Source organism: Streptomyces sp. NPDC003032 (assembly GCF_053591415.1).
The window spans coordinates 1-57,671 of record NZ_JBSFTT010000026.1 but is presented as its reverse complement, the minus strand read 5'-3'; the positions used below and the strand labels follow the sequence as shown (position 1 = coordinate 57,671).

Annotated in this window: 44 protein-coding genes, 1 pseudogene and 2 riboswitches (1 of these 47 running past the window's edge); of the genes and pseudogenes, 20 read left to right on the top strand and 25 right to left on the bottom strand. The window is 71.4% G+C overall.

Annotated elements, in window-relative coordinates; all coding sequences use genetic code 11:
• A protein-coding gene (locus ACWDZ7_RS30440) for a thioesterase family protein (RefSeq protein ID WP_451801406.1) crosses the window boundary here: on the bottom strand, positions 1-305 show its beginning. The gene continues 565 nt to the left of window position 1, outside the view; 305 of the gene's 870 nt are visible here — the first part of the coding sequence; it begins with the start codon at positions 303-305; the stop codon falls past the left edge of the window.
• Positions 306-370: 65 nt separating this feature from the next.
• Positions 371-1,045 (bottom strand): trimeric intracellular cation channel family protein, encoded by a 675-nt coding sequence (locus ACWDZ7_RS30435; protein ID WP_451801404.1) that lies wholly within the window; start codon positions 1,043-1,045, stop codon positions 371-373.
• A 172-nt stretch (positions 1,046-1,217) separates the two neighbouring features.
• On the opposite strand from ACWDZ7_RS30435, the gene ACWDZ7_RS30430 reads away from it, so the two are divergent.
• Positions 1,218-1,406: a hypothetical protein gene (locus tag ACWDZ7_RS30430; protein ID WP_451801402.1), complete on the top strand. Its 189-nt coding sequence runs from the start codon at positions 1,218-1,220 to the stop codon at positions 1,404-1,406.
• Positions 1,407-1,473: 67 nt separating this feature from the next.
• On the opposite strand, the gene ACWDZ7_RS30425 is transcribed toward ACWDZ7_RS30430, so the two are convergent.
• The 8 genes from ACWDZ7_RS30425 to ACWDZ7_RS30390 form a co-directional block, all read right to left on the bottom strand.
• Positions 1,474-2,619 (bottom strand): ABC transporter ATP-binding protein, encoded by a 1,146-nt coding sequence (locus ACWDZ7_RS30425; RefSeq protein WP_451801507.1) that lies wholly within the window; start codon positions 2,617-2,619, stop codon positions 1,474-1,476.
• A gap of 29 nt (positions 2,620-2,648) precedes the next feature.
• The gene (locus tag ACWDZ7_RS30420; protein ID WP_451801400.1) at positions 2,649-3,746 is read right to left on the bottom strand and encodes an ABC transporter ATP-binding protein; all 1,098 of its coding nucleotides are present in this window, start codon (positions 3,744-3,746) and stop codon (positions 2,649-2,651) included.
• Positions 3,743-4,744 carry an ABC transporter permease gene (locus ACWDZ7_RS30415; protein WP_451801505.1) on the bottom strand — a complete coding sequence of 334 codons (1,002 nt, stop codon included), beginning with the start codon at positions 4,742-4,744 and terminating at the stop codon, positions 3,743-3,745. Before ACWDZ7_RS30415 ends, ACWDZ7_RS30420 begins: the two co-directional genes overlap by 4 nt.
• A 169-nt stretch (positions 4,745-4,913) precedes the next feature.
• On the bottom strand, positions 4,914-6,707 hold the full coding sequence (locus ACWDZ7_RS30410) for an ABC transporter substrate-binding protein (protein WP_451801398.1): 1,794 nt from the start codon (positions 6,705-6,707) through the stop codon (positions 4,914-4,916).
• Between the two features lie 102 nt (positions 6,708-6,809).
• Positions 6,810-7,814, bottom strand: a complete 1,005-nt coding sequence (locus ACWDZ7_RS30405) for an ABC transporter permease (RefSeq protein ID WP_451801396.1) — start codon at positions 7,812-7,814, stop codon at positions 6,810-6,812.
• Positions 7,815-8,122: 308 nt separating this feature from the next.
• Positions 8,123-8,896, bottom strand: coding sequence for an enhanced serine sensitivity protein SseB C-terminal domain-containing protein (locus ACWDZ7_RS30400; protein ID WP_451801394.1), 774 nt, complete (start codon positions 8,894-8,896; stop codon positions 8,123-8,125).
• A gap of 151 nt (positions 8,897-9,047) precedes the next feature.
• The gene (locus ACWDZ7_RS30395; RefSeq protein WP_451801392.1) at positions 9,048-9,827 is read right to left on the bottom strand and encodes an enhanced serine sensitivity protein SseB; all 780 of its coding nucleotides are present in this window, start codon (positions 9,825-9,827) and stop codon (positions 9,048-9,050) included.
• Between the two features lie 69 nt (positions 9,828-9,896).
• Positions 9,897-10,616, bottom strand: coding sequence for an AAA family ATPase (locus ACWDZ7_RS30390; protein ID WP_451801503.1), 720 nt, complete (start codon positions 10,614-10,616; stop codon positions 9,897-9,899).
• A 143-nt stretch (positions 10,617-10,759) separates the two neighbouring features.
• Positions 10,760-10,865, top strand: a riboswitch (glycine riboswitch).
• Positions 10,866-10,992: riboswitch (glycine riboswitch) on the top strand.
• A 35-nt stretch (positions 10,993-11,027) separates the two neighbouring features.
• Between ACWDZ7_RS30390 and gcvT the strand changes: the two genes are divergently transcribed.
• The 4 genes from gcvT to ACWDZ7_RS30370 all read left to right on the top strand — a co-directional run bounded on the left by gcvT (position 11,028) and on the right by ACWDZ7_RS30370 (position 15,431).
• Complete coding sequence (gcvT, locus tag ACWDZ7_RS30385; RefSeq protein WP_451801390.1) at positions 11,028-12,161, top strand: glycine cleavage system aminomethyltransferase GcvT; 1,134 nt, start codon at positions 11,028-11,030, stop codon at positions 12,159-12,161.
• Positions 12,162-12,219: 58 nt separating this feature from the next.
• On the top strand, positions 12,220-12,600 hold the full coding sequence (gene gcvH / locus ACWDZ7_RS30380; RefSeq protein WP_451801388.1) for a glycine cleavage system protein GcvH: 381 nt from the start codon (positions 12,220-12,222) through the stop codon (positions 12,598-12,600).
• An 11-nt stretch (positions 12,601-12,611) separates the two neighbouring features.
• On the top strand, positions 12,612-13,871 hold the full coding sequence (gene glyA / locus ACWDZ7_RS30375) for a serine hydroxymethyltransferase (protein ID WP_451801386.1): 1,260 nt from the start codon (positions 12,612-12,614) through the stop codon (positions 13,869-13,871).
• A gap of 159 nt (positions 13,872-14,030) precedes the next feature.
• Positions 14,031-15,431, top strand: coding sequence for an L-serine ammonia-lyase (locus tag ACWDZ7_RS30370; protein ID WP_451801502.1), 1,401 nt, complete (start codon positions 14,031-14,033; stop codon positions 15,429-15,431).
• 9 nt (positions 15,432-15,440) lie between these two features.
• Here the strand turns inward: ACWDZ7_RS30370 and ACWDZ7_RS30365 are convergent, their stop codons facing one another.
• On the bottom strand, positions 15,441-17,018 hold the full coding sequence (locus ACWDZ7_RS30365) for an alpha/beta hydrolase (protein ID WP_451801384.1): 1,578 nt from the start codon (positions 17,016-17,018) through the stop codon (positions 15,441-15,443).
• Positions 17,019-17,092: 74 nt separating this feature from the next.
• On the bottom strand, positions 17,093-17,752 hold the full coding sequence (locus ACWDZ7_RS30360; protein ID WP_451801382.1) for a GNAT family N-acetyltransferase: 660 nt from the start codon (positions 17,750-17,752) through the stop codon (positions 17,093-17,095).
• Between the two features lie 81 nt (positions 17,753-17,833).
• Between ACWDZ7_RS30360 and ACWDZ7_RS30355 the strand changes: the two genes are divergently transcribed.
• Positions 17,834-18,046, top strand: a complete 213-nt coding sequence (locus tag ACWDZ7_RS30355) for an EF-hand domain-containing protein (protein WP_127909582.1) — start codon at positions 17,834-17,836, stop codon at positions 18,044-18,046.
• 73 nt (positions 18,047-18,119) lie between these two features.
• On the opposite strand, the gene ACWDZ7_RS30350 is transcribed toward ACWDZ7_RS30355, so the two are convergent.
• Together ACWDZ7_RS30350 and leuA are read right to left on the bottom strand one after the other, a co-directional pair.
• A complete protein-coding gene (locus ACWDZ7_RS30350) occupies positions 18,120-18,929 on the bottom strand; it encodes an ABC transporter ATP-binding protein (RefSeq protein WP_451801380.1) in 810 nt (269 codons plus the stop codon).
• The gene (gene leuA, locus ACWDZ7_RS30345) at positions 18,926-20,635 is read right to left on the bottom strand and encodes a 2-isopropylmalate synthase (protein WP_451801501.1); all 1,710 of its coding nucleotides are present in this window, start codon (positions 20,633-20,635) and stop codon (positions 18,926-18,928) included. The genes ACWDZ7_RS30350 and leuA overlap by 4 nt, the downstream gene beginning before the upstream one ends.
• A 291-nt stretch (positions 20,636-20,926) precedes the next feature.
• Here leuA and ACWDZ7_RS30340 point away from each other — a divergent pair, with 291 nt between their 5' ends.
• Complete coding sequence (locus ACWDZ7_RS30340) at positions 20,927-21,619, top strand: FadR/GntR family transcriptional regulator (protein WP_451801378.1); 693 nt, start codon at positions 20,927-20,929, stop codon at positions 21,617-21,619.
• A 143-nt stretch (positions 21,620-21,762) separates the two neighbouring features.
• On the opposite strand, the gene ACWDZ7_RS30335 is transcribed toward ACWDZ7_RS30340, so the two are convergent.
• Positions 21,763-22,704 (bottom strand): AraC family transcriptional regulator, encoded by a 942-nt coding sequence (locus ACWDZ7_RS30335; protein ID WP_451801376.1) that lies wholly within the window; start codon positions 22,702-22,704, stop codon positions 21,763-21,765.
• 102 nt (positions 22,705-22,806) lie between these two features.
• Between ACWDZ7_RS30335 and ACWDZ7_RS30330 the strand changes: the two genes are divergently transcribed.
• Complete coding sequence (locus tag ACWDZ7_RS30330) at positions 22,807-23,808, top strand: zinc-dependent alcohol dehydrogenase family protein (protein ID WP_451801374.1); 1,002 nt, start codon at positions 22,807-22,809, stop codon at positions 23,806-23,808.
• Between the two features lie 89 nt (positions 23,809-23,897).
• Entirely contained in the window at positions 23,898-24,557 is a 660-nt protein-coding gene (locus ACWDZ7_RS30325; protein ID WP_451801372.1) for an NADPH-dependent F420 reductase, read from the top strand.
• A gap of 22 nt (positions 24,558-24,579) precedes the next feature.
• Here ACWDZ7_RS30325 and ACWDZ7_RS30320 read toward each other — a convergent pair whose 3' ends face one another.
• From ACWDZ7_RS30320 to ACWDZ7_RS30290, 7 genes are all read right to left on the bottom strand, one after another.
• The gene (locus ACWDZ7_RS30320) at positions 24,580-25,131 is read right to left on the bottom strand and encodes a glycoside hydrolase family 25 protein (RefSeq protein ID WP_451801370.1); all 552 of its coding nucleotides are present in this window, start codon (positions 25,129-25,131) and stop codon (positions 24,580-24,582) included.
• 93 nt (positions 25,132-25,224) lie between these two features.
• Positions 25,225-26,412, bottom strand: coding sequence for a YncE family protein (locus tag ACWDZ7_RS30315; protein ID WP_451801368.1), 1,188 nt, complete (start codon positions 26,410-26,412; stop codon positions 25,225-25,227).
• Complete coding sequence (locus tag ACWDZ7_RS30310; RefSeq protein WP_451801500.1) at positions 26,412-27,260, bottom strand: polysaccharide deacetylase family protein; 849 nt, start codon at positions 27,258-27,260, stop codon at positions 26,412-26,414. The genes ACWDZ7_RS30315 and ACWDZ7_RS30310 overlap by 1 nt, the downstream gene beginning before the upstream one ends.
• Positions 27,261-27,747: 487 nt before the next feature.
• Positions 27,748-28,251 carry an ATP-binding protein gene (locus ACWDZ7_RS30305; RefSeq protein WP_451801366.1) on the bottom strand — a complete coding sequence of 168 codons (504 nt, stop codon included), beginning with the start codon at positions 28,249-28,251 and terminating at the stop codon, positions 27,748-27,750.
• A gap of 306 nt (positions 28,252-28,557) precedes the next feature.
• The gene (locus ACWDZ7_RS30300) at positions 28,558-29,325 is read right to left on the bottom strand and encodes an enoyl-CoA hydratase/isomerase family protein (protein ID WP_451801364.1); all 768 of its coding nucleotides are present in this window, start codon (positions 29,323-29,325) and stop codon (positions 28,558-28,560) included.
• Between the two features lie 87 nt (positions 29,326-29,412).
• Positions 29,413-30,651, bottom strand: coding sequence for a L,D-transpeptidase (locus ACWDZ7_RS30295; RefSeq protein ID WP_451801363.1), 1,239 nt, complete (start codon positions 30,649-30,651; stop codon positions 29,413-29,415).
• A gap of 232 nt (positions 30,652-30,883) precedes the next feature.
• Positions 30,884-32,095: an Ig-like domain-containing protein gene (locus ACWDZ7_RS30290; protein WP_451801362.1), complete on the bottom strand. Its 1,212-nt coding sequence runs from the start codon at positions 32,093-32,095 to the stop codon at positions 30,884-30,886.
• 153 nt (positions 32,096-32,248) lie between these two features.
• On the opposite strand from ACWDZ7_RS30290, the gene glgX reads away from it, so the two are divergent.
• The 3 genes from glgX to ACWDZ7_RS30275 all read left to right on the top strand — a co-directional run bounded on the left by glgX (position 32,249) and on the right by ACWDZ7_RS30275 (position 37,120).
• Complete coding sequence (glgX, locus tag ACWDZ7_RS30285) at positions 32,249-34,537, top strand: glycogen debranching protein GlgX (RefSeq protein ID WP_451801360.1); 2,289 nt, start codon at positions 32,249-32,251, stop codon at positions 34,535-34,537.
• A gap of 90 nt (positions 34,538-34,627) precedes the next feature.
• Positions 34,628-35,584: a LysR substrate-binding domain-containing protein gene (locus ACWDZ7_RS30280; RefSeq protein WP_451801359.1), complete on the top strand. Its 957-nt coding sequence runs from the start codon at positions 34,628-34,630 to the stop codon at positions 35,582-35,584.
• A gap of 159 nt (positions 35,585-35,743) precedes the next feature.
• Positions 35,744-37,120 carry a carbohydrate-binding protein gene (locus ACWDZ7_RS30275; protein WP_451801358.1) on the top strand — a complete coding sequence of 459 codons (1,377 nt, stop codon included), beginning with the start codon at positions 35,744-35,746 and terminating at the stop codon, positions 37,118-37,120.
• A gap of 7 nt (positions 37,121-37,127) precedes the next feature.
• On the opposite strand, the pseudogene ACWDZ7_RS30270 reads toward ACWDZ7_RS30275, so the two are convergent.
• Positions 37,128-37,440 (bottom strand): annotated as a pseudogene (locus tag ACWDZ7_RS30270) (response regulator transcription factor); the annotation flags it as partial.
• Between the two features lie 143 nt (positions 37,441-37,583).
• Here ACWDZ7_RS30270 and ACWDZ7_RS30265 point away from each other — a divergent pair.
• The 4 genes from ACWDZ7_RS30265 (at position 37,584) to ACWDZ7_RS30250 (ending at position 45,631) form a co-directional block, all read left to right on the top strand.
• The gene (locus ACWDZ7_RS30265) at positions 37,584-39,482 is read left to right on the top strand and encodes an ABC transporter ATP-binding protein (protein ID WP_451801356.1); all 1,899 of its coding nucleotides are present in this window, start codon (positions 37,584-37,586) and stop codon (positions 39,480-39,482) included.
• Entirely contained in the window at positions 39,479-41,383 is a 1,905-nt protein-coding gene (locus ACWDZ7_RS30260; RefSeq protein WP_451801354.1) for an ABC transporter ATP-binding protein, read from the top strand. The genes ACWDZ7_RS30265 and ACWDZ7_RS30260 overlap by 4 nt, the downstream gene beginning before the upstream one ends.
• A 325-nt stretch (positions 41,384-41,708) precedes the next feature.
• On the top strand, positions 41,709-43,751 hold the full coding sequence (locus ACWDZ7_RS30255; protein WP_451801353.1) for a M4 family metallopeptidase: 2,043 nt from the start codon (positions 41,709-41,711) through the stop codon (positions 43,749-43,751).
• A gap of 248 nt (positions 43,752-43,999) precedes the next feature.
• A complete protein-coding gene (locus tag ACWDZ7_RS30250; protein WP_451801351.1) occupies positions 44,000-45,631 on the top strand; it encodes a M4 family metallopeptidase in 1,632 nt (543 codons plus the stop codon).
• A gap of 75 nt (positions 45,632-45,706) precedes the next feature.
• Here ACWDZ7_RS30250 and glgP read toward each other — a convergent pair whose 3' ends face one another.
• Both glgP and ACWDZ7_RS30240 read right to left on the bottom strand, forming a co-directional pair.
• Positions 45,707-48,334, bottom strand: coding sequence for an alpha-glucan family phosphorylase (gene glgP, locus ACWDZ7_RS30245; RefSeq protein WP_451801350.1), 2,628 nt, complete (start codon positions 48,332-48,334; stop codon positions 45,707-45,709).
• A 160-nt stretch (positions 48,335-48,494) separates the two neighbouring features.
• Positions 48,495-49,880 (bottom strand): carboxylesterase/lipase family protein, encoded by a 1,386-nt coding sequence (locus tag ACWDZ7_RS30240; RefSeq protein WP_451801349.1) that lies wholly within the window; start codon positions 49,878-49,880, stop codon positions 48,495-48,497.
• A 156-nt stretch (positions 49,881-50,036) separates the two neighbouring features.
• Here ACWDZ7_RS30240 and ACWDZ7_RS30235 point away from each other — a divergent pair, with 156 nt between their 5' ends.
• From ACWDZ7_RS30235 to ACWDZ7_RS30220, 4 genes are all read left to right on the top strand, one after another.
• Positions 50,037-52,631, top strand: coding sequence for a protein kinase domain-containing protein (locus tag ACWDZ7_RS30235; RefSeq protein WP_451801348.1), 2,595 nt, complete (start codon positions 50,037-50,039; stop codon positions 52,629-52,631).
• A 58-nt stretch (positions 52,632-52,689) separates the two neighbouring features.
• Positions 52,690-55,026 carry a protein kinase domain-containing protein gene (locus ACWDZ7_RS30230; protein ID WP_451801347.1) on the top strand — a complete coding sequence of 779 codons (2,337 nt, stop codon included), beginning with the start codon at positions 52,690-52,692 and terminating at the stop codon, positions 55,024-55,026.
• Positions 55,027-55,424: 398 nt separating this feature from the next.
• Positions 55,425-57,446: an alpha-1,4-glucan--maltose-1-phosphate maltosyltransferase gene (locus ACWDZ7_RS30225; RefSeq protein ID WP_451801345.1), complete on the top strand. Its 2,022-nt coding sequence runs from the start codon at positions 55,425-55,427 to the stop codon at positions 57,444-57,446.
• A partial coding sequence (locus ACWDZ7_RS30220) for an alpha-amylase family glycosyl hydrolase (protein WP_451801343.1) occupies positions 57,443-57,671 on the top strand: 229 nt, incomplete at its 3' end. The genes ACWDZ7_RS30225 and ACWDZ7_RS30220, both read left to right, overlap by 4 nt.

Sequence of the window (57,671 nt, the reverse complement as noted above, 5' to 3'; positions counted from 1 at the left end):
CCGGTGGAGAGCGACCGGCCGCCGCGCACCACGTCCGTGCGGATCACGGCGGGGCCGGGGCTCGACACGGTGAGGTAGTGCGCCGAGATGGTGAAGGGGTCGGCGTGCGGCAGGGCGTCCGCGAGGGCGCGGCCGATGACGGCGAGGAGATAGCCGCCGTTGACGGCGCTGATGATCGTCCACCCCGCCGAGAGCTCGGTGTCATAGACGCCGGGCTCGCGCCGGGTGACCGCGGTGTCGCGGTCGAACTCGCTGTCGCCGGTGCGCGCGGGCGCCGATGCGGGAACTGTTGCTGCCGTTGCCATGGCAGCAACGTACAACATGTAATTACTGAGCGGTAGCTTTTTCTGTCGGTCCGGACAGAGCCCTGTTACGGCGTCTCCTCCGCCTCGGCCTCCACCACCGTGGACCGGCGGTGCCAGGCGCGCGGCGCCCGCCAGTGGTAGCGCAGCGCCAGCAGCCGCAGGACGAACGTCGTCACGACGGCGAGGCCACTGGTGAAGGCCGTCAGCTCATCGAAGCGGATGCACAGGGCGACCATCGTGGCGCCCACGATGGCGGGCACGGCGTACAGGTCGCGGTCCCAGCGGACCAGCGAGGGCACTTCGTTGGCGACGATGTCGCGCAGCACACCGCCGCCCACCGCGGTCGCGAGCCCCAGGGTGGCCGACGCGGTGAGGCCGAGGCCGTAGTCGTACGCCTTCGTCGTGCCCGCGACACAGAAGAGGCCGAGCCCCGCCGCGTCGAAGACGTTCACCGCGAGCTGGGTGCGCTCCACCTCCGGGTGGAGGAAGAAGACCAGCGCCGCCGCGAAGAGCGGCGTGATGAAGTACCCGAGGTCGGTGAAGGCGGCCGGCGGCACCGCCCCGATGACCAGGTCGCGGAAGAGCCCTCCGCCCAGCGCGGTGACCTCGGCGAGGACGGCGATGCCGAAGACGTCGAAGTTCTTGCGTACGGCGAGCAGCGCGCCGGAGATCGCGAAGACGAAGATCCCCACGATGTCGAGCGCGTGCTGGACGGAAGGGCTGAACAGATCCTGGAGCACGCGCCATTCTTACCCGTGGCCGGGCGGGGCTCGTCGCGGCCTTCGCCCAGGCTTGAGGGTTTGTGGGCCTCGAACCCTACGCGCTGGGGCTCCCCCGTCCGAAAGTCTCACAGGGAAGTTCAATGACAAGGTTGAAGCCAGGCGACGTACGAGAGGGAGGAGCACGGAAGCCATGAAGTTCCTGCTGGAGGTCGACATGGGCGAGAACGCGTTCGACGGGAAGGCCGCCGACGAGCTGGGCCGCATCCTGCGGTACTGGGGCGGCAACCTCCGCCACTACGCGCTGACGCCCGGCGACGGCGAGACGATCAGTGACTCCGCCTACCGGGAAGTGGGCCGCTGGAGCGTCGTCGCCGAGTGACGCGGGCCCGGACACGCCGACGGGAGGGTGCGATCCCCTCGCACCCTCCCGTCGGCGGCCTTCTTACTTACTTCTCCGCCTGCTTCGCGGGAGCCTGCGCCGGCGACTCCGCCGCCGACTCCTCGGCCTTGGGGACCACCGTCACCACCTCGATCGCCTCCTTGGCGGCCGAGAGCAGCTTCGTGTCCTCGGGCGCCTGGTCCTCGGCGTTCTCCGGATGGTGGCACGCCACCTGGTGCCCCGTGGCCAGCGCGGCCAGCGGCGGCTCCTTCGTCGTGCAGATCTCCGTCGCCTTCCAGCACCGCGTGTGGAAGCGGCAGCCGGTGGGCGGGTCGATCGGCGAGGGGACGTCGCCGCGGAGCAGGATGCGCTCGCTCTTGGCGCCGCGCCGCCTGGGGTCGGGCACCGGCACGGCGGAGAGCAGCGCCTTCGTGTACGGGTGCATCGGCGTGGAGTAGAGGTCCTTGCGGTCCGCCAGCTCCACGATCTTGCCCAGGTACATCACCGCGATGCGGTCCGAGACGTGCCGGATGACCGACAGGTCGTGCGCGATGATCACGTACGTCAGGCCGAGCTCGTCCTGGAGGTCGTCCAGGAGGTTGACCACCTGGGCCTGGATGGAGACGTCGAGGGCCGAGACCGGCTCGTCCGCCACCACCAGCTTCGGCCGCAGGGCGAGCGCCCGCGCGATGCCGATGCGCTGGCGCTGACCGCCGGAGAACTCGTGCGGGTAGCGGTTGTAGTGCTCGGGGTTGAGCCCGACGCGCTCCAGCATCTCCTGCACGGTCTTCTTCACGCCGCCCTCGGGCTTGACGCCCTGGAGCTTGAAGGGCGCGCCGACGATCGTGCCGATGGTGTGCCGCGGGTTCAGCGACGAGTACGGGTCCTGGAAGATCATCTGGACGTCGCGGCGGAACGGACGCATCTTCCCGGTGTTCAGGTGCGTGATGTCCGTGCCCTGGAACTCGACGCGTCCGCCGGTCGGTTCGAGCAGCCGGGTGATGAGCCGGCCCATCGTCGACTTGCCGCAGCCGGACTCGCCCACCACGCCGAGTGTCTCACCGGGGCGCACGTCGAAGGTCAGCCCGTCGACCGCCTGCACGGCCGCGACCTGGCGCTGGAGCAGCCCCTTCTTGATGGGGAAGTGCTTCACCAGGCCGTCGACCTTGAGCAGCGGCTCGGTCGGACTCTTCGTGTGCGCCGGGATCGTCATCTCCTGGCCCTGGCCCTTCACGTCATCTTTCACAGCTTCGGCGCAATCTCTTCGGTCCAGATCCGGGTGCGCTCTTCCTGCGACATGTGGCAGGCGGAGTAGTGCCCGGCGGCCACCTCGCGCAGGCCGGGGCGCTCGCGGCGGGTGATCTGATCCTTGGGGATGTCCGCGTAGGGGCAGCGCGGGTTGAAGGCGCAGCCGCTCGGCAGGTTGATCAGGCTGGGCGGGGAGCCCTTGACCGGGATGAGGCGCTCGGTCTCCTCGCGGTCGATGCGGGGCATCGAGCCGAGCAGGCCCCAGGTGTAGGGGTGCTGCGGCTCGTAGAAGACCTTCTCGGCGGGGCCGCGCTCGACGCACCGGCCGCCGTACATGACCAGGAGCTCGTCCGCCATCTCGGCGACGACACCCAGGTCGTGCGTGATCATGATGACGGCGGAGCCGAACTCCTTCTGCAGGTCCCGGATGAGGTCGAGGATCTGCGCCTGGACGGTGACGTCCAGGGCGGTGGTCGGCTCGTCCGCGATGAGCAGCTCGGGGTTGTTCACCAGCGCCATGGCGATCATCGCCCGCTGGCGCATGCCGCCGGAGAACTCGTGCGGGTAGGAGTCGACGCGCTTGTCCGGCTGCGGGATGCCGACCCGGTCGAGCATCTCGATGGCACGCTTGCGGGCGGCCTTCTTGTCGACGTCGTTGTGGACCCGGTACGCCTCGGTGATCTGCTTGCCGATGGAGTAGTACGGGTGCAGCGCGGAGAGCGGATCCTGGAAGATCATCGCCATTTCGCGGCCGCGCAGCTTGCGTACGTCGTCGGGGGCGGCGCTCAGCAGTTCCGTGCCGTTGAGCCAGATCTCCCCGGAGATCCGCGCCCTGCGGGAGCCGTACTGGCCGGCGGTGTGCAGGCCGAGGATGCCCAGCGAGGTGACCGACTTGCCGGAGCCGGACTCGCCCACGATGCCGAGGGTCTTGCCCTTCTCCAGCTGGAAGTCGAGTCCGTCGACGGACTTGACCAGGCCGTCGTCGGTCGGGAAGTGCACCTTGAGGTCGCGCACCTCCAGGAAGGCGGAGGGGGCGGGCGAGCCGACGACGGGCTCGCCCACCGCGGCCCCGCTCTTGGAAAGTTCGGTCATCCCAGCCTCACTCGCGGGTCGATGACGGCGTACATGAGGTCGACGACGAGGTTGGCCACGGCGATCGCGAGCGCCGCGCACAGGGTCACGCCGAGGATGACGGGCAGGTCCTTGCTGCTGATGGCCCTGACCGCCTCCAGACCGAGCCCCGGCAGGTTGAACGTGGATTCGGTGAGCACCGCGCCGCCCATCAGGACACCGAGGTCGAGTCCGAAGACGGTGAGGATCGGCGTCATCGCGGAGCGCAGCGCGTGCTTGCGGATGACGGTGACCTCGCCGAGGCCCTTGGCGCGGGCGGTGCGGATGTAGTCCTCGCCGAGTACTTCGAGCATGGTGGCGCGGGTGAGGCGGGCGTACATCGCGGCGTTGAGGAAGGCGAGCACGATCCACGGCAGGATCAGCGTCTGGAGCCAGACGCCGGGTGAGTCGTCGGTGCTGAGGCTGTCCGCGATCTTCACCCAGCCGAGCTGGTGGACGAAGATGCCCATCGCGATCATGCCGGTGAAGAAGACGGGGAGCGAGACACCGGCGAGGGCGGTGGTCATCGCGGCCCGGTCCCAGATGGTGCCCCGCCGCAGCGCGGAGATCACACCGGTGGCGACACCGCCGGCGAGCCAGAGCACACAGGCACCGGCGGCGAGCGCGCCGGTGACGGGCAGGGCTTCCTTGAGGGTCTCCCAGACGGGAGCCTCGGTGCGGAAGGAGTAGCCGAAGCAGGGCGCCGGGCAGTGCGTGACGTCACTGCCGTTGACGTAGTCGCGCCCCATCGGGATGCCCTTGATGAAGTCCCAGAACTGGACGAGGAGCGGGTCGTCGAGTCCCAGCTTGGTCCGGATGCCCTCGATCTGCTCGGCACCGGTCGCCTTGCCGGCGAAGAGGACGGCGATGTCCTGTCCCGCCCACTTGGGCAGCATGAAGAAGACGGTGAAGGTCGCGAGCAGTACGACCAGCACCATGATGACGACGGCGATCAGGCGCCGGATGAGATAAGCAAGCACTGTGCGCGGCCCGGCGGTGGCCGGGACCCCCTTGTGAGGAGTCCCGGCCATCGCCCCGGGCCATCACCTGCCCTTCGGACTGGCGGGATTCGGCGGCGGTGAGACGGTCGATCGACCAGAGGTGTGGATCAGTCGATCAGTCGATCAGCTACGGGTCATGCGAGCCTTGTTACTTGACGACGCCGAGCGAGACGTAGTCGTAACGGCCGTTGTAGGCGTCGGACATGTAGGCGTTGGTCAGCCGCGGCCCGCGCCAGGTGATGTTCTTCTCGTAGAGGAAGGGCATCCAGTCGGCGTTGTCGAGGATCCGCTTGTCGAGTTCCTTGTAGATCTCGCCGGCCTTGGCCGGGTCTGTCTCGGCGATCGCCTTGTCGAAGAGCGCGTCGACCTTCTTGTCCTTGATCTGCGACTCGTTGTAGTTGCCGGTCGGCATCAGGAAGCGGCTGTCGAACAGCGGCTGCGCGTAGCCCTGGCCGGACGGGAAGTCCGGGCCCCAGCCGCTCATCGTCATGCCGTAGCCGCGCTTCTTCACGACGGAGGGCGAGCCGGTGATGCTGGAGGTGTCGGCGCCGTCCAGTGCGTCCACCTCGACGTTGATGCCGACCTTCTTGAGGTGGGCCTGCAGTGCCTCAGCGGCGTCGACCTCGCCCGGGTTGTTGTTGCGGGCGGTGAGCTTGGTGCTGAAGCCGTTCGGCTTGCCACACTGCTTCAGCTCGTCCTTGGCCTTGGCCCGGGACTCCGCGTCTGCCTTCTCCTTGGCCTTGCCCTTCAGAGCACTGCGCTTCAGAACCCCGTACGGGTCGTAGTCGCTGTGTCCCGGGATCGCCACGGGGAACGTGCTGTTGGCGACGTCGCCGGCCGCGACCTTGCCTCCTCGGGTCTGCTGCAGTCCGGCGAAGTCCGTGGCATAGAAGACTGCCTTGCGGCAGTGCACGTTGTTGAAGGGCTCCGCCGTGTGGACGAGCGCGACGTAACGCACGAAGGACGTGTGCATGTTGTCCACGCTGTCCTTGTGGTCCGTGACAGCAGTGACACGGCCGGACTGGGTCATGCCCGTGCCGTTGAGGTCGACGTCGTAGTCGCCCGCCATCAGCTTCTTGTCGTTCTCCTCCAGGTTGGCGGAGATCGTCACGTCGATCTTGTCGGGCAGCGCCGCGCGGATCGGGTCCGAGGACTTCTTCCACTTGTCGTTGCGGACCAGGACGATCTTCTTGCCGGCCTTGTACTGCTGGAACTTGTAGGGGCCGGAGGAGAACGGACGCTGGGTGTACTTGGCCTTGGTGTCCTTGGCCGCCTTCACCGGGGAGCCGCTCGGCATCGCCAGGAACTGCTCGAAGTCGCCGTTGCGCTTGGGCAGCTTGAAGATGATGGTCTGGTCGTCGGGCGTCTCGATCGCGTCGAGGCCCTGCTTCGAGGTGTCCTTGTAAGGGCCCTTGTACTTGCTCTTGGGGTCGAGCGTCTGCTTGATGTAGCCGGGGCCGCCGGTGATGGTGTCCGTCGCCCAGGCGCGCTCGATGCCGTACTTCACGTCCTTGGAGGTCAGCTTGGAGCCGTCCTCCCAGGTCAGGCCATCACGCAGCTTGTACGTGTAGGTCTTGCCGTCGTCCGAGATCTTGGCGTTGGAGGTGGCGAGGTCCGGGACCAGCTTCGTGCCCGCCTTGCCCGGCTTGGTGTCGTAGGACACCAGCTGCCGGGTGTAGAAGCGCATGAAGTCCCACGACATGCCGTAGTAGGCGCGCTGGGGGTCGGCGGAGTCGAGGTCCTGCTTGCCGACCATCCTCAGCGTGCCCCCCTTCTTCTTGGACGCGTTGGCGACCTTGTCGAGCGCCGCGTTGTAACCGGCTCCCTTGCCGCCGTCACCGCCGTCACCGTCACCGCTGCCACAGGCCGTGGTGGTCACCAGCGCCGCGACGACGAGGGCCGCACCAGCGGTGAGCCGTCGTTTCGAGGAAACTGTGGGCATTTTCTCGTAACCTCCGAGATTCGCGGTCCTTGGCCTTGAGCTGCCGGAGAACCATGGATAGAGCCACCTGACATGCGGCAGGGGCAAGTCGGTCGAGGACTTCTAACGCGTCCCCTTCGGGTCGAGCGCGTCCCGCAGCCCGTCACCGAAGAGGTTGAAGGCCAGGACCGTGATGAAGATCGTCACACCCGGGAAGACCATGAACATCGGGTCGTGCTCGTACGTTTCGAGCGCGTCGCGCAGCATGCCACCCCATGAGGCGGTCGGCGGCCGCACACCGGCGCCGAGGAAGCTGAGGGCCGCTTCCGTGAGGATGTTGGTCGGGATCATCAGCGTCGCGTAGACGGTGATCGGGGCGACCAGGTTGGGCAGGAGCTCGCGGAAGAGGATGTAGCGCTTGCCGCCGCCGAGACTGCGGGCCGCTTCGACGTACTCGCGTTCACGGAGCGAGAGCGTCTGGCCTCGGACGATCCGTCCGACGTAGGGCCAGCCGAAGAAGCCGATGACCAGGACGAGGATCGCGACGCGCACGCTGGAGCCGGTCAGGCCGAGCAGGTCGTCGGGGAGCACGGAGACGAGGGAGATGATGAAGAGCAGCTGCGGGAAGGAGAGCAGCACGTCCATCACGCGGCTGATCAGCGCGTCGACCCAGCCGCCGAAGTAACCGGCGATGATCCCGAACAGCGTGCCGAGCACCACGGCGACGATGGCGGCGAGGAACGCCACCAGGAGCGAGATCCGCGCGCCGTAGACGATGCGGCTGAAGACGTCACGGCCCTTGTTGGGCTCGACCCCGAAGAGGAAGTCGCTGCTCATGCCGCCGAGCGCGCCCTTGGGGAGGTTCGTCAGCTCGTCGAGCTTCTCCTGATGGAAGTCGTTGGGCGGATGGCCCAGCAGGCTGACGATCAGGGGGGCGAAGACAGCGACCAGGACCAGGACGACCACCGTGATGCCGCCCGCGAGAGCGACCTTGTCCCGCTTCAGGCGGTTCCAGGCGATCTGCTTGAGGGAACGGCCCTCGACCTTCTTCACCCCTGCACCAACTGCGGGAGCGACGTCCTCGGTCGGGTCCGCGTCCGCAGGTGTGTCATGCAATGGTGCCGTCATCGTGGCAGGGACCCCTCTCAACCGGTGGTGACCGGCCCGCACTTGCCGCTGTAGCGACGTGATCAGTCCGTCGTACCCAGGGGGCGAAAGCCCCTGGAGCGGGAGTCTTCATCCACGTCGTGATCTGTTACCAGACTTGACGGGGAATGGATGCGCAACCGTGATGCTGATCGAGGTGTTCCGTTATGCGGACGCGAGTGAACGAGGGGCGAACACGGGGCAGTTGGGGTGCAAGACTGCACGGGGGTCCATAGGGCCCCACCTGCATCAGAACGGACATCGTGTCCGTTCGAGCTGCTCAGTACCGGTCAGTACTGCGCGGGGTAGCCATACCCGCCCGCGGGCGCCGGGGCCGCCTGGGCCTCGCGGTCGTAGAACGGGCGGGCGTTGGCCCGCAGCCACATGGCGACCGGGTCGTAGTCGTCGGACATCGCGACGGTCGAGACAGGCAGGCCCTCCGGGACGGCGGCGATGGACTGCCGCATCATCGCGCGCACCGCGTCGACCGACGGCGGCGACGTGTCGTACACGTCGAGGCCGATGGCCAGATACGGCGCACCGAGCGCGGGCTGCACCCAGGCGCGGCGCAGCGAGCGCACGGCGGGGGTGCGGTGCGCGTTCTGCGTCAACAGGGCGTAGAACTGGGGGAGTTCGATGCTCGGCTCGGTGAGCCTGAGCGGTCCCGCGGGCAGCAGGTCCAGGCCCGTGGCGATGCGGCGCAGATCGAGCCAGGGGATGCCGACGCCGCCGCCGGGGGCGTGCGGGTTCAGCCACAGGCCGTAGTGGTCGGGGTAGAGGGTGCGGGAGACGTCGACGCCGCGCACCACTTCATAGCTGCGGTTCCAGCCACTGGCTGACAGCTCCTGGGCGGAGGTCACACAGGGGGCGTAGCCGAGGCCCTCGACCTCCATGTTCCCGTACTGGGCGTCGGGGGAGCCGGCCTGGCCGTGCCAGAGCAGCATCCACACCTGGTCGGCGGCGAGCGCGCGCAGCAGTGCCTCGTACGCGTCGTAACGCCCCGGCGTCACCTGGCGCAGCATCTGCTCGATCTGCCCGGCCGCAGCCGTGCCCGACGCACTCACCCGTAACCGCCCCTTCACCAAGAACCCGAGAACATGTGCCCGGCCGGGCCATGGAACCAGCTTAAGCGGCGATCTGGGCGCGGACTTGACGTACGCGCCTCAGCGTCTCGCCCAGGGACTCGCCCAACGTCTCGCCCGGACCGGTGCGGGCTCAGGCCTGGCGCTGGTAGAACGGCCGCACCTTGGCGCGCAGCCAGTCGCCCACCGGGTCCTGCGCCACGTCGAGCAGGACGAGGTTCACCGGCCAGCCCACCGGGACCCGGCCGAGGGCGCGGCCCAGGGCCTCCATCGGCAGGTCGCGGGCGGCGCCCTCCCACGTGGACAGCTCGACGCCGACAAAGAGGGTCGGCTCGTCCGTCTCGATGGCGGCCAGGCAGCGGCGCGCGGTGAGCACGACGCCCGTCGCCTCGAACTCCGTGCCGGCGGCGGCCAGGAAGTCCACGGGGTCCTCCTTCCAGTCCGGCTCGAAGAGGCGGACACGGCCGCCGGCCGCGGGCCCGTCCAGCGGGGTGCGTCCGGCCCGGCACAGCTCGGCGACGGCGGGCGGCGGCAGCGGGGCCCCGACAGTGCCGTCCGGGTTCAGCGCGATGCCCAGCTGCGGCGGGAGCCCGCGGGCGAACTCGACGGCGGGCGCCACCGTGCAGCCCATGCGGTCCGCCGCGTCGCCGAGGGCCTGGCGGAACTGCTGCTCGGAGGTGAAGACGGGGACGTACGCCTGCCCGTCGATCTCCAGGGTCGGCAGGTCCAGGGTGGCGCTGTCGGGGCCGCCGCCGTTCGGCAGCGGGATCCATATCCGGCTGCGCCCGAGGACCTCGACGATCCGGGCGCCCGCCGACGCGGGGCCGCCGAGGGAGGCCGCGAGGACCTCTTCGAGTTCGTTGCCCGGCCATCCGCCGTACGGATGGGCGTGTGCCTGCGCCGGAAAGTCCATCTGTCCAACCCCTGCTCGCGACCGCTCTGCTGCCCTCTGCCTGCGGCTGAACCCTAGCGTCGGCCGCCCTCAGCGGTCGAAGGCGATCCCCCGCAGCACCTGCGCCGCCGCACGGTCCAGGAGCACCGCCGAGCCGCAGCCGCGCGGCAGGTCGCCGCGCTCGGCGGCGCCCACCAGCCGGCCGACCGTTCTGCGGTGGCGCGCGAAGGCGTACCGGGAGACGCCCCGGCCGCGCTCGCGCTGGCCCTGGAGGGCGGTGTCCGCGGGCACGTCGAGCAGCAGCAGGTGCAGTGTCCTGCCGCGCCGGGCGGCCTCACGGGCGAGCCAGCGGCGCACCCAGGGCTGGGTGCCGCAGTCGTGTACGACGACGCCGGCCCCGGAGCGCAGGACGCGGCGCAGGCCCGCGTAGTGCGCGAGGCGGACGAGGGGGCGGTAGACCGCGTACGGCAGCAGGCGGGGCATCCGGCGGGCCCAGCGGTCCCGGGTGTCCTGGGAGTCGATGCGGGGCCCCGTCACGGCCTGCCGCATCAGCGTCGACTTTCCGCCACCGGGCAGCCCGGAGACGACGACCAGGTCGCCCTCGTCGAAGGTGAGGCGGTGCGGGCTGTGGCCGGCCCGCTGCCGCAGATCGCGGACGACGGCCACGGGGTGCGGGCCGCAGCCCTCCCGGACCGGGGCGGCAGCCTGCTTCGGCAGCGCCACTCCCGTGGTCGTGGCGTAGCTGCCTGTGGCGTAAGTGGTCGTGGCGTACACACTCGTCCTGCTGCGCACCGTGATCGGCCTCCCCATAGCGGTCACGTACTGCTTTCCCCGGCAAGTGTAAAGAGAAGGTAATGCGGCACAAGGGAATTCCCTGACCGCGAGTCGGACCACCAGTCCCCCTGGCCCGCGCCGCGTGCAATGATGTGCCCGCCAACTCCATACCGGCCGTTTGAATCCGCGCGGGAGAGTCCCCGGCAGCCGTCGTACGACGTGCTGGGGCGCCGAAGGAGCAAGTCCCTCCCTTGAATCTCTCAGGCCCCGTACCGCGCGGGCGAGGCACATCTGAAAAGCGGGCCGGCAGCCGTCGGCCCCACCCAAGGTGCAAGCCGGCGGGCCCCCGATCCTCTCGAAGATCGGGACGCTCTCGGCGAACCTCTCAGGTTCCGATGACAGATGGGGAGGATCGACCTCGCCCGTCATGCCCTGGGAGTTCCCTTCATGAGCACTGCCCCCCGTCTGACCGCACTCGATGGCGTCCATCGGGCGCTCGGCGCGACCATGACCGATTTCGCGGGCTGGGACATGCCGCTGCGGTACGGCAGCGAGCGCGACGAGCACAACGCCGTGCGCGCCAAGGCCGGTCTCTTCGACCTCTCCCACATGGGCGAGATCACCGTCACCGGCCCTGAGGCCGTGGACTTCCTGAACTTCGCGCTGGTCGGCAACATCGGCTCCGTCGGTGTCGGCCGCGCCCGCTACACCATGATCGTCGCCGAGGACGGCGGCATTCTGGACGACCTGATCGTCTACCGCCTCGGTGAGGCCGAGGCCCCCCAGTACATGGTGGTCGCCAACGCCTCCAACGCGCAGGTCGTGCTGGACGCGCTCACCGCCCGCGCCGACGGCTTCGACGCGGAGGTCCGCGACGACCGCGACGCGTACGCGCTGCTGGCCGTCCAGGGCCCCGAGTCCCCCGGCATCCTGAAGTCCCTCACGGACGCCGACCTGGATGGCCTGAAGTACTACGCGGGCCTGCCCGGCACTGTCGCGGGCGTCCCCGCACTGATCGCCCGCACGGGCTACACCGGCGAGGACGGCTTCGAGCTGTTCGTCGCTCCCGGTGACGCCGAGAAGCTGTGGAACGCGCTCATGGAGGCGGGCACGCCCGTCGGCATGGTCCCGGCCGGCCTGTCCTGCCGCGACACGCTGCGCCTGGAGGCGGGCATGCCGCTGTACGGGCACGAGCTGACCGCCGAGCTGACGCCGTTCGACGCCGGGCTCGGCCGGGTGGTCAAGTTCGAGAAGACGTCGCAGGCGGAGACCTTCGTGGGGCGCGCGGCGCTCGCGGCCGCCGCCGAGCGCGCCGAGTCCGCCCCGCCGCGCAAGCTCGTCGGCCTGATCGCCTCGGGCCGCCGCGTCCCGCGCGCGGGCTTCTCCGTGGTCGCGGACGGCGAGGTCATCGGCGAGGTCACCTCCGGCGCCCCGTCCCCGACGCTGGGCAAGCCGATCGCCATGGCGTACGTCGACGCGGAGCACGCCGCCCCGGGCACGCCGGGCGTCGGCGTGGACATCCGGGGCACCCACGAGCCGTACGAGGTCGTGGCGCTGCCGTTCTACAAGCGTCAGAAGTGACCCCCCGCACATCTTTCCCGTTCCGCAGCACCCACCCGCGTACAGGAGAATTCAGGTCATGAGCAACAACCCCCAGCAGCTGCGTTACAGCAAGGAGCACGAGTGGCTGTCGGACGCCCAGGAGGGCGTCTCGACGGTCGGCATCACGGAGCACGCGGCCAACGCGCTCGGTGACGTCGTCTTCGTGCAGCTTCCGGAGGTCGGCGAGACGGTGACCGCGGGCGAGACCTGTGGCGAGCTGGAGTCGACCAAGTCGGTCAGCGACCTGTACTCCCCGGTGACCGGCGAGGTCGTCGAGGCCAACCAGGACGTCGTGGACGACCCGTCGCTGGTGAACTCCGCGCCGTTCGAGGGCGGTTGGCTCTTCAAGGTCCGGACCACGGAGGAGCCGAAGGACCTGCTCTCCGCGGACGAGTACACCGAGTTCTCCGGCAGCTAAGGATCTCCCCGATGTCGCTTCTGAACACCCCTCTCCACGAGCTGGACCCGGACGTCGCCGCCGCCGTCGACGCCGAGCTCCACCGCCAGCAGTCGACCCTCGAAATGATCGCCTCGGAGAACTTCGCTCCGGTCGCCGTCATGGAGGCCCAGGGCACCGTCCTGACCAACAAATACGCCGAGGGCTACCCCGGCCGCCGCTACTACGGCGGCTGTGAGCACGTCGACGTCGCCGAGCGACTCGCGATCGAGCGCGTCAAGGAGCTGTTCGGCGCCGAGTACGCCAACGTCCAGCCGCACTCCGGCGCCTCCGCCAACCAGGCCGCCCTCTTCGCGATCGCCCAGCCCGGCGACACGATCCTCGGCCTCGACCTGGCGCACGGCGGCCACCTCACCCACGGGATGCGCCTGAACTTCTCCGGCAAGCAGTTCAACGTGGTCCCGTACCACGTGGACGAGGCCGGCCTGGTCGACATGGCCGAGGTCGAGCGCCTGGCCAAGGAGAACAGCCCCAAGGTGATCATCGCGGGCTGGTCCGCCTACCCGCGTCAGCTGGACTTCGCCGAGTTCCGCCGGATCGCCGACGAGGTCGGCGCGTACCTGTGGGTCGACATGGCGCACTTCGCCGGTCTCGTCGCCGCCGGTCTGCACCCGAACCCGGTGCCGTACGCGGACGTGGTGACCTCCACCACGCACAAGACGCTGGGCGGCCCGCGCGGCGGTATCATCCTGGCGCGCAACAAGGACTTCGCGAAGAAGCTGAACTCCGCGGTCTTCCCCGGCTTCCAGGGCGGCCCGCTGGAGCACGTGATCGCGGCGAAGGCCGTCTCCTTCAAGGTCGCGGCCTCGGACGAGTTCAAGGAGCGCCAGCAGCGCACCCTGGACGGCGCCCGCATCCTGGCCGAGCGCCTGGTCCGGGACGACGCCAAGGCCGTCGGCGTCGACGTCCTGTCCGGCGGCACGGACGTGCACCTGGTCCTGGTGGACCTGCGCGACTCCGACCTTGACGGGCAGCAGGCCGAGGACCGCCTCCACGAGGTCGGCATCACGGTCAACCGCAACACGATCCCGAACGACCCGCGGCCCCCCATGGTCACCTCGGGCCTGCGGATCGGCACCCCGGCGCTCGCCACGCGCGGCTTCCAGGAGGACGACTTCCGTGAGGTCGCCGACATCATCGCCGAGGCCCTCAAGCCGGGCTTCGACGCGGACGCCCTGAAGGCCCGGGTCTCGGCCCTGGCCGACAAGCACCCCCTGTACCCCAACCTGTAGTGGTTTCGTACGCTTTCCTTCGTACGTAACGTCGGGGCACCACGCACACTGGAAGTGAACACAGTGAGCGCGGTGCCCCCGCTCATGCCCGGCGCACGCCCCGATTTCTGCACCACCCCGGCAGACAACGGCGTCTACCAATAACCCTTGGAGTCCTCCGTGGCCATCTCGGTCTTCGACCTGTTCTCGATCGGCATCGGCCCGTCCAGCTCCCACACGGTCGGCCCGATGCGCGCCGCTCGCATGTTCGCGAGCCGCCTCAAGAACGAGGGCCTCATGGCCCACACCACCGCGATACGGGCCGAGCTGTTCGGCTCGCTCGGCGCGACCGGCCACGGGCACGGCACCCCGAAGGCCGTCCTGCTCGGCCTGGAGGGCGAGTCGCCGCGCACGGTGAACGTGGAGAGCGCCGACGGCCGCGTCGACGAGATCAGGAGCAGCGGACGCCTCAACCTCCTCGGCGTGCACGAGATCGGCTTCGACTTCGACGAGGACCTGGTCCTGCACCGCCGCAAGGCCCTGCCGTACCACGCCAACGGCATGACGATCTTCGCGTACGACCGTGAGGGCGCCCTCGTCCTGGAGAAGACGTACTACTCCGTGGGCGGCGGCTTCGTCGTCGACGAGACCGTGCTGGACCAGGAGGGCGCGGCGGGCGAGAACCCGATCGTGCCGGACGACACCGTCCTCAAGTACCCCTTCCGCACCGGCGACGAGCTGCTGCGGCTCGCCCAGGAGTCCGGGCTGTCCATCTCCGCCATGATGCTGGAGAACGAGAAGGCCTGGCGCACCGAGGAGGAGATCCGCGAGGGCCTCCTCGACATCTGGCGGGTCATGCAGGCGTGCGTCTCCCGCGGCATGTCCCGCGAGGGAATCCTGCCGGGCGGCCTGAAGGTCCGCCGCCGCGCGGCGAACTCCGCCCGCCAGCTGCGCGCCGAGGGCGACCCGCAGGCCCGCTCGATGGAGTGGATCACGCTCTACGCCATGGCCGTGAACGAGGAGAACGCCGCGGGCGGCCGCGTCGTGACCGCCCCGACGAACGGCGCGGCGGGCATCATCCCGGCCGTCCTGCACTACTACATGAACTTCGTGCCCGGCGGCTCCTCCCAGGAGGAGAGGGACGAGGGCGTGGTCCGCTTCCTGCTCGCGGCGGGCGCGATCGGCATGCTCTTCAAGGAGAACGCCTCCATCTCCGGCGCCGAGGTCGGCTGCCAGGGCGAGGTCGGCTCGGCCTGCTCGATGGCGGCCGGCGCCCTCGCGGAGGTCCTCGGCGGCTCCCCCGAGCAGGTCGAGAACGCCGCCGAGATCGGCATGGAGCACAACCTCGGCCTGACCTGCGACCCGGTCGGCGGCCTCGTCCAGATCCCGTGCATCGAGCGCAACGGCATGGCGGCCGTGAAGGCCGTGACGGCCGCGAAGATGGCGATGCGGGGCGACGGCTCCCACAAGGTGTCCCTCGACAAGGTCATCAAGACCATGAAGGAGACCGGCGCGGACATGAGCGTCAAGTACAAGGAGACGGCTCGGGGTGGGCTCGCGGTGAACATCATCGAGTGCTGAGGAGCTGGGCTAGCAGGTCGTGTCGGGGCGGATCCGCTTCAGGTCGATGAGGTAGTCGTCCACCGCGTCCGTGACGCAGCCGTTGCCGCGGCCGTACGCGGTGTGGCCCACGCCCTCGTACGTCAGGAGCATGCCGCCGGGGAACTGGTCCGCGAGGCTCTCCGCCTCCTCGTACGGTGTCGCCGGGTCGCCCGTGGTGCCCACGACCAGGACGGGTGGGACGCCGTCCCCGGCGCGGACGCGGTGCGGGTGCTGGGTGCCGGCGGGCCAGTCCTTGCAGGTGAGTTCGTCGACGACGCTTGACGTGCCGTAGACGCCGGCGGCCTTGTCGGCGGTGGCGAGGGCGTCCCAGTAGGGGCGGGCGCCGCGTGGGTGGGGGGTGTCCAGGCAGCTGACGGCGAGGAGGGCCTCGTCCTCGTTGTCGGCGCTGGTCCTGGAACTGGTGGCGGTGCTGGTGGTGGTGCCCGTGCTGGGGCCCTCCGCCAGTTCGGCGATGCGGGTGGCGTCGCCGTCCGCGGCCTCGCGCAGTGCGTCGGACAGGGGTTCCCAGTCGTCCTCCGGGCTGTACATCGCGGCCGTGACGACGTCGAGCAGCGTCCGCGCGTCCACTTCGTACGCCGTGCCGTCGGTGACCGGCAGCGGCTCGCGCGCCGCCTTCTCGTACAGCTCGTCGATCAGTTCCGATATCTCCTCCGGGGTGACACCGGGGCAGCTGTCCCCCGCGATGTCCGCGCAGTGCTCGGCGTAGTCCTCGACGGCCCCGCGGAAGCCCGCACCTTGGCTGACGGCCCGCTCCGACCAGGTCAAGGAGGGGTCGATGGCGCCGTCCAGGGCAAGGGCGCGGACGCGGTGCGGGAACTGTTCGGCGTACGAGGTGCCGAGGCTCGTGCCGTAGGACCAGCCCATGAAGGTCAGCTTCCGGTCGCCGAGGGCCGCCCGCAGGACGTCCATGTCGCGGGCCGCGTCCTCGGTGCCGACCTGGCGCAGGATGCCGCCGCTGCCCTTCACGCACGCCAGGGCGCCGGCGTGCGCCACGGCGAGGGCGCGGTGGCGCTGGTCACGGGTCTCGGGGCTGATGGGGTCCGGGGCGCCGTCCGACCCGTCCTCGTCGTCGGCCTCCGCGCACTTCACCGCGGGTCGGCTGCCGCCTACGCCCCGCGGGTCGAAGGAGACGATGTCGAAGCGGGCACGCACCCCGGCGCTGAAGACCTCGCCGCTGTCCGACGTGAGGTCGCTCACTCCGGAGGCGCCAGGGCCGCCCGGGTTGTAGACGAGCGAGCCGATGCGTTCACCGGGCGCCGCCGTGGCCGCCTTCGCCACCGGCAGGACGAAGGTCTTGCCGTTCTCGGGGTGGGCGTAGTCGCGGGGCACGGTGAGGCGGGCACAGCGGAGGCCGTCGCCGCACCGGTGCCACGTCAGCCTCTGGCCGTAGAAGCGCTTGAGGTCGGCCCGGGCGGCGGGATCAACGTCCTTGTTCCCGCCGGGCTCCGCGCCGCTCCCCGCGGTACAGCCGACGAGCGCCAGCGCGGTGGTGAGGGCGACCAGGGCGAGGGGCGCGGGGCGGCGGAGGCGGGGTGCGAGGTTCAAGGGGGCTCCTCCTAGGGGCCTGCGGGGCGCGGCGGGACGGCGGGGCACAGCTGCGGCGCGGCCATTCGCGTGGGTCAGGGCGCGAAGAACAGCGCCTCCGAGCCCACCGGGCGGTAGCCCGCCGCCTGGAAGGTCCGGACGCTGCGCGCGTTGCCCGGTGACTGCTGCGCCCACACCACGTCACCGTCCGGTATGAGGTGCCGTGCCGCGCTCGCCAGCGCGCGGCCGAGGCCCCGGTGGCGTACGTCCTCCTCGACCTCGATCGATGTCTCCCAGCGGCCCGCGACGCCCCGGCCGAGGACCAGCACACCGCCGCCCGCCGCCGCCCACACCCGTACGTCGTCGCGGCGCTTGCGGGCCCGGACGACGCGCGGATGGTCCGGGTCGTCCAGCTCGCGCAGCTCCAGGCGCGGGTCGGGGGCGCCGGGCCGGGCGGTGGCGGCGGTCAGGAGGTCGATGGTGTCCGTCGTACGTCCCGTCCGTTCCAGGAAGGCGCCGTGGAAGCGCGCGCTCATGGTGGCCGCCAGCGGATCGCAGTCGAGCGAGGCGAGCGTGGACCGCACCCACCCGGGGTCCTCGTCGGTGAAGACGACGGAGTGCGCCGTGAAGGCGATCACGCCCGCGTCGCGGTGGCCGGACTGCGGTACGACGGTGGTGGTGCCGTCCGGTGGCGGGAAATCGCCGCGTGCGGCGGCGTCGAGGATGGCCCCGAGCTCGGCAGAGGCACTGGCCATGGGCGTACTCCTTGTGATCTGGTCCCGGGACGGCCGTTACCCTAACCCCCGTCAGTAGTGCACCAAGAAGGGGTGGATCCGGTGGCGGACATCGAGGAAGCGCGCAAGACGTTCGACCAGTTCGACGCGGACGGCGACGGCTTCATCACGGCGGCCGAGTGGAAGAGCGCCATGGCCAAGATGGGCGACTTCTACATGACCGAGACGGTGGCCGAGGCCGTCATCGGCACGAAGGACAGCGACGCGGACAAGCGGCTGTCCTTCGACGAGTTCTGGGCGAGCCTGAACAAGTAGTCGTGGGTGGAGGGTCCGGCGCATGGTTCATGGGTTGCGCCGGGCCCTCCGTCATCCCTGTCCCTCATATCCCTCAGCGGTGCGTACGCACGCTCCAGCGGCCCTCCCTGCGCTCCAGCCGCACAGGATGGTCGAAGCACTTGCTGATCCGGTCGCTCGTCAGTACGTCCCCGACCTCGCCGGAGGCGAGCGCGCGGCCGTCGCGCAGGAGCAGCGCGTGGGTCGTGCCGGCGGGCAGCTCCTCCAGGTGGTGCGTGACCAGGACCGTGGCGAGTTCCGGGTGGGTCCCGCGCAGGGAGTCCAGGCTGTCGAGCAGGCGTTCCCGTCCGGCCAGGTCCAGGCCGGTGGCCGGTTCGTCGAGCAGCACCAGGCGGGGCCTCGGCATCAGGGAGCGCGCGATCAGCGTGCGGCCGCGCTCGCCCTGGGAGAGCGTGGGCCAACGGGCGTCGGCGCGGTGCGCGAGGCCCAGCAGGTCGATCAGGCGGTCGGCCTGCTCCTCCTGCTCGAGCGTCGGACGCCGACGCGGCACCGGTTCTGTGCTGTTGGTCAGCCCGGTGAGGACCACGTCACGGACCGGCAGCGGTGAGCGCAGAGGGTGGCGCGGGTTCACATGACCGACGTACGCCCGAAGGTCGCGCAGGTCGACGCTGCCCAGGCGGCGCCCGAGCACCTCGACCGTGCCGTGCGTGGGGTGGCTGACGGCGCCGCAGAGGCTGAGCAGGGTCGACTTGCCCGCGCCGTTGGCGCCGAGCAGCGCCCAGTGCTCGCCGGGGCGGACGGTGAGGGTGATGTCTTCGAGGATGGGGCGGCCGTCACGGACGACGGTGACGGCGTCCGCGTGCAGGACGGGGGGCGGCGAATTCCTTTGTGCCGCGGGGCTCACCGCGTGGCCCCCGCCCGGTTCACCGCGGCGAGGACGGCCTGCACGGACGCGGTCAGGACCGAGGTGTCCAGGCCCGCGCCCCAGCGGACCGCGTCGCCGACCCGGCACCGCGCGTACGCGACGGCCTCGCTGGCGCCGCCCTCCCGCACCGCGTGCTCGGCGTAGTCGAGGATGTCGACGGTGATCCCGGCGGCGGCGAGTGCGTCGACGAACGCGGACAGCGGGCCGTTGCCCACGCCCTCGTAGTCCCCTGTCCTGTCGGCCACTTGGAGGGTGCAGATGAAGCGGTGCGCGCCGTCCGGGGCCCGGTCGGCCGTCCAGGTGCTCAGCGCCACCTCACCGTCCTGCCCGGGGGCGACATACGTCGCGCGGAACAGCTCGTACAGCTCCTTCGCCGTCGCCTCCTGACCGCTCTCGTCGGTGGCCTCCTGTACCACGCGCGAGAAGTCGGGCCGCATGTCCTGCGGCAGGTCGAGACCGTGCCGGGTCTGGAGCAGGTACGCCATTCCGCCCTTGCCCGACTGGGAGTTGACGCGGATGACGGCCTCGTAGGAGCGGCCGATGTCGGCGGGGTCGATGGGCAGATACGGAACGTCCCACGGCGCGTCGCTCTCCGGTACGCCCAGCTCGGCGGCCCGGCGGGCGTGATGGGCGAAGCCCTTGCTGATGGCGTCCTGGTGGGTGCCGGAGAACGCGGTGTGGACGAGATCTCCGGCGTAGGGGTGGCGGGGGTGCACGGGCAGGCGGTTGCAGTACTCGACCACCTCGCGCACGGCGTCGATGTCCGAGAAGTCGATCATCGGATCGACTCCCTGGGCGTAGAGGTTGAGGGCGAGCGTCACCAGGTCGACGTTGCCGGTCCGCTCGCCGTTGCCGAACAGGCAGCCCTCGACGCGCTGGGCCCCGGCGAGGACGGCGAGTTCGGCGCAGGCGACACCGGTGCCGCGGTCGTTGTGGGGGTGGACGGAGAGGATGACGGAGTCGCGCCGGGCGAGGTTGCGGTGCGTGTACTCGATCTGGTCGGCGTACACGTTCGGGGTCGCGATCTCGACGGTCGCCGGCAGATTGTGCGTGACGGGCCGGTCGGGGCTCGCGTCCCACAGCTCGGTCAGGCCGTTGCAGACGTCCAGGACGTAGTCGGGCTCGGTCAGGTTGAACGTCTCGGGGGCGAACTGGAAGCGGATGTCGGCGTGCGGCCGCGCGTCGGCGAGCCGCGCCATGTGCGCGGCGGCCTCCTTGACCACGTCGTACACCTCGGCGCGCGACCGCCCGAGGACGACGTCGCGCCAGACGGGCGAGGTGGGGATGTACAGATGTACGACGGCGCGCGGCAGCCCCTCGATCGACTCGAAGGTGCGGTCGATCAGCTCGGGCTTGGCGGGCGTGAAGACGACGACAGTTACGTCGTCGGGCAGCGCGCCGTCGCCGCGCGCGCTCAGTTCGGCGAGGTGGCGGACGAACTCGAAGTCCGTCCGGCTGGCCGACGGATAGCCGGCCTCGATCTCCTTGAACCCCATCGAGACGAGCAGATCGAAGAAGCGCCGCTTGCGGCCGGTGTCCATCGGCTCGGCGAGCGCCTGATTGCCGTCACGCAGGTCGACGGGGACCCAGAGGGGCGCCCGCTCGATCCGGGCACTCGGCCAGCTTCGCTCCTGAACGGGGACGTTCACCCGCTCCTGGTAGGGGCGGTAGCGGTGGTGCGGCATGGGGCCGGGGCGCTGGGGGTTCCAGTCGTACGTGGGTGAAGTGACGGAAGGTGTGGTCACGGGAGGCGTGGTCACGGGAGGCGTGGTCACGGAAGAATCTGCTCCTGGGCTCGGTCGGAAGACCGGCAGCACGGCACCCCGCGGCGGGGTGCCGGTCGCTTCAGGCCCCGCCGCGGCAGCCGAGAAGGAGGAGCCCGCAGAAGATCACGGCGCTACAGTAGTCACAGCTCTGCTCCTCAGACAAGTACCCCTCAGACAAGTAGCCCTCAGACAACCCGCCGGAAGGCCCCGATGCCGCTCGACTCCGTACGCCCCAGCCCCCTCGTCGAGCAGGCCGCCACCCGCCTGCGCGAGCAGATCACCGGCGGCCAGTGGCCCGTCGGCACCAAGCTGCCCGGCGAGACGACGCTCGCCAAGGAACTCGGCGTGGGCCGTTCCACCCTCCGCGAGGCCCTGCGCGCGCTCGCCGGTGCCGGACTGGTGCGGTCGCGGCAGGGCGCCGGCGTCTTCGTCGTCGCCACGGAACCCGTCGCGGACTGGCCGACCCGGCTGCGGCGGGCCGCGGTCACGGACGTGTACGAGGTACGGATGCTGGTGGAGGTGCAGGCGGCCCGGCTGGCCGCCCTGCGCCGCACCGACGAGGACGTCGCGGCGATGCGGGCCGCGCTCGACAGCCGCAGGGCGGCGTCCGCCGCGGGGGACGCGGAGTTCGTCGACGCCGACATCGCGCTGCACGCGGCGGTCGTGGCGGCGGCGCGCAATCCCGTGCTCACCGATCTGTTCGCGGAGTTCATGCCCGCCCTGCGGCAAGGCCTGATCGACCTGCTCGAACTCCTCGACGTACGCCGCGAGGAGGCGGACCACGGCGAGACGGCCCACGCCGAGCTGGTGCGCGCCGTCGAGGCGAAGGACGCGGAAGGGGCCGCGCGGGTGGCGCAGGCCGAACTGCGGGAGACACTGCGGCTGTTGCTCGCGCAGACCTGACCGGGCCACCACGGCCACCACGGCCACTACGGCTGAACCGTTCCAGTCGGCGCCGAGCGCCCGGCGGTGTCGGCGTACTCGTCGAGCGGCTCAGTGAACGCGCCGTGCCCGAGCCGGTCCGCCGCGCGACCGGCGTGCGGCACTCACCCGGCGGCACGCAGCTTCCGGTACCGTCCGGGCGCCAGACCGAACTCCCGCTTGAACGCCTTGGCGAAGGCGAACTCCGAGGCGTAACCGGCCCGTTCGGCGACCGCCCGGAGCGGAGCACCGTCCGGCTCACGCAGCCGTCCCGCCGCCGTGGTCATCCGCCACCACGTGACGTACGCGAGTGGCGGCTTCCCCACCGACGCCGTGAACCTGCGCGCGAAAGGCGCCCGCGACAGGCTGGAGAGCGCGCCGAGCTCCCCCACCGTCCAGGGGTGCGCCGGGTCGCTGTGGATGGCCCGCAGCGCGGCCGCGACCGCCGGATCGGCGAGCGCCGCCGCCCAGCCGCTGAGATCGCCGCCGTCGGCGCGCGCCCGTACCCACCAGGTGCGCAGGATCAGGAGCAGCAATGTGTCGAGGAGCGAGGTGACGATCGTGTCCGAGCCCGGCTGCGGCCGGCTCAGCTCGTCACCCAGCAGTCCGAGCACGGTCCGCAGCCCACCGCTCTCACCGGCGCCCGCGGGCAGGTGCACGACGTCGGGGAGTTCGGAGAGGAGCGGATGGCTGCGGCTCTCGTCGATCAGATACGCGCCGCAGATCACGACGGCGGACGGCGACCGCCCCTCCGGCGAGCGGGGTGCGGGAGGCCGCGGCCAGGAGCCGTCGGGGAGCAGCGAGATCTCCTCGACCGGCGTACCCGGTTCGCTGACCAGCGCGTGCCCGCCGCGGTGCGCGATGAAGACCACGTCACCGGAGCCCAGCCGCACGGGCGGCGCGCTCTCGTCCGCCGGCACGAGCCACGCGGACCCCTCCAGGACGGCGTGGAAGCCCGCCCTTCCCGGGCTGACGAACCGCAGGCCCCACGGAGCGTACTTCTCCGTCCTCGCGGAGTGCGGCCGACCGGTCCGCATGACCGCTATCGCATCACTGAGTACGTCCATGGAGGCACCGTAACGTGCCTGCTCAGGAGGCGAGACGAACGGACATGGGCGCGAGACCGGCGGGCATGGCCCGCCTCCCGGCGCCCGTTTAGCGTCTTGCACATGACGACAACCACCGCGCGTACCGTGCTGTTCGACGAGATCGGCGGCCCCGAGGTCCTGCGCGTCGAAGATCTCCCGCTGCCCGCCCCCGGCCCGGGTGAAGTCCTCGTCCGCGTCGAGGCGTTGGGCCTCAACCGCGCCGACACCCTCTTCCGCTCCGGCGCCTACTACTACCAGCCGACCCTGCCCGCCTCGCGGCTCGGCTACGAGGCGTCCGGCGTCGTCGAGGCGGTCGGCGAGGGCGTGAGCGCCCACTCCCCCGGCGACGCCGTCCTGACGGGCCCCGGCATCGAGATGGGCGCCCAGGGCGTCCACGCCGACCGCCTCGTCCTGCCCGCCGGTTCCCTGGTCCCGAGGCCCGCGGGCCTGGACGCGGTGACAGCGGCGGCGACCTGGCTGACGTACTCGACGGCGTACGGCGGGATGCTGGAGAGCGGCGGGCTGCGGCCCGGCGACCACGTCGTGATCACCGCCGCGTCGAGCGGGGTCGGCGTCGCCGCGCTGCAGACCGCGGCGCGGATCGGCGCGGTCCCGATCGCGGTCACCCGCACCGGCGGGAAGCGGCGGCAACTCCTCGACCACGGGGCGGCGCTCGTCGTCGCCTCGGACACGGAGGACGTCGTGAAGGAGGTCCACCGCTTCACCGGCGGCAAGGGTGCCGAGCTGGTATTCGACGCGGTGGGCGGCCCCGGCCTCGCGGAGACGGCCCGCGCGGCGACGGTCGACGGGACGGTCGTGGTGTACGGCTCCCTGGACGGGCGGCCGACGCAGATGCCGCTCAACTGGCCGGTAGCGGTGCGGGGTTACGCCAACGATCACTTCGCGTCGAGCGCCGGCGGGCTGCGCCGCGTCAACGCGTTCATCGCGTCGGGCCTGCGGGACGGTACGTTCCGTCCGGTGGTCGCGGAGGTCTTCGAGGGCCTGGACCGCATCCAGGACGCGCATCGCCTGATGGAGGCCAATGACCACGTCGGGAAGATCGTGATCGAGCTCCAGCCGTGATCGGACCACTCGGACCGCCCCTGCCGGAATACCCCGCCCGTTCCGGAGGTTACCTCCGCTACTACGGCGGATCACCGAAAGGGCAAGTCATGAAGATCGGCATCATCGGCGCGGGCAACATCGGCGGCAACCTCACCCGCCGCCTCACCGCTCTCGGCCACGACGTCTCCGTCGCGAACTCCCGCGGCCCGCACACCCTGACCGCCCTCGCCGAGGAGACCGGGGCGACGCCCGCCCCGGTCGAGGAGGCGGCGCGCGGCGCGGAGGTCGTCGTCGTGACGGTTCCGCTCAAGGCCGTGCCCGACCTGCCCAAGGGCTTCCTCGACGGAGCGGCCGAGAACGTCGCCGTCATCGACACCGGCAACTACTACCCGAAGGAGCGCGACGGGAAGATCGCCGAGATCGAGGAGGGCCTGACCGAGAGCCGCTGGACGGAGCGGCGGATCGGCCACCCCGTCATCAAGGCGTTCAACGGCACGTACGCCCAGGACATCCTCGACAAGCCGCGGCCCAAGGGCGCCCCGGGCCGCGTCGCCCTGCCGGTGTCGGGCGACGACGAGGCCGCCAAGAAGGTCGTACGCGACCTCATCGACGAGCTGGGCTTCGACACCGTCGACAACGGCGGCCAGGACGAGTCGTGGCGCCAGCAGCCCGGAACTCCCGTGTACGGCAACACCGGTGGCGTCGAGGAGATCCGCAAGGCCCTCGAAGCGGCCACCCCGGAGCGCACGGCCGACTGGCGCGCCTGACGCGCCGAGAGGGGCGGGCCCGCTAGGGCGAGGCCCACTCCCTCAGCGCGTCCTCGCTCTCGAAGCGGGCGACGTTCTTGTCCAGCGGTGACGACGTGTACTGGTGGATCTTCCACTTCGCCTGGATGCGCGGCTTGCCCGCGCTCACGTAGTCGGCGATCCACAGTCCGTCGCCCGCGTAGGACGTGGTGTCCCGGTTCAACCAGAAATCGCGGTTGCAGTAGAGAAGCACCTTGTGTTCAGGCCGGAGCCGCTTCACCTCCCGGACGAAGCGGTCCTTCTCCGCGTTGGAGGCGGCCGTGTGGTCACCCGTCCACTCCCAGTCCACCGCCAGCAAGTCCCCCTTCTTCTCGGGGGCCTTGCTGACGAAGTACTCGGCCTGGGCCTTGATGTTCCCCGGCCACAGGAAGTGGTAGTAGCCGACGACGCAGCCGCCGTCGCGGGCCACCTTCGTCTGGGCGGTCAGCTTCGGGTTGACATACGAACGGCCCTCCGTCGCCTTTATGATGACGAAGGAGAGGCCGTCGGTGTTGAACGTGGACTGGTGGGAGCTGACGTCGATGCCACGCAGCATGGCGGCCTCCGAGGGCGGGTACGGCAGGGGGGTTTGTGAACTGCCCCTTTTGTGCCCAGCGGTGACGTGGAACAACCGTCAACCATCAAACTGTCAACGGAAGATGCCTGTGTGACCCAGGGAGTAACGACCGGGCTGCGGATAGACGGCGAGGCCGTGCGGCCCGTCGCCCACCGGGATGCGGGCCAGCTCGACGCCGGTGCGGGTGTCGATGGCGTACACCTCCGAGTCGTAACGCCCGGACAGCCAGAGGGTGTTGCCGTCCGCCGAGACGCCGCCCATGTCGGGGCTGCCGCCCTCCGGGAGCTTCCACTTCTTGGTGAGTTTGTTCTGCGGGAAGTCGAAGACGGAGATGGTGCCTTCGCCGCGGTTGGAGACGTACATCTCCTTGGAGTCGCGGCTGACGTACAGGCCGTGGCAGCCCTTGCCGGTGGGCAGGAGCTTCGGGGCCGTGAACCTCTCGCCGTCCAGGACCCACATGCCGTGCGCCATCATGTCGGCGATGTAGAAGGTCTTGCCGTCCGGGGACATCTTCACGTCCTGCGGCATGGCGCCCTTGAAGGGGATCTTCTGCTGGCCGACGATCTCCATCCTCTCCGTGTCGACCTTCAGGAGTTCGCCGGAGAACTCGCAGGAGACGATGAAGTAGCGGCCGTCCATGGAGAAGTCGGCGTGGTTGACGCCCGCGCAGCTGACGGGGACGGTCTTGACGCGGTTCATGGTCCTGGGGTCGCGGAAGACGAGTTCGCGGTCCATGGAGGCCATGACGACGGCGTGCTTGCCGTTCGGTGTGAAGTAGAGGTTGTACGGATCGGAGACCTCGACGGTCCGGCCGGTCTTGCCGGTCACCGGGTCGATGGCGGTGAGGCTGTCGCCGAGGTCGTTGTTGACCCAGAGCGTCTTCATGTCCCAGGAGGGGACGACGTGCTGCGGCTGGTCGCCGACCTTGATGGTCTCGATGACCTTGAACTTCTTGGGGTCGATGACGGAGACGGTGTCGGACTCGGTGTTCGGTACGTAGACGCGCGACAGGAACTTCTTGGCCACGGGCGCCAGCGCGTTCGGCCGGTCGGCCGCGTAGGCGTCCTTGGGGTCGAGGACCGGGGGCATGCCGGGCAGTCCGGGGGCGGCCTTGGGCTGCGCGGGCTTGCGGGCGCCCTCGGTGCCGAGGGCTTCGTCGGACCGCTTGTCGGTGCCGCAGCCGGCGAGGGCGGCGAGCACCGCGCAGGCGGTGAGGGCCGCGGCGGTACGCGTGGTGAGGTTCGGTTTCGTACGGGACATCAGGTCAGCAGCTCCGTGGTCGTCACCGCGCGCAGGCCGCGGCGTTCCAGTTCTTGCAGGATGTCGGGGAGCGCGGCGACGGTGTCCGCGTACCCGAAGTGCAGGCTCACCACGGATCCCGCGCGGATCTCGGCGGCGATCTCGCGGGTGATGGCCGGGGCGCCCGGCGAGGTGAAGTCGAGGGAGTCGACGTCGTACGAGAGGACGTGCGGGTAGCCCGCGCGGCGCGCGAGGCGTTCGACGAGCGGGGTCGCCGTCCGGGCGCGCGAGGGGCGGAACCAGGTGCCGATGGAGCCGGTGAGGCGGCGCAGGCGGTCCGCGCAGCCGGTGATCTCGGCGTAGGCGTCGGCCTCGGACATGTCGTTGATGTCGAGGTGGTGGAGGGTGTGGTTGCCCAGGTCGTGGCCGCCGTCGAGGATGCGGCGGGCGAGGCCGGGGTGCGCGTCGAGCCAGCCGCCGACGGCGAGCACGGTGAGCTTGGCGCCGGCCTTCTCGGCCTCGGTGAGCAGTGCCTTCGCGGTGGCGGGGTCGCCCTGGCCGTGGAAGGTGAGCGCGACCTCGGGCCGGTCGCGGGGGCCGTGCGCGATCTGCGCGGGCAGTCCGGGAAAGCGGTGGGGCGCGGGGGCGGGCGGGGGCGCCTTGGGTCCGGCGGGCCGGGAGGGCCGGGCGGACCGGCCCCGCGCGGTGGCGGCGTCACGGCCGCCGCCGGGTGTCGCGAGATCGCGGCCGCCGCCGGGTGTCGCGGCATCACGGCCGCCGCCGAGCGTGGCGGCGTCGCGGTCGCCGCCGCACCCGGCGAGCAGTCCGCCGCCGAGAGCGACGCCAAGGCCTGCGGCGGCCGTCGTCATCCCGGCCCGCAGGACCCCCCGCCGCTCGGGCGGCGGCCCGTCGCGGTCACAGGAGGCTTCGCGTCCCGTCACATGCTCAGTCACGCGACCATTTAATGGGCGTAACAGCCTGTTCCCGTTGATCGACCCGCTTTTTACCCCTTCCTGCGCAGGGCCGGTCGCCTCCCCCAAGCCTTGCTTATCGCCTGTCACAGCCTCCGCTTAACCAGCGTTTACCAGGCAGGTGTCCCATCTCACCAAGGATTCACCTCTAAACTGTACGTATTTGACCCTATATGACCGGACTGGGGCTTTTGGATCGTCGGCCCCCGTCTGCCATAGTCGGGGACACGACCCCCATTGACCCGGGCTCAGGTCGCTTCGGCGCCCGTGGATCACACCCCGAAATTCCACGGCGCTCCACGAAAGCCCCCACCGTGCCCGACCGCGGCCACAGGGGGCTTTCGCGTACCCGGGGCAGAGTCGGGGGCGGGAGCGGGAGCGGTCGTCAGCGGTCGGAGACCCGCATCTCGAACCATGTCGTCTTGCCGCGCGGCAGCAGATCCACGCCCCACCGGTCGGAGAGCTTGTCGACGAGGAAGAGGCCGCGGCCGCTCAGGTCCAGCTCATGGACCGGCATCAGGCAGGGCAGCCCCCGCGAGGGATCGCGGACCTCGACGCGGATCCAGCCGCGCCGCTTCTCCATGCGCAGGCCGAAGACGCGGGCGCCGGTGTGCCGCACGGCGTTCCCGACGAGTTCCGAGACGAGCAGGACCACGTCCTCGGTGAGCTTCGGGGAGAGGTGCCAGTGGCGCAGGACGACGACCTGGGCGAGGCGGCGCGCGATGGCGGCGGACTCCGGACGCGACGGCAGCGGCACCTCCGCGTCCGTCGGATTGCCGAACAACTCCAGCGCCCTCAGCGCGTGTTCGTCCTCCACCGCCGGCGACCAGCGCGCCGCGGTCGCACTCCCGTGCCGCCGCGGCCGTTCGTAACCCTCCAGCCCCGCCATGCCCCCCATCATGGCCGCCCAGGGCGCCCTACGGGGCGGTTCCCAAGGAATAAGCCCCCCGGAACCGTACATTCCGGGGGGCAGGGTAGGCATATGCCACTGGCAGCAATGAGCCGGAGAAGCCGCGCTCACCTGCGATGACACCCCGCTCACAGGTGACCGACCGGCACCTTGGACAGGGCGGGCTCAAGGCTCTGTCAAGCCGGCGATGAACCGCCCCTTCGGGGGACAGGCCCGGCTGACGGCAACCTCAACTGGACGGGTGAACAAGGGAGTTCGAGGTATTCGAAGGGAGTCGCAGGGATTTCATACGAACTTCGCCTTGCCCGGCCCCTCCTCGACGAAGCTCCGCATCCCCCGCTCCCGGTCCTCCGTGGCGAACAGACCCGCGAACCACGTGCGCTCGATGGCCAGGCCCGTGTCGAGGTCCGTCTCCAGGCCCGCGTCGATGGACTCCTTGGCCGCGCGCAGCGCGATGGCCGGTCCTCGCGCGAGCCGCGCGGCCCAGGCGTGCGCCTGCTCGTACACCTCGGCGGCGGGCACGACGCGGTCCACCAGGCCGATGGCGAGCGCCTCCGCCGCCTTCACCTGGCGCCCGGTGAAGATGAGGTCCTTGGCCTTGGACGGGCCGACGAGGCGGGCCAGGCGCTGGGTGCCGCCCGCGCCGGGGATGAGGCCGAGCAGGATCTCGGGCTGGCCGAGCTTGGCGTTGTCAGCGGCGACGCGGAAGTCCGCGCAGAGCGCCAGCTCGCAACCGCCGCCGAGGGCGTAGCCGTTGACGGCGGCGACCACGGGCTTGGGGATGCGGGCCACGGCGGTGAAGGACTCCTGGAGGGCTCCGGAGCGCGTGATCATGGCCGCGTGGCCCATGGCCTGCATCTCCTTGATGTCCGCGCCGGCCGCGAACACCTTCTCCCCGCCGTGGATCACCACGGCGCGCACGTCGTCGCGGCGCGTGGCCTCGGCGGCGAGCTCCTTGAGGCGGTCCTGGGTGGCGATGTCCAGGGCGTTCATGGGCGGACGGTCGAGCCGGATCGCGCCGACGCCTTCGGCGACTTCGAGGTGTGCAGTCATGACAGGCACGTTAGCGGGGGTTAACGCCGAGGGGCCCGGTGCACTTGGTCACAGTGCGCCGGGCCCCTCCTCACTCAGGGAACGGTATTACGCCTTCCACTTCTCCCACGGCATGTTCCAGCCGTTGTAGCCGTTCTCGGGCTGGATGTTCTTGTCCGCGGAGTTCTTCACCACGACGAGGTCACCGATCATCGAGTTGTTGAAGAACCATCCGGCGGGTGTCGTCTTGCTGTAGCCGCCGCGCACGTCGCTCAGCCCTATGCAGCCGTGGCTGGCGTTGGTGTTGCCGAAGGCGCCGCCCGACCAGTAGTTGCCGTGGATGAACGTGCCGGAGGTCGACAGGCGCATCGCGTGCGGGACGTCCTTGATGTCGTACTCGCCGCCGAAGCCGACGGTCTCGCCGTTCATCCGGGTCACCTGGAGCTTCTCGCTGATGACCATCTGGCCGTTGTACGTGGTCGTGCCGGGTGCGCCCGCGGTGATCGGGATCTTCTTGATCCGCTTGCCGTCGCGGACGACCGTCATCTGGTGCGTCTTCACGTCGACGGTGGAGACCTGGCTGCGGCCGATGGTGAACTTCAGGGTCTTGGCCTGCTTGCCGTAGACGCCCGGGCGGCCCTCGACGCCGTCGAGGTTGAGCTTGACGGTGACCTTCGTGCCGGCCTTCCAGTACTTCTCCGGGCGGAAGTCGAGGCGGTCGTTGCCGAACCAGTGGCCCTCGACCGGCACCGACGGCTCGGTCTTGATCTCGATGGCCTTCTCGACGGCCTCCGGGTCGGTGATGCCGCGCGTGAAGTTGACCGAGAACGGCATTCCCACGCCGACCTTCGCACCGTCCTCCGGCGTGAACTGGCCGACGAAGGTGTTCTTGGGAGTCAGCGTCGTGAAGGACGTGTCCTTGGCGGACGCGCGCCCCTCGGAGTCCTTCGCCACCGCGTGGACCTTGTACGTCGTGGCCGCCGCGAGGTGGTGCGCGGGAGCCCATCCGGCGCCGCCCGAAGTGATCTTCCCGGGGACCGGATTGCCCTTGCTGTCCTCGACCTTGACCTCGGCGAGCTTTCCCTTGTCCGCGGATATCTTCAGGGCGCCGCTGGTCGCCACCGCCTTCGCCCCGTCCTTGGGGGCTATCGTCACGACGGCCGCCGAGGGCGCGTTCTTGTCCGCCTTGTCCCCGCCGCCGTCGCCCGCGTCCGAGCCTCCCCCGCCGCATGCCGCCACCATCAGCAGTGCCGCTCCCGACAGCACCGCCGTCAGGCCCTTGGCGCCCCGCCGCCGCACGCGCGTGCGCGCGTCAACCGACGTCCCCGATATCGGTCGCCCGTTCAAGATGTTGTCTCCCCTCGCACGGCCTGGATCCAGGCCCGCACCCCAGTGCACCCGCGCGTTTCAGACACGCGCAAGCGATAGATAACCATATGGTTCCGGGCGATGACTCCCCGCCAATGTCACCGTTCCGTTCCAACTGCCCGTGGGGTGCGGGCGGATCATGATCACCTGGTGGTCGTACGCCGATCACCCGGCCGTCACCTGGCGATCGCCCGGGGGTCCACCCGGGGGATCAGCGGTTCCTCACCCAGTCCTTCCACTCCATGTTCCAGCCGCCGAGGCCGTTGTCGGGAGCGACTTTCTTGTCATTGCTGTTGACCACTTCGACGACGTCCCCGATGAGGCTCCGGTCGAAGAACCAGCCCGCGGGCGTCTTCGAGCTGCCGCCCTTCACGTCGCGCAGGCCCACGCAGCCGTGGCTGACATTGGTGTTGCCGGGGGCGTCCGGCGCCCAGTAGTTGCCGTGGAGAAAGGTGCCTGAGGTCGTCAGGCGCATGGCGTGCGGCACGTCGGGGATGTCGTACTCGCCGCCGAAGCCGACGGAGCGGCTGTTCATGCGGGTCACCTCCAGCATCTCCGTCACCACCATCTTCCCGTTGTACGTGGTGGTCTTGGGGGCGCCCGCGGTGATCGGCACGGTGGAGATCAGCTCGCCGTCACGGCGTACCTCCATGGTGTGCGCCTCCGCGTCGACCAGGGACTCCTGGTGGCGGCCGACGGTGAACGCGAAGGTCTTGTCCTGGAGGCCGTAGATGCCGGGGGCCGCCTGGACGTCGCGCAGGCGCAGGGCGACGGTGACCTCGGTGCCGGGCTTCCAGTACTTCCGGGGGCGGAAGTCGACGCGGGTCCTCCCGAACCAGTGGGGGCGGATGTCGACGGCGGGGCGCGCGCTGACCTGGATGGCGCGCTGGACGGCCTCGCGGTCGACGACCTCCTGGTTGAACTCCAGGGAAACGATCATTCCGGTGCCGACCGTGGAGCGGTTCTCCGGTGCCACGTAGGCGACGAAGCGCTCGTCGGGGACGTCGGTCCGGAAGGTCGTGTGCCGGGCCGAGCGGCGGCCGTGGCCGTCCAGGGCGACGGCGTGGACCTTGTACGTGGCGGCGACCGCGAGCGGGCCCTTGTCCAGGGGCCGCCAGCTCATGCCGTCCTCGCCGATGCGGCCGGGCACCTCGAACTGCTGGGCGTCCTGCGTCCGGACGACCTCGACCGACTCCAGACGGCCGCCGGGGACCTTCACCTCCAGCCGTTCGTCGGGCTTGACGCCCTTGCTCGCGTCGTCGGGCGTCACCCGGATCGTGTCCGCGGGCGAGCGCGACTTCCCGAGGACGTCGTCGAGCCCGCCACCGGAGCAGCCCGCCGCCCCGGCCAGCAGGCCCGCCCATGTCACCGCCGCGGCCAGCGCGGCTCCTGCGCGCCGTGCGCGCCTCGCAACCTGTCTCACGTGGGTCCCAACGACCGTCCTCGCTCATGGAAACGTGAGTGCGACCCGTGCGCTGGGCAGAACAGTGAGAGGGACGACGTGGGGGAAGCCGCGGCCGGGACGCCGTATGCCCTTCTTCACGCGTCGGCCGACAGAGCCGCGGGAGGCTGACAGGTGTCGAGCGCATCCGAGCAAGGGACAGTGCGGGAGGCACGGGCGGAGGGGCGCGCGGCGCCCGGGCGGCCGGCCCCCGCGATGAACGGAAGCAGGCGGCCCGCGGGGCGCGTGGTGCCCACGCGGCCGGTGTGGCCGGGAGCGCCGACGCCGCTCGGGGCGCGCTTCCGGGTCGGGCCCGACGGCGTCGCGGGCACCAACTTCGCGCTGTGGGCGGGCGGTGCGGAGTCGGTCGAGCTGTGTCTGTTCGACACCGAGGGGTCGGAGGTCGTCGAGACGCGCTGCCCGCTGACCGAGCTGACGCACGAGATCTGGCACGGCTTCGTGCCGGGCGTGCGTCCCGGGCAGCGGTACGGGTATCGGGTGCACGGCCGCTGGGACCCGTGGACGGGCGCCCGCTGGAACCCGGCGAAGCTGCTCCTCGATCCGTACGCGCGTGCGGTGGACGGTGATTTCACGCTGCCGTCGGAGGTGTACGGGCACGTGCGCGACTGGCCCCAGCAGCAGGTGGCGGACACCGTGCGCGACGACCGGGACTCGGCGCCGTACGTCCCCAAGGGTGTGGTCGTGCACGACGACGCGCCGGACGACGAGTGGGCGGACGACCGGCGGCCGAAGACGCCGTGGGCGGACTCGGTCATCTACGAGCTGCATGTGCGCGGCTTCACCAAGCTGCACCCCGGGGTGCCGGAGAAACTGCGCGGTACGTACGCGGGGTTGGCGCACCCGGCGGCGCTCGACCACCTCGTACGCCTGGGGGTGACGGCGGTCGAGCTGATGCCGGTGCACCAGTTCGCGCACGAGGACCATCTGCTGCGGCGGGGACTCAGGAACTACTGGGGGTACAACTCGATCGGCTATTTCGCGCCGCACGCGGCGTACGCGGCGTCGGGGACGACGGGGCAGCAGGTCGGCGAGTTCAGGCGGATGGTGCGGGCGCTGCACGCGGCGGGGATCGAGGTGATTCTCGACGTGGTCTACAACCACACGGCGGAGGCCGGTGAGCTGGGCCCGATGCTGTCGCTCAAGGGCATCGACAACCGCGGCTACTACCGGCTCCAGCCGAACGACGCGCGGCGGTACGCCGACTACTCGGGCTGCGGGAACACGCTCCAGGTCGTCCAGCCGCACGTACTGCGCCTGATCACGGACTCGCTGCGGTACTGGGTGACGGAGATGGGCGTGGACGGCTTCCGCTTCGATCTGGCGGCGGCGCTTGCCCGCTCCTTCCACGACGTGGACATGCTCTCGCCGTTCCTCGCGGTGATCGCGCAGGACCCGGTGCTGCGGCGCGTGAAGCTGATCGCGGAGCCGTGGGACGTGGGCTCCGGGGGCTACCAGGTGGGCGCCTTCCCCCCGCTGTGGACGGAGTGGAACGACCGCTACCGGGGGGCGGTGCGGGACTTCTGGCGGGGCGCGCTGCCGGACGTACGGGATCTGGGGTACCGCCTGTCGGGCTCCAGCGATCTGTACGCGTGGGGCGGGCGCAGGCCGTACGCGTCGGTGAACTTCGTGACCTCGCACGACGGCTTCACCCTGCGGGACCTGGTGAGCTACGGGAGGAAGCACAACGAGGCCAACGGCGAGGGGAACCGCGACGGCTCCGACGACAACCGCTCCTGGAACTGCGGCGCCGAGGGCGAGACGGACGACGCGGACGTCACGGCGCTGCGGCGGCGGCAGCTGCGCAACATCATGACGACACTGCTGCTCTCCACCGGTGTGCCGATGTTCGTCGCGGGCGACGAGATGGGGCGTACGCAGGGCGGCTCCAACAACGCGTACTGCCAGGACAACGGGGTCAGCTGGGTCGACTGGGGGCTGCGGGAGGATCCGGGCTGGCGCGAGCTGTTCGCGCTGACGTCACGCCTCATCGAGCTGCGGCACCGCCACCCGGTGCTGCGCCGGCGCGCGTTCTTCTCCGGGCGCGCGCACTCGGCGGACGGGCTGCGGGACCTGGCGTGGTTCACGGCGCGCGGCACGGAGATGACGGAGGCCGACTGGTACGCGCCGACCGCGACGCTCGGCATGTATCTCTCCGGGCGGGGCATACCCGGCCGTGACGCCCGGGGCGCGCCGGTGGACGACGACAGCTTCCTGGCGATCCTGCACGCGGCGGACCGTCCGGTGGACTTCGTGCTGCCGGGGCCGCCGTGGGCGCGGTCGTACGAGGTCGTCGTGGACACGGCGCTGGAGGACCAGGGGGCGCCGCCCGGCACCGTGCGTCGGGCCGGGGGCGCGGTGGGGGTGGGGGCGCGGACGGTGTTGTTGCTGCGGGTCGGCGCCTAGCCTTCGGAATACGCTGTTCCATTTCGCTGTGCGCCGCTTGGTCCAGACCGGAGTATTGCCGCGCCTGCGGCCCAGGTCCAAGCTCGGGCCATGGACCTGGAGTTGCGGCACCTGAAGACGATCCGGGCGATCGCCGACGCGGGCAGCCTCACCAAGGCGGCCACCGCGCTCGGGCTCGCCCAGCCCGCCCTGAGCGCACAGCTGAAGCGGATCGAACGCGCTCTCGGCGGGGAGCTGTTCGAGCGGGGCCGGCACGGGGTGCGGGCCACCGCGCTCGGTGAGTTCGTGCTGGCGCGGGCCCGGGTCGTGCTGCCCGCGGTGAGCGGGCTGCGGGAGGAGGCGCAGCGGTTCGCGCGGGCCTGGGAGGGCGGCGCCGGGTTCCGGCTCGGCGCGACGCACGGGCCGCTGCTGGGCGCCCTGGTGGACCGGCTCGCCGCCGCGCATCCGGGGGTGCCGGTGTCGACCCACACCTCCTGGTCCGAGCGGGAGATCGCGGCCCGCACGGCCGCCGGGCGCCTGGACTTCGCGCTGGTGGGGACGTGCGGGGCGAGCGCGCCGCCGGAGAGCGAGCTGCTCGTGTGGCGGGAGGTGGGCCGTGACCCCGTCTTCGTCATGCTGCCGACCGGCCACCCGCTGGCCGGCTGCCAGGAGATCGACCTGGCGCTGCTGGCCGACGAGGCGTGGACGGACGTGCCGGGGGACGGCTGTTTCGGCGACTGCTTCACGGCGGCGTGCGCGCGTGCGGGGTTCACGCCCTCGCGGGTGTACGAGACGGATGTCGCCTCCTGCGTCCATCTGGTGCAGGTGGGGCGGGCGGTGGGGCTCTGCCGGGCCACTTTCCCGCCGACGCCGGGCCTGGTGACCAGGCCGCTCGCGGGAACGCCGCTGTACTGGCGGCATGTGCTCGGCTGGCACCCGGCGGCTCCGGCCCATGACACCGCGGCCGGTGTCTTCGCCCAGGCCCGCGCGGTCCACGCGGAGGCCGCGGCCCGCAGCGAGAGTTACACGGCGTGGCTGGCGGCGGCCCCCGTGACGCCTCGCCCGTAGGAGCGGCCCTGCTCCCCGTAGGAACGGGCCGTGGTGGGCTCCCCGTGTCTTCCATAACGCCGTGTACCGGGGTCGACTGACAGCTGTCGAGCGATCAGTTGAGGCTTCTACGGTGTGGGGCGATCCCCGCTCACCCCTCGCCCCCGAGGAGATCCCCGCATGCTCCCCATACCCCACAGACGTGCCGCGGCGGCCTGCGCCACGCTCGTCGCGGCCGGCGCGCTGGTTCTCGCCGGGCTGCCCGGCAGCGCCGCCGCCCAGACCGACCCCGCCACCACCTCCCCGTTCCCCTCCCCCGCCGAGAGCGTCGCCGTCGGCAAGACCTCTCCCGGAGTCCTGCAGGCGATGCGGCGCGATCTCGGCCTCACGTCGGCGCAGGCCAAGGCCCGTTTGGTCAACGAGGCCGAGGCCGGCGCCGACGCGGGAGCCCTGCGGAACGCGCTCGGCCGTGACTTCGCGGGCGCCTGGGTGCACGGCGCCACATCCCAGCGGCTCACCGTCGCCACCACCGACGCCGCCGACGTCCCGCTCATCGAGGCGCGCGGCGCGCGGGCGCGTGTCGTGCCGTACTCGGTGGCCCAACTGGACGCGGCAAAAGCCGGGTTGGACCGCGCGGCGAAGAAGGCGACGACGCGTGACGCGCCCGTCTGGTACGTCGACGTGCGCTCGAACGCGGTCGTGGTGCGCGCTGTACAGGTGTCGGCCGCCAAGTCCCTCGTCTCCGCCGCGGGGGTCGACTCCTCCCTCGTACACGTGGAGAAGACCAGGGAACGGCCCCGCCCGCTGTACGACCTCGTGGGCGGCGATCCGTACTACATGGGAGGCGGCCGCTGCTCCATCGGCTTCTCCATCACCAAGGGCGCGCAGCAGGGCTTCGCCACGGCGGGGCACTGCGGGCGCGCGGGCACGGCGACCACCGGCTACAACCGGGTGGCCCAGGGTACGTTCCAGGCGTCCATCTTCCCCGGCAGGGACATGGCCTGGGTCGCCACGAACTCCCAGTGGACCGCCACCCCGTACGTGAAGGGCCCGGGTGGCCAGCGGATCGGCGTCGGGGGCTCCACACAGTCCCCGGTGGGTGCGTCGATCTGCCGGTCGGGCTCCACTACGGGGTGGCACTGCGGCACGATCTCGCAGCACAACACCAGTGTCACCTACCCCGAGGGCACCATCACCGGTGTGACCAGGACGACGGTCTGCGCGGAGCCCGGCGACTCGGGCGGCTCCTACATCTCCGGCAGCCAGGCGCAGGGTGTCACGTCCGGCGGCTCGGGCAACTGCCGCAGCGGCGGTACGACGTTCCACCAGCCGATCAACCCGCTGCTCCAGCAGTTCGGCCTCACGCTGAAGACCACGGGCGGTGACCCGGGACCGGGCCCCGAGCCGGAGCCGGGCGGCACCTGGGCGGCGGGCAAGGTGTACGCCGCGGGTGACTCGGTTACGTACGGCGGCTCGACGTACCACTGCCTCCAGCCGCACCAGGCGCAGCCGGGCTGGGAGCCGCCGAACACTCCGGCGCTCTGGCAGCAGGCGTAGCGGCCGGTCAGCTCAGGATGCCGCGGCTGTACGCCCTCGCGACAGCCGCGGCACGGTCCTTGACGCCCAGCTTGCCGTAGATGTGGGTGAGGTGCGTCTTGACCGTGGCCTCGCTGATGAACAGCTCCGCGGCTATGGCGCGGTTCGGCGTGCCCTCGGCGACGAGCGCGAGCACCTCCCTCTCACGGGTGCTCAGCGGGTTCGTTGCCGAGGGCGCGTACGCGTGAGACGAGCCGGGAGGCGACCGCGGGCGACAGGACCGCCCCGCGCCGGGTCAGCTCGGTCATCGCGTCGACGCCGCCGCCGGGCATGCGCAGGTCGCGCTCGAAGGGACATCAGCCGATCGGTTGATGGCGGGGGTACGACCCCTGGGCCGCTCCCCGGGACTTACGACCATCGGAGTACCCCGTACGGTCCGAAACTCGGTGGGCTCTGTCAGTGGCGATCCGTAGGCTCGCTCCTGATGCCGAAAACAGATTCCCCCACCAAGGATCGGTCCACCGTACGGATACTGCTGCGCCTGTGGCCGTATGTGCGGCCGGTCCGAACTCGCATGATCCTCGCGGCGGTTGTCGCGATCGTCGCCTCCTGCACGGGCCTGGTCCTCCCCCTCGTACTGAAGTGGATGGTGGACGGCCCGGTGGCCGACGGGGACGGGGCGGGGGTGTGGCTCGGGGCGCTCCTGCTGCTTCTGTTCGGTGTGACGGAGGCGCTGCTCTTCGGGCTGCGGCGGTGGCTCGTCGCCCGGCCGCTGGCGAGCGTGGAGGCGTCGATGCGGGCGGATCTCTTCCGCCATCTCCAACGGCTGCCGGTAGCTTTCCATGACCGGTGGGCGTCGGGGCAGTTGCTCTCGCGCGGCACCACGGATCTGATGCTGCTGCGTATGTTCCTCGCGTTCCCGCTGACGTTCCTGCTGGTCAATGGGGTGACGATCGTGGTCGGCGTGATCATCCTGCTCGGGCAGGACTTCACGCTCGGCCTGGTGCTGCTCGCGCCCGTGGCGCCGATGGTGATCGTGTGCGCGTACTACGAGGGGCGGTACACCGCGGTGGCGCGGCGCGCGCAGGACCAGGTCGGGGATCTGACGACGGTCGTCGAGGAGAGCGTGCTCGGCATCCGCATCATCAAGGGCTTCGGCCGCCACCGCAGCCAGGCACGGGCGTTCCGCGAGCTGTCGCACACCCTGCGGGGCACGGAGCTGGCCAAGGCGCGGATCCTCGCGGCGGTCAACGCGGCGATCATGGCGCTTCCGGAGGCCGCGATCGGGGCTGCGCTCGTCCTCGGGACGGTGCGGGTCGCGGACGGCGACCTGTCGGCGGGCACGCTGGTCGCCTTCCTGTCGACGGCACTGGCGCTGCGCTGGCCGGTGGAGTCGATCGGCTTCCTGCTGGCGATGAGCCAGGAGTCGGCGACGGCCACGGAGCGGTACTTCGAGGTGCTGGACGCGGAGCCGGAGGAACCGGCCGTCGCCGCGGCCGCCGCCACCACCGCTGCCGCCGCTGCCCCCTCCTCCGCCTCCACTGCCTCCTCCCTCGCCGCCTCCACCTCCGCCGCCTCCGCCTCCTCCTCCACCCCCGCCCCCTCCGCCGCCCCGGGAGACGGCGGGCTCCGGTTTCACGGCGTGGAGTTCGCCTATCCCGACGCCCCGCCGGACGCGCCACCGGTCCTCAGCCGTATCGACCTCCATATCCGCCCCGGCGAGACCATGGCCCTGGTCGGCGCGACCGGCAGCGGCAAGACGACGCTCACCGCGCTGGTGCCACGGCTGCACGAGGTGACCGGCGGGCGCATCACCCTGGACGGCGAGGACATCGCGGCGATGGACCGCGAGCGCCTGCGCACGCTGGTGGCGGTCGCCTTCGAGGAGCCCACGCTGTTCTCGGCGACGGTCGGCGAGAACGTCCTGATGGGCGCCGAAGAGGGCGCAGGCCGCGCCGAGTTGGTCCGCGCCCTGGACGTCGCGCAGGCCGACTTCGCGCACTCCCTGCCCCAGGGCACCGCCACGCAGGTCGGCGAGCAGGGCCTGAGCCTGTCCGGCGGCCAGCGTCAGCGCCTCGCGCTGGCCCGCGCGGTCGTGGGCCGCCCCCGCTTCCTGGTCCTGGACGACCCGCTCTCCGCGCTCGACGTCCATACGGAGGCGCTGGTGGAGGCGGCGCTGCGGCGGGTCCTCGCGGACACGACCGCGCTGATCGTCGCCCACCGCCCCTCCACGGTCCAGCTCGCCGACCGCGTCGCGCTGCTCTCCGGCGGCCGCGTCACCGCCGTCGGCACCCACCAGGAACTGCTGCGGGAGAACGCGGAGTACGCCTGGCTGATGTCCGGCGCCGACACCCACCACACTGCCGAGGAGGCTGCCCGATGACCACCTCGTCGACGTCCACGTCACGGCCCGCGGAACCGGAGCGGCCGGAGCCCGCCGACGACCGTGCCCCGGGCCCCGTACTCCACAAGCCGGTCGGCCCCGAAGACCCGTTCGACAAGGACGATCTGCCCACGCCGCCCGGCGCCACCCGCGCGCTCCTGCGCTCGCTGCTCTCGCCGCTGCGCGCCCGCGTCCTCCTGGCCGCCGTGCTGCTGCTCGTCCAGCAGGCCGTCGTGCAGGCCGGACCGCTGCTCGTCGCGTACGCCATCGACCGGGGCGTGCCCGCAGTACGCGCCGACGACTACGGCCCGCTGATCGCGGTCGCCGTCGGCTATCTGCTCTGCGCGGGCGCGTCGGGCGCCCTGCAGTACGCGTTCATCGTCGCCTCCGCGCGCGTCAACCAGGACGTGCTGCTCGATCTGCGCGGCCGCATCTTCCGGCACGCGCAGGCGCTCAGCGTCGACTTCCACGAGCGGTACACCTCGGGACGGCTGATCTCCCGCTCCACCACCGACGTGGAGTCGCTGCGCGAACTGCTCAGCGAGGGCCTCCAGGAACTCATCACCGTCCTGCTCTCCTTCGTCTACATCTCGGCGATGCTGCTCTGGCTCGACATGGGCCTCGGCGCGCTGGCCGTGGTGTCCTTCGTGCCGCTCTACCTCCTCGTACGCCTCTACCAGCGGCGCGCCGGGGCGATGTTCCGCGACCGCTCGACCGCGATCGCCGCCGTCATCGTGAAGTTCGCGGAGACCATGAACGGCATCCGGCCGGTGCGGGCCTTCCGCAGGGAGCGGACGAACGACGCGGAGTTCGCCGTGCTCAACCGCCGGCACGAGCGGACCAACGGCGACGCGATGCTGGAGATGGCCCGCTATGTGGTCGGCTCGCGGCTCGTCGCGAATGTCGCCGTCGCCGCCATCGTCCTGTGGGGCGCGCACCGCGTGGCGGACGGCGGGCTCGCGCTCGGCGTGCTGGCCGCCGCCGTGCTCTATCTGCGGCGGCTGTACGACCCGATCGACCGGCTCGGCATGTTCCTCAACTCCTACCAGTCGGCGGCCGCGTCCCTGGAGAAGATCGCGGGGCTGCTCGCCCAGACCCCGACCGTGCCCGAGCCGGAGGCGGCCGTCGCGCGTCCGCTGCCCGCGTCGGATTCGGCGCACCCGGGCCGCGAGGTGCGGTTCGAGGGGGTGCGGTTCGCGTACCGCACGGGCGGTGAGGTGCTGCCCCGCTTCGATCTGACGCTGCCGGCCGGGCAGACCGTCGCCGTGGTCGGCTCGACCGGCGCGGGCAAGTCCACGCTGGCCAAGCTGCTGGCCCGCTTCTACGACCCGACGGACGGCCGCGTCCTCCTGGACGGCGTCGACCTGCGTGAACTGGCCGGCGCCGAGCTGCGGCGCGGGGTCGTCATGGTGACGCAGGAGGCGTTCCTGTTCTCCGGGACCGTCGCCGAGAACATCGCGATCGGCCGCCCCGACGCCACCCGCGAGGAGATCGAACACGCCGCCAAGGCCATCGGCGCCCACGACTTCATCGCGTCGCTGCCGGACGGGTACGACACGGACGTACGCAAGCGCGGTGGCCGGATCTCGGCGGGCCAGCGCCAGCTGGTGGCCTTCGCGCGGGCGCTCCTCGCCGACCCGGCGGTACTGATCCTCGACGAGGCGACCAGTTCCCTGGACATCCCAGGTGAGCGGGCCGTGCAGCGCGCCATGCACACGGTCCTGCACGGCCGCACCGCCGTGGTGATCGCCCACCGCCTCTCCACGGTGGAGATCGCCGACCGGGTGCTCGTCATGGAGCACGGCCGCGTCGTGGAGGACGGCAGCCCGGCTCAACTCATCGCGGACACCGGGGCGTTCGCGGACCTGCACCGTGCGTGGCGGGAGAGCGTGGTGAGCTGAGCGGTCGGCCGGAGGCAGCCCCTGGAGCCACCTGCGGGCAACCTCCGGATACCGAACGTGCGCCACCGGCCAACGGACTGATTCCGGCCAACTCTTGATGCGCTCCTGACAGGAACATCCCTCCGGTGTCACTCTTCCCCTCGACCGCCGCACGGTTTTCAACAACGCGACGGTTTCTCGTGCACCACTCGTAATGCCCGTGACACACGCAACACCCCCTGTGCACCGCCCAGTTCTGCGTACCGCCTCGCTCTGCCCGGACGGCGATCCAGCCGTCCGGTAGCTCTGGCCGCGCACCGCCGCGGCCGCGCAGAAGGAGTCCGTGTTGAGAAGCACCTCCCACAGACGTGTCGCCGCCGCCGGCGCCCTCTCCGCAGTCGCCGCCCTGCTGGCCGTCGCCGTCCAGGCGGCCCCCGCATCGGCCGACGACCCCGCGGCGAAGGCCGCCCCCGCCGCGGCCCAGAAGCTCGGCAAGGTCGACCCCGGCGCGCTCGCCGCCAAGCTCTCCCCCGCCCAGCGCGCGCAGCTCATCCGCGACGCAAACGCCACCAAGGCGGACACCGCCGAGGACCTGGGCCTGGGCGCCAAGGAGAAGCTCGTCGTCCGCGACGTCACCAAGGACCGTGACGGCACGGTCCACACCCGCTACGAGCGCACCTACGACGGTCTGCCCGTCCTCGGCGGCGACCTGGTCGTCGACACCGCGAAGTCGGGGAAGACCGAGGGCGTCACCAAGGCCGCCAAGGCGCGGCTCAAGGGCATCGACATGAGCGCCGAGGTCAAGGCGTCGGCCGCGGAGAAGCAGGCGCTCGGCGCCGCGAAGGCCGAGGGCTCGAAGAAGACCGAAGCGGACCGGGCGCCGCGCAAGGTCGTGTGGATGGCCAAGGGCAAGCCGGTCCTCGCGTACGAGACCGTGGTAGGAGGTCTCCAGCACGACGGCACGCCGAACGAGCTGCACGTCGTCACCGACGCCGCCACCGGCAAGAAGCTCTTCCAGTGGCAGGGCATCGAGAACGGCACGGGCAACACGCAGTACAGCGGCCAAGTGCCGCTGGGCACCGCCCAGTCGGGGTCGAACTACACCCTCACCGACACCGCCCGCGGCAACCACAAGACGTACAACCTGAACCGCGGCACCTCCGGCACCGGCACCCTCTTCTCGGGCGCCGACGACGTGTGGGGCAACGGCCTGCCCTCCAACCTGGAGACCGCGGGCGCCGACGCCCACTACGGCGCCGCGCTGACCTGGGACTACTACAAGAACGTGCACGGCCGCAGCGGCATCCGCGGCGACGGCGTCGGCGCGTACTCGCGGGTCCACTACGGCAACAACTACGTCAACGCCTTCTGGTCGGACGGCTGCTTCTGCATGACGTACGGCGACGGCGCGGGCAACGCCAAGCCGCTCACCTCCATCGACGTGGCGGCCCACGAGATGACGCACGGCGTGACGGCCGCGACCGGCAACATGACCTACAGCGGCGAGTCCGGCGGCCTCAACGAGGCCACCTCGGACATCTTCGCGGCGGCCGTCGAGTTCAATGCCAACAACCCGCAGGACAAGGGCGACTACAACGTCGGCGAGAAGATCGACATCAACGGCGACGGCACCCCGCTGCGCTACATGGACAAGCCGAGCAAGGACGGCTCGTCCAAGGACTCGTGGTACTCGGGCATCGGCAACATCGACGTGCACCACTCGTCGGGTGTCGCCAACCACTTCTACTACCTGCTGAGCGAGGGCAGCGGCAAGAAGGAGATCAACGGCGTCCAGTACGACTCGCCGACCTCCGACGGCCTGCCGGTGACCGGGATCGGCCGGGACAAGGCGTCGCTGATCTGGTTCAAGGCGCTCACCACGAAGTTCACGACCACGACCAACTACGCGGCGGCCCGCACCGGGACGCTCGCGGTGGCCGGTGAGCTGTACGGCACGACGAGCACCGAGTACAAGGCGGTCGCCCACGCCTGGGCCGCGGTGAACGTCGGCGCCCGCCCCGGCGGCGAGGAGCCCGGCGGCACCTCGTTCGAGAACACCACGGACGTCTCCATTCCGGACAACGGCGCCGCGGTCACCTCCACCGTCGACGTCACCGGCCGCACCGGCAACGCGCCCAGCGCCCTGAAGGTCGGCGTCGACATCGTGCACACCTGGCGCGGTGACCTCCAGGTCGACCTGGTGGCCCCGGACGGCACGGCGTACCGCCTGAAGAGCACCAGCTCCTCGGACTCTGCGGACAACGTCAAGGAGACCTACACGGTCGACGCCTCCTCCGAGGTGGCCAACGGCGCCTGGAAGCTGAAGGTCCAGGACAAGGCCGCGCAGGACACCGGCTACATCAACAGCTGGAAGGTCACCTTCCCGTAAGTCACCATTCCCGTAAGCCCCGCCCAGCACGGAAGTTCTGATCGGCACCGAGACACGCCGCCGCCCCGGGTGATCAAATCCCCGGGGCGGTGCGCGCGTTCCGGGGCCCTGCCCGTTCAGGCCCTGTCCGCATTACGTATGTTGACCACCGTTCAACGGATCATTTCCGGCCAATATCGCGTCAGAACCCTGACATGTACCTGGCCCGAATGACACGCTTCCCCGCATCCCTCGCAAAAGGAGCCTGCGTGACCTCCCAGATATCCCGTAAGCGTTCGACGCTCGTGATCGCCACCGCCGTCGCCGCCGGAGCGCTGCTCACCGCCGGACTGACCACCGGCGCCTCCGCCCAGCCGGACAAGAACGCCGCCGCCCCCGGCGCGCCCGGCGCCCTGTCGACGTCGGCCCGCGCTGCCCTCCTCCAGGACGCGAAGGCCGACAGATCGGCGACCGCCGACCGGATCGGTCTCGGCGCCAAGGAGAAGCTCGTCGTCCGCGACGTCGTCAAGGACGGCGACGGCACCACCCACACCCGCTACGAGCGCACCTACGACGGCCTGCCCGTCCTCGGCGGCGACCTCGTCGTGCACACCGCGAAGAGCGGTGAGGTGAAGGGCGTCACCAAGGCGACCGAGGCGTCCGTGAAGGTCCCCTCCACCGACGCGAAGCTCGCCAAGTCCTCCGTCGCGAAGTCCGCCGAGTCGACCGCCGCGAAGGCGAAGACCGCGCAGGCCGACGCGCGGGCCCCGCGCAAGGTCATCTGGGCCGCCTCCGGCAAGCCCGTCCTCGCCTACGAGACGGTCGTCACCGGTGTGCAGAAGGACGGCACGCCCAGCAGGCTGCACGTCATCACGGACGCCGCGACCGGCAAGAAGCTGTACCAGTACCAGGACATCGAGAACGGCACCGGCAACAGCCAGTACAGCGGCAAGGTCAAGGTCGGCTCGAAGAAGGGCACGAGCGGCTACGAGCTGACCGACAAGGCCCGCGGCGGCCACCGCACCTTCGACATGAAGCACGCGGAGAGCGGTTCGGGCAAGCTCTTCAAGGACGCCAACGACGTCTGGGGCAACGGCAAGCCCTCAAACGCGCAGACCGCCGCCGTCGACGCCGCCTACGGCGCCCAGCTCACCTGGGACTACTACAAGTCGGTGCACGGCCGCAAGGGCATCAACGGCGACGGCAAGGGCGCGACCTCGCGGGTCCACTTCGGCAACAACTTCGTCAACGCCTTCTGGGACGACAGCTGCTTCTGCATGACGTACGGCGACGGCGAGGGCAACAAGAAGCCCCTCACCTCGATCGACGTCGCGGCCCACGAGATGACGCACGGCGTCACCTCGGCGACCGGCAACATGGAGTACAGCGGCGAGTCCGGCGGCCTCAACGAGGCCACCTCGGACATCTTCGCCGCCGCCGTGGAGTTCAGGGCGAAGAACTCCAAGGACGTCGGCGACTACCTCATCGGCGAGAAGATCGACATCAACGGCGACGGCTCCCCGCTGCGCTACATGGACAAGCCGAGCAAGGACGGCGCCTCCCTGGACAAGTGGCGCGCCGGCGCCGGGAACGTCGACGTCCACTACTCCTCGGGCATCGCCAACCACTTCTTCTACCTGCTGTCCGAGGGCAGCGGCAAGAAGCGGATCAACGGCGTCCAGTACAACTCGCCGACCGCCGACGGCTCCAAGGTCCTCGGCATCGGGCGCGGCAAGGCCGAGAAGATCTGGTTCAGGGCCCTGACGAGGTACTTCACGTCGACCACCAACTACAAGGCGGCCCGTAAGGGCACGCTGCGCGCCGCGAAGGACCTTTACGGCGCGAACTCCACCGAGTACAAGCGCGTGGCGGCGGCCTGGGCCGGCGTCAACGTCAAGTAGCACACGGGCGGCTCCCCGTGCCCCGCAAGGGGCGCGGGGAGCCGCGCGCTCAGCCACAGGCGGCCCGCGAACGGGTCACCGCATCAGCACCCCCGCCTCTTCCCCCGTGGCCTCCGAGGGGCCGGCCACCAGCCCCAGCTCGGCCCCGCCGCTCAGCAGCCGGTGCGAGGGCAGAATCCGTACCGTGTAGCCGAACGGCCCCGTCCGGTCCAGGGCGAGCGGCCCCTCGTACACCCGGCGCCCCTCCTGATCGGGCCCGCTGACCGGCTTCAGCGGCACCGGAGAGGCATCGGCGAGGTGATCCTCCGGATCCACCCGCCCCGCGACGGCCTGCACCTCCACGTCGTCCGGGGTCAGCTCCCCCAGATACACCCGCACGCGCAGGGACAGCGTGGCGCCCAGTTCGGCGGTGGCGCCGGTCGCCGACGCCTCCACGTGGTCGACGGCGACACGCGGCCAGGCGGCGCGGACGCGGGCCTTCCAGGCGGCCAGTTCGACGGCGGCCGTGACGTCGAGCGCGCGATGGGCGTGGGCGGCGGGGACGTACAGCTCCTCGACGTACTCGCGGACCATGCGGCCCGCGAGGACCTTCGGGCCGAGCCGGGTCAGGGTCCTGCGGACCATCTCGATCCACCGGTCGGGCAGGCCGCCGGGGCCCCGCTCGTAGAAGCGGGGGGCGATACGGCGCTCCAGGAGGTCGTAGAGGGCGGCGGCCTCCAGGTCGTCGCGGCGGTCGTCGTCGGTGGCGGCGCCGTCCGCCGTGGGGATGGCCCAGCCGAAGTCGGGCTCGAACCACTCGTCCCACCAGCCGTCCAGGACGGAGAGGTTGAGGCAGCCGTTGAGGGCCGCCTTCATGCCGCTCGTGCCGCACGCCTCCAAGGGCCTGAGCGGATTGTTCAGCCAGACGTCGCACCCCGGGTAGAGCTTCTGCGCCATCGCCATGCCGTAGTCCGGCAGGAACACGACGCGGTGGCGCACCCGTGGGTCGTCGGTGAAGCGCACCAGTTCCTGGATGAGCCGCTTGCCGCCGTCGTCCGCCGGGTGGGCCTTGCCCGCGACGACGATCTGGAGGGGCCGCTCCGGGTGGGTGAGCAGCTCCATGAGCCGGTCCCGGTCGCGCAGCATGAGCGTAAGCCTCTTGTACGAGGGGACGCGGCGCGCGAAGCCGACGGTGAGGACGTCCGGGTCGAGGACCTCGTCGATCCAGCCCAGCTCGGCGGTGGCGGCGCCGCGCTGGCGCCAGGAGGCGTGCAGGCGCCGCCTGACCTCGTCGACCAGCTGGCCGCGCAGGGTGCGGCGCAGCTCCCAGATGTCGGCGTCCTGGATGTCGGCCACCGCGTCCCACCGGTCGGAGCCGCCCACCGACAGGGCGTGTTCGGTGCGCCGCTCGCCGATCTGGCGGGCGCCGAGCGCGAGGACCTCGGGGGCGACCCAGGTGGGGGCGTGCACGCCGTTGGTGACCGAGGTGATCGGGACCTCTTCGGGGTCGAAGCCCGGCCACAGGCCCGCGAACATCTCGCGGCTCACCGCGCCGTGCAGCGTGGAGACGCCGTTGGCGCGGCTGCCGAGGCGCAGGCCCATCACCGCCATGTTGAAGAGGTTGGGCTCGCCTCCCGGGTACGTCTCCATGCCGAGCCGCAGGATGTCGCCGACGTCGATGCGGGGCAGTTCGGCGGCGGGCCCGAAGTGGTGGGCGACCAGTTCGCGGTCGAAGCGGTCGATGCCGGCGGGGACGGGGGTGTGGGTGGTGAAGACGGTCCCGGCGCGGACCGCTTCGAGGGCGGCGTCGTACTCCACGCCCTGGAAGGCCAGTTCGTGAATGCGTTCGAGTCCCTGGAACCCGGCATGGCCCTCGTTGGTGTGGAAGACCTCCGGTTCGGGGTGGCCGGTCAGTCGGCAGTACGTGCGTACGGCGCGGACGCCGCCGATGCCGAGGAGCATCTCCTGGAGCAGCCGGTGCTCGCTGCCGCCGCCGTAGAGGCGGTCGGTGACGTCGCGCTCGCCGGGGTCGTTCTCCTCGACGTCGGAGTCGAGCAGGAGCAGCGGTACGCGGCCGACCTGCGCCTGCCACACGTGGGCGCGCAGCGAGCGCCCGCCGGGCAGGGCGAGCGCCACCCGGGCGGGCGTGCCGTCGGGCTCGCGGAGCAGGGCGACGGGGAGTTCGTTCGGGTCCAGGACCGGATAGTGCTCCTGCTGCCAGGCGTCGCGGGACAGCGACTGGCGGAAGTAGCCGTGCCGGTAGAGCAGCCCGACGCCGATGAGCGGCACGCCGAGGTCGCTGGCGGCCTTCAGATGGTCCCCGGCAAGGATGCCGAGGCCGCCGGAGTACTGCGGCAGGGCGGCGGTGATGCCGAACTCCGGCGAGAAGTACGCGACGGCGCGCGGCGGCTGCCCGTGCCCCCCTGCCTGCTCCTGGTACCAGCGCTCTCCGGTGACGTACTCGCGCAGCTCGTCGGCGGCCTCGCCGAGGCGCCGCAGGAAGTCCTCGTCACGGGCCAGCTCGGCGAGGCGTGCGGACGGCACGCCGCCGAGCAGCCGCACCGGGTCGCAGCCGGACGCCTCCCACAGGCCGGGGTCGACGGACCGGAAGAGTTCACGGGTGCGCGGATGCCAGGACCAGCGCAGGTTGCGGGCCAGCTCGGCGAGCTGACCGAGGGGGTCGGGAAGGACGGGACGTACGGTGAAACGACGGATTGCCTTCACGGTCTCCACCTTCGCGGGGATTCGCGGGGATTCACGGGGATGCGGCACATATCGACCTACGCGACACGAAGGTAGCGGCGGCCCGCCTTCCGCCACCACGGCGCACAGGGCGCACGTCCCGCGGTCCGGCGCCCCGTGGCGGGGCGCCGAGCGGCCCTCATCAGCGGAACCAGCTCTCCCGCTCCGCCCGCAACGGGTCGTCCACCAGGCGCGGCCCGTCCTCCCAGAGCCGGGTGGCGCGGCGGGCCAGCGTATAGCGCGGCCATGCCCCGCCCGGGTCGAGATCGCGGACGAAGGCGACCAGGGCGGCGTGCATCGCGTCGGCCAGACGCTGCGGCGGGCTCTGTCCGGCGGCCGCGGTGACCCCCTCGGCGTCGAGCAGGTCGAACGCGAAGGGCAGGTCCAGGCAGTGGAAGGCGAACCCTTGGCCGCTGCCCGGCGCGGGCGAGGTCCACCCGAATTCGTACAGCCAGGTCGGGCGTCGGCGCGCGGCACGCGCCTCGGCGACCTTGAGGTTCGGCGTGCGGAAGACGATGTCGGTCAGCTCCTGACCGCCGTACGCGTGGAACTCGTGCCGCGTGAAGCCGAGCAGCAGCGGCACGTCCGCGCCCGGCTCGCCTTCGGTCAGCTCGGTCAGCACCGGACGCGGGACCAGCTCGCCGTCGGCGAAAGGGGCGAGCAGCAGGCCGGGGAGTTCCACGCGGTCGGGGCCCGGCGCGTTCACCGCGTCCTGGAGCTCCAGGAGCCGCTCGTCGGGGAGAGCGCGCAGCGCCGCGGCGGTGGCGGGCACGCCGGTGCGCCGCGTGAACAGCTCGGACACGGCAAGGCCCGCCCAGCGCTCCTGCGGCTCCATCAGCGAGGCGGACATGGCGATCGCCGCGCGGAACAGGCCGCGCGCGGTGGGGGTCGCCAGCAGCGTCTGGACGGCGCCGCCGCCCGCCGACTGCCCGGCGACGGTGACCTTCGCGGGGTCGCCGCCGAACGCGGCGATGTTGTCGCGCACCCACTCCAGGGCGGCGATCCAGTCGCGTACGCCGCGGTTGTCCGGGGCGTCGGCCAGGTGCAGGAAGCCCTCGATGCCGAGCCGGTAGCCGATCGAGACGAGGACGACGCCGTCGCGGCTGAACGCGGCCCCGTCGTACCAGGGGCTCGCGGGGGAACCCGCGACGTAGGAGCCGCCGTGGATCCACACGAGGACGGGGAGCGCCGCGGTGGCATCCGGAGCGGGGAACGGGGCGGGCTCCGGGGCGGGCGTGAAGACGTTCAGATTGAGGATGCTGCCGTCGCCGGGGATCGACGGCTCGGGAATCGTGGCACCCGCGCCGAGGCCACGGCGCTGTGCGGTCGGCCCGTACGCGACCGCGTCCAGCGGTTCGGCCCATGACATCGGCTCCACGGGCGGCGCGAAGCGGAGGGCACCGACGGGCGGGGCGGCGTAGGGGATGCCGAGGAAGCGGACGCCGCCGGTGGCGCGGTGCTCGCCGCGGACGGGGCCGTGGGTGGTGGTGACGACGGGGGGCTCGGGCGTGGGAGGAGCGGACAGCACATTCGGCCGTATCCGCAAGAGTCCGCGAGGTCCGCAAGAGCGGCAACCCTCTGACCATGGGCCCGCACCCGCTGTAATCTCTGTGCTCTGTGAACTGCTGCCGCGGCACAGGAATTTACAACAGAAACACGGGGGGCGGAGCGCATGATCGGCCGGTTGCGGGACTCTTCGCCGCTGCGGGTGGGGCCGTACGAGACGCTGGCCCGGCTCGGTTCGGGCGGCATGGGTGAGGTCTTCCTGGCCACGCCGGGGCCGTACGAAACGGACGCGCTCGTCGCCGTGAAGGCGATCCGCAAGGACATCGCGGGCGACGCCGCCTTCCGGGCCCGCTTCCGGCGCGAGATAGCGGTGGCGACGTCCGTCGACAGCCCCTACGTCGCACGCCTCGTCGCGGGTGACGCCGACGCACAACAGCCGTGGCTCGCCACGGAGTACGTCGCCGGGCCGAACCTGGCCGAGGCCGTACGGCGGCACGGCGCGCAGCCCGTCGCTTCCGTCGCCGCGCTCGGCGCCGGGGTGGCCCGCGCGCTGGCGGCCGTGCACGCGGCGGGCGCCCTGCACCGTGACCTGAAGCCCGCGAACGTCCTGCTCGGCGCGGCGGGGCCCAAGCTCATCGACTTCGGCGTGGCGCGGGCGCTCGGCGCGACCACCATGACGTCGACGGGTCTGCTCGTGGGCACGCCCGGCTTCATGTCCCCCGAACACGTGGCGGGCGGCCGCCACGTGGTGGCCGCCTCCGACGTGTTCTGCCTCGGCTCGCTCCTGGCCTACGCGGCGTCCGGCAGTGACCCGTTCGGGGGCGGCCCGGTGGCGGCGGTCCTGTACCGCGTGTCCCGCGCCGAGGCGGAGCTGTCCTCCGTGCCGGAGCGGTTGCGCGGCCTCATCGCCTCCTGTCTGGCACAGGACCCGGCCCAGCGGCCGGAGCCGGCGGAGGTGGCGTCACGGTTGGCTGCGCTGGGGAGCACGGACGGTGGGGAATCCGGCAGCAGGCCCGAAGGGGCGGCGCCGTGGCCCGGTGCCGTGCTCGTCGACATCGCCGGCGTGCGGCGTGACGCCGAGCAGCTGTGTGCCTCGGGGCAGCCCCTGCTGCCCCTGCCCGCGCCACCGGCCGGCCCCGCGCACCCGCCGACGCAGACCCCCACCCAGACCCCGGCCGCGCCCGGCGGCCCGGAGCTGCACGGGCTGCCCACCATGAGTTCCGCGCCGCCCGCACCGCCCGCACCGCCGTCCCGGCGTGGCGTCGGGCGACGCGGTGCCATCGTCACCGTTCTCGCCGTGGCCGTCGCGGGCGCCGCTGTCGGTGCGCTGCTCGCCCTGCGCGGGGGTGACCCGGGCTCCGGGGAAGGCGGCGCGGGGAGTGGCTCCACCAGTGGGGGCGAGGCGCCCGGCGCCCGGAGTCCGGGCGCCGACAAGCCCTCCCTGTCCTCCGACCGGCTCATCGCCCGCGCGGGCGTCGACACGTCCGGCACCGCCGACCGCAGCGGCCAGGTCCCGCAGTACGAGGAGCAGCGCCCCAAGGGCTGGAAGCCGTGGCGGGCCGAGTTCGGGCACGCGCCGATGAGTTGCGCGGCCGACACCGGAGCTCTCGTCTGTCTGCTGACCAACGGCACGTACGAGGCGCGGGACGCCGCGGACGGGCACCGGCTGTGGACGTCGGACGGCCGCTCGGCGCAGGACCGGGACAGGAACGCCGAGGCGTACATCGGCCCGACCGGGGCGTTCTTCATGCCGGGCGACGGCCAGAGGCCCGTGGTGCGCGGCGGGACGACCGTCATCACGTACAAGGGGCGTGTCCAGGTCCGCGACTCGCGGACCGGCGACGTGCGGTGGACCGCCGGTGCGCCCGTCGGCAAGAAGGTCACATCGGCCCTGCTCACCGACGGCCATCTGATCGTCTCCTCGGAGGGCACACCGGACAGCGCGGACGGCCCGACGGGCGCCACGGTCCAGGCGTTCCCGCGCGAGCGCGGCGGTGCCGCCGTATGGACGTACGACCTCGCCACCGGGTCCCTGGCCAAGGCCGAGCAGGGCAACTACACGGCGGAGCTGGCGTACGACGGCGTCGTCTACGCGGATTCCAAGGACGGCGTCATCGCGATCGACGAGAAGAAGGGCGACCGCGTGGGCGGCGTCTACGACGACGGCCAGTGCCGCACCCTCATGGCGGACACGGCGTCGGACCGGCTCCTGTGCTCCCAGGTCATCGGCGACAGCGGTGACTTCGACGACCCGACCGCCGATCCCCAGACCCGCGTGACCAAGCTGGACCCCCGCACGCTCGCCGCCAAGGGGAAGTTCGGTTTCAAGGCCCCGCCGATCGGCGCAGACGGCCACCCTGGTCTGGACATCGTGGTGAGCGCGGTCGCTCCCCGCGCCGCCCTCGCGTACGACACGACGGGCGGCAAGCTGCTCGTCGCCGACGCGAGGAACGGCCGGATCATCCGCGAGGAACCGCTCACCGTCGTCGACCACCTCATCAAGCGCCCGGTCTCCTCCGGAGCGCTGATCATCGGCGACCGCGCCCTGACCGCCGACAACACCACCCTGCGCACGGTGCCGTTGACCGCGTCCGGCGAGGTACGCACGGTCGAGGTCCCCGGCGCCCCGGGCAACCGCGACCCGAAGCCGCCCGAGGACACCGGCACGGTCGTCGCGGACCAGCCGAAGCCGCCGACGGTCCTGCCGCTGGGCAACGTCGCCACGATCGTCTACGACCAGGGCACGGTCGTCTCGGTCGAGCTGCCCTCCTGAGCCCCGCGCCCCGCGCCCCGCAGCAACCTCCCTACGTACGTCGCCCCTTGGAGGAGCCGTGCTCGACCCCCTGTCCGGGCCGCCGCGCCACGTCGGCCCGTACCGGCTGATCGCCCTCATCGGCGCGGGCGGCATGGGCGAGGTCCACCTCGCCCGCGAGCCACGGCCCGGCGCGCCGCTCGTCGCGGTCAAGACGGTGCGGCCCGACCTCGAAATCGACCGGGAGTTCCGGACGCGTTTCCGCCGGGAGATCGCGGCGGCGCGCGCGGTGTCCGGGCCGGGCACGGCCGAACTGCTCGACGGGGACGCGGACGCCGAGATCCCGTGGCTGGCGACGGAGTACGTCGCGGGGCCCTCGCTCGCGGAGACGGTGCGCCGGTGCGGGCCGCTGCCGGCCGACGCGGTGCGCGCGCTCGGCGCCGGTCTGGCCCGCGCGCTCGCCGCGGTGCACGCCGCCGAGGTCCTGCACCGCGACCTGAAGCCGGGCAACGTCCTCCTCACCCCCGAGGGCCCGACCCTCATCGACTTCGGCATCGCGCAGGCCTTCGACGCGACGGCGCTGACGACCGCGGGGATGGTCGTGGGCACGCCCGGTTTCATGGCGCCCGAGCAGATCGAGGGCAGCCACGCGGTGGTGCCCGCCTCCGACGTGTTCACGCTGGGCGCGGTGCTGTGCTTCGCGGCGACGGGGCGCGGCCCGTTCGACGACCAGGAACTGGCCTCGGTGATCTTCCGCATCGCGCAGGGCGACGCGGATGTCTCCGCCGTGCCCGAGGGCGTACGTGAGGTCGTCACCGACTGCCTTCGCCAGGCGCCCGGCGACCGGCCCACCGCGGCGGGGCTCGCCGACCGGCTGGCGGATGCCGCGGATGCCGCGGGGACCGCCGTGCCGTGGCCGGGCACGGTGCTCTCCCTCTTCGCCGAGCACCGGGAGGCGGTGGCGCGCTGCGAACAGGCGCTGACGCGGGAGTCGTTCGCGGCGGCGGACACGGTGACGGGCGCGGGGACGGGCACGGACGGTCCTGCCCCGCACCCCTCGGCCGCCCGCCGCCGCCGGCCCTGGATCCTCGCGGCGGCATCGGCTGCCGTCGCGGTGACCCTGGCGGCGGTGCTGCTCCCCGGGAACGACGGGAACGACGGGGGTAACGGGGGCGGCGGAAGCAGCGGCGGCGCCGAGGCGGGCCGCAGCCCGGACGACAAGGGCACAGGCAAGGGCACGGGCACGGCGAACGCGCCCCGCATCGTCACCGAGTACGGAAACCCCGGCCGCACCGGCGACTTCGGCGCCGCGACGACCCGCGCGTCCGCCCGCCCCAAGGGCTGGAAGCCCTGGTCGGTGGCGCGCCCGAAGAGCCTGGACGACCAGGGCAACGGCTGTGTCCTGGTGGCGTCGACGCTGGTGTGCCGGGACGGCAAGGGCGCCGCGACGGCCCTGGACGCGGCGACCGGCGGCCACCGCTGGACATCGCGCGGCTTCCCGGTGAGCGGCGGCGATCTGCAGGGCGTCCAGACGCTGCCGCCCGAGAGCGACGGCGAGCGGGTGTACGTCCCCAGCGAGCGGGGCGTGATCGCGGTGGACCTCTCCTCGGGCACCGAACGCTGGCGCGAGCCGATGCCCACCGACGCGGCGGTCATGGCGCTCACCTACGCCCACGGGGTCGTCTACACTGCGGAGTTCGGCTTCTCGGACGAGGCGACGGGCGTAGGGAAGGCACATGTCCGCGCCCGTCGGGCGAGCGACGGCCGGGAGCTGTGGAAGTCGCCGCGCCTGCCCGCCAAGGTGCAGCACGCGCTTCTGGTCAAGGGCGACCGGCTGTACGCGGCGATCGAGGGCAAGGGTGTCCTGACCCTCTCCGCCGAGGACGGCAAAGTCGTCCGTAGCGCCCCGCAGCAGCCCTGTTCCGGCCTTCTCGCGTACCGCGCGTCCCTCCTGTGCTGGGGCGAGGACGCCCCCGGGATCCGCCAGCTCGACCCTCGTACGCTGGCCACGCGCCGCACCCTGGCCCCCGGCCTGGAACCCGCGCTCCCGCCGGTCGTGGGCGAGGCGGGCGTCCTGGTCGTGACGACCCGCAACGCCGACCTCGGCGACCCCGTCACGCACTACATGTCGGCCTACGACTGGCGTACGGGCAGACGACTGTGGCGGTACGGCGCCCCGCAGGACACCGCGACGGTGGCCCTGGCGGGCAGAAGGGTCCTCGCCGTGGGCCTGTACGAGATGTGGGGCCGCTCCACGGCCGACGACCTGGACTCGTACCGCAGGAAGAACATCCCCCTCCCCGACGGCGGGACGGAGTACGACGACCGCCGGCCGCTCGGCGCCGCCCTGTACGCGGGCGGCGCCCTCTTCGCCGCCACCGACGACGGCAGGATCCTCTCGGGCTACGCGCCCTGACGCGCCCGGCCACCGGGGGAGGCCGCGGCCACCCCGGCCGCTTTCGGCCATCACGGCACCGCGCCCACCGCCCCGGCCGGGGCCCCACACCCGAGCACCGGCGGCTCCGCCCCTCCCGGCTCGACGCGGCGGCCCGCGGCCCCCGCGCCTCCCGGGCCCGCAGGGCATATGCGCCTGGCCCGTACCAAACAGTGCATTTTCGGACCGGCCACGCCCTCCGCGGCGGGGCCGGTCTTGCATGTGCCGTTACGCACTAGTAGTTAACAAAGCGCCGGATTGCCCACCCGGAGCGGGTGGGAAGGCTCCTGCGGTACGCACTCCGGCCCGCCGCGGTCGGCACGCACCACGGAACCTCTCCACACCCCCGTATCCGTGCACGCGGACAGGAGCGGTCAGACATGCCACTTGGCTCGACCCCGCAACCGACCATCCCCGTTCTGGACGTCCGGCCGGCCGTCCACTGCGGCCGAAAACCGGCGAAGGCGGTGCCGGGCGAGACGTTCCAGGTGACCGCCACGGTCTTCCGCGAAGGCCATGAAGCGGTCGCCGCCAACGTCGTCCTGCGTGATCCCGAGGGCCGCCCGGGGCCCTGGACCCCGATGCGGGAGCTGGCGCCCGGCACCGACCGGTGGGGCGCGGACGTCACACCGGACGCCGAGGGACGCTGGACGTACGCCGTGGAGGCGTGGGGCGACCCGGTCTCCACCTGGCGGCACCACGCGCGGATCAAGATACCGGCCGGCCTCGACACGGACCTGGTCCTGGAGGAGGGCGCCCGCCTCCACGAACGGGCCGCCGCCGAGGTCCCCGGGGCCCAGCGGGCCGCCGTGCTCGGCGCGGCCCAGGCGCTGCGCGACACGGGCCGCCCACCGGCGGCCCGGCTCGCGGCGGCCCTCACCCCCGAGGTGGAGTCAGTGCTCACCCGGCACCCCCTGCGCGAACTCATCACGTCGTCACCGGAGTTCCCGCTCGTCGTGGAGCGGCGGCGGGCGCTTTTCGGGTCCTGGTACGAGTTCTTCCCGCGTTCGGAGGGTGCCGTCGTCCGTGAGGGGGCCGCGCCGGTGCCGGGGTCGTTCCGCACAGCGGCCGAGCGGCTGCCCGCGGTCGCCGACATGGGTTTCGACGTGGTCTATCTGCCGCCGATCCACCCGATCGGCACCACGTTCCGCAAGGGCCCGAACAACTCCCTCTCCCCCGGCCCGTACGACGTGGGCGTGCCGTGGGCGATCGGTTCGCCGGAGGGCGGCCATGACGCCGTCCATCCGGACCTGGGGACCCTCGACGACTTCGACGCGTTCGTGCGGCGCGCGGGCGAGCTGGGTCTGGAGGTGGCGCTGGACTTCGCGTTGCAGTGTTCGCCCGACCACCCGTGGGTGGACAAGCACCCGGAGTGGTTCCGGCACCGGGCGGACGGCTCCATCGCGTACGCGGAGAACCCGCCGAAGAAGTACCAGGACATCTACCCCCTCGCCTTCGACCGGGACATGCCGGGGCTGATCACCGAGACGGTGCGGCTGCTGCGGTTCTGGATGGGGCACGGGGTGCGGATCTTCCGCGTCGACAACCCCCACACCAAGCCCGTCGTGTTCTGGGAGGAGGTGATCGCCCGGGTCAACGGCACCGACCCTGACGTGCTCTTCCTCGCCGAGGCCTTCACCCGCCCCGCGATGCTGCACACCCTCGCGGCCATCGGATTCCAGCAGTCGTACACGTACTTCACCTGGCGCAACACCAAGGAGGAACTCACCGACTACCTCCGCGAGTTGACGGGCGAGACCGCGCACTTCCTGCGTCCGAACTTCTTCGTGAACACCCCGGACATCCTGCACGCCTACCTCCAGGAGGGCGGGCGCCCGGCCTTCGAGGTGCGCGCGGTGCTTGCCGCCACCCTCTCGCCGAGCTGGGGCGTCTACAGCGGGTTCGAGCTGTGCGAGAACACCCCCGTGCGGCCGGGCAGCGAGGAGTACCTGGACTCGGAGAAGTACCAACTACGGCCGCGCGACTGGGAATCCGCGGCCCGCGGCGGCGACACGATCGCTCCGCTCATCACCGAGCTGAACCGTGTCCGGCGGGCCAACCCCGCCCTCCAGCAACTGCGGGACCTGCACTTCCACCCCACGGACAAAGACGCGGTGATCGCCTACTCGAAGTCCGCCGCGGGCGCGCACGGTTCGAACACGGTTCTGGTGGTGGCCAACCTCGACCCCCACCACACCCAGGAGGCAACGGTCTCGTTGGACATGCCGCAGCTCGGCCTCGACCGGCACGAGTCCGTGCCGGTGCGCGACGAGCTCACCGGCGAGACCTACCACTGGGGCAGGGCCAACTATGTGCGCCTGGAGCCGGGCCACGCGCCCGCGCACATCTTCCGCGTCCTGCGACCGTCCTCACCGTCGATCGGAGGGTCACCCACACCATGATCGTCAATGAGCCCGTGCAGGACACCTTCGAGGACACTCCCGCCAAGGACCGGCATCCCGACTGGTTCAAACGCGCCGTGTTCTACGAAGTCCTCGTCCGTTCCTTCCAGGACAGCAACGGCGACGGCATCGGTGATCTGAAAGGCATCACCGCCAAACTCGACTACCTGCAATGGCTGGGCGTCGACTGCCTGTGGCTGCCGCCCTTCTTCAAATCCCCGCTGC

What these genes read in the sequence shown, in the direction of transcription:
- ACWDZ7_RS30430 (WP_451801402.1), top strand. Translation starts at nt 1,218, where the DNA reads ATGAAGTTCCTGCTGGAGGTCGACATGGGCGAGAACGCGTTCGACGGG.
- ACWDZ7_RS30425 (WP_451801507.1), bottom strand. Translation starts at nt 2,619, where the DNA reads ATGACGATCCCGGCGCACACGAAGAGTCCGACCGAGCCGCTGCTCAAG.
- ACWDZ7_RS30420 (WP_451801400.1), bottom strand. Translation starts at nt 3,746, where the DNA reads ATGACCGAACTTTCCAAGAGCGGGGCCGCGGTGGGCGAGCCCGTCGTC.
- ACWDZ7_RS30410 (WP_451801398.1), bottom strand. Translation starts at nt 6,707, where the DNA reads ATGCCCACAGTTTCCTCGAAACGACGGCTCACCGCTGGTGCGGCCCTC.
- ACWDZ7_RS30405 (WP_451801396.1), bottom strand. Translation starts at nt 7,814, where the DNA reads ATGACGGCACCATTGCATGACACACCTGCGGACGCGGACCCGACCGAG.
- ACWDZ7_RS30395 (WP_451801392.1), bottom strand. Translation starts at nt 9,827, where the DNA reads ATGGACTTTCCGGCGCAGGCACACGCCCATCCGTACGGCGGATGGCCG.
- ACWDZ7_RS30390 (WP_451801503.1), bottom strand. Translation starts at nt 10,616, where the DNA reads ATGGGGAGGCCGATCACGGTGCGCAGCAGGACGAGTGTGTACGCCACG.
- gcvT (WP_451801390.1), top strand. Translation starts at nt 11,028, where the DNA reads ATGAGCACTGCCCCCCGTCTGACCGCACTCGATGGCGTCCATCGGGCG.
- gcvH (WP_451801388.1), top strand. Translation starts at nt 12,220, where the DNA reads ATGAGCAACAACCCCCAGCAGCTGCGTTACAGCAAGGAGCACGAGTGG.
- glyA (WP_451801386.1), top strand. Translation starts at nt 12,612, where the DNA reads ATGTCGCTTCTGAACACCCCTCTCCACGAGCTGGACCCGGACGTCGCC.
- ACWDZ7_RS30360 (WP_451801382.1), bottom strand. Translation starts at nt 17,752, where the DNA reads ATGGCCAGTGCCTCTGCCGAGCTCGGGGCCATCCTCGACGCCGCCGCA.
- leuA (WP_451801501.1), bottom strand. Translation starts at nt 20,635, where the DNA reads ATGCCGCACCACCGCTACCGCCCCTACCAGGAGCGGGTGAACGTCCCC.
- ACWDZ7_RS30340 (WP_451801378.1), top strand. Translation starts at nt 20,927, where the DNA reads ATGCCGCTCGACTCCGTACGCCCCAGCCCCCTCGTCGAGCAGGCCGCC.
- ACWDZ7_RS30335 (WP_451801376.1), bottom strand. Translation starts at nt 22,704, where the DNA reads ATGGACGTACTCAGTGATGCGATAGCGGTCATGCGGACCGGTCGGCCG.
- ACWDZ7_RS30330 (WP_451801374.1), top strand. Translation starts at nt 22,807, where the DNA reads ATGACGACAACCACCGCGCGTACCGTGCTGTTCGACGAGATCGGCGGC.
- ACWDZ7_RS30325 (WP_451801372.1), top strand. Translation starts at nt 23,898, where the DNA reads ATGAAGATCGGCATCATCGGCGCGGGCAACATCGGCGGCAACCTCACC.
- ACWDZ7_RS30320 (WP_451801370.1), bottom strand. Translation starts at nt 25,131, where the DNA reads ATGCTGCGTGGCATCGACGTCAGCTCCCACCAGTCCACGTTCAACACC.
- ACWDZ7_RS30315 (WP_451801368.1), bottom strand. Translation starts at nt 26,412, where the DNA reads ATGTCCCGTACGAAACCGAACCTCACCACGCGTACCGCCGCGGCCCTC.
- ACWDZ7_RS30310 (WP_451801500.1), bottom strand. Translation starts at nt 27,260, where the DNA reads ATGACGACGGCCGCCGCAGGCCTTGGCGTCGCTCTCGGCGGCGGACTG.
- ACWDZ7_RS30305 (WP_451801366.1), bottom strand. Translation starts at nt 28,251, where the DNA reads ATGGCGGGGCTGGAGGGTTACGAACGGCCGCGGCGGCACGGGAGTGCG.
- ACWDZ7_RS30300 (WP_451801364.1), bottom strand. Translation starts at nt 29,325, where the DNA reads ATGACTGCACACCTCGAAGTCGCCGAAGGCGTCGGCGCGATCCGGCTC.
- ACWDZ7_RS30280 (WP_451801359.1), top strand. Translation starts at nt 34,628, where the DNA reads ATGGACCTGGAGTTGCGGCACCTGAAGACGATCCGGGCGATCGCCGAC.
- ACWDZ7_RS30275 (WP_451801358.1), top strand. Translation starts at nt 35,744, where the DNA reads ATGCTCCCCATACCCCACAGACGTGCCGCGGCGGCCTGCGCCACGCTC.
- ACWDZ7_RS30265 (WP_451801356.1), top strand. Translation starts at nt 37,584, where the DNA reads ATGCCGAAAACAGATTCCCCCACCAAGGATCGGTCCACCGTACGGATA.
- ACWDZ7_RS30260 (WP_451801354.1), top strand. Translation starts at nt 39,479, where the DNA reads ATGACCACCTCGTCGACGTCCACGTCACGGCCCGCGGAACCGGAGCGG.
- ACWDZ7_RS30225 (WP_451801345.1), top strand. Translation starts at nt 55,425, where the DNA reads ATGCCACTTGGCTCGACCCCGCAACCGACCATCCCCGTTCTGGACGTC.